The 57671-nt window shown below is 70.8% G+C and carries 47 protein-coding genes and 2 riboswitches (2 of these 49 cut by a window edge); of the genes, 17 read left to right on the top strand and 30 right to left on the bottom strand.

Features of this window, described 5'->3' with window-relative positions; translation table 11 throughout:
* The 10 genes from gatA to AC07DC_RS29780 all read right to left on the bottom strand — a co-directional run.
* On the bottom strand, nucleotides 1-1367 hold the 5' portion of the coding sequence (gene gatA, locus AC07DC_RS29735) for an Asp-tRNA(Asn)/Glu-tRNA(Gln) amidotransferase subunit GatA (RefSeq protein WP_478917570.1). 127 nt of this gene lie to the left of the window's left edge; the window shows 1367 of its 1494 coding nt (coding positions 1-1367); it begins with the start codon at nucleotides 1365-1367; the stop codon falls past the left edge of the window.
* Between the two features lie 5 nt (nucleotides 1368-1372).
* A complete protein-coding gene (gene gatC, locus AC07DC_RS29740; protein ID WP_138354932.1) occupies nucleotides 1373-1669 on the bottom strand; it encodes an Asp-tRNA(Asn)/Glu-tRNA(Gln) amidotransferase subunit GatC in 297 nt (98 codons plus the stop codon).
* A gap of 130 nt (nucleotides 1670-1799) precedes the next feature.
* The gene (locus tag AC07DC_RS29745) at nucleotides 1800-3938 is read right to left on the bottom strand and encodes a putative bifunctional diguanylate cyclase/phosphodiesterase (protein WP_478917571.1); all 2139 of its coding nucleotides are present in this window, start codon (nucleotides 3936-3938) and stop codon (nucleotides 1800-1802) included.
* Nucleotides 3939-4157: 219 nt separating this feature from the next.
* The gene (gene ligA, locus AC07DC_RS29750) at nucleotides 4158-6320 is read right to left on the bottom strand and encodes an NAD-dependent DNA ligase LigA (protein ID WP_478917572.1); all 2163 of its coding nucleotides are present in this window, start codon (nucleotides 6318-6320) and stop codon (nucleotides 4158-4160) included.
* Between the two features lie 17 nt (nucleotides 6321-6337).
* On the bottom strand, nucleotides 6338-7348 hold the full coding sequence (locus AC07DC_RS29755) for a methionine synthase (RefSeq protein ID WP_478917573.1): 1011 nt from the start codon (nucleotides 7346-7348) through the stop codon (nucleotides 6338-6340).
* An 81-nt stretch (nucleotides 7349-7429) separates the two neighbouring features.
* Complete coding sequence (locus AC07DC_RS29760) at nucleotides 7430-8119, bottom strand: SDR family oxidoreductase (RefSeq protein ID WP_478917574.1); 690 nt, start codon at nucleotides 8117-8119, stop codon at nucleotides 7430-7432.
* A complete protein-coding gene (locus tag AC07DC_RS29765) occupies nucleotides 8116-8646 on the bottom strand; it encodes an LOG family protein (RefSeq protein ID WP_478917575.1) in 531 nt (176 codons plus the stop codon). The genes AC07DC_RS29760 and AC07DC_RS29765 overlap by 4 nt, the downstream gene beginning before the upstream one ends.
* Nucleotides 8647-8678: 32 nt before the next feature.
* Nucleotides 8679-9839, bottom strand: a complete 1161-nt coding sequence (gene mnmA, locus AC07DC_RS29770; protein WP_478917576.1) for a tRNA 2-thiouridine(34) synthase MnmA — start codon at nucleotides 9837-9839, stop codon at nucleotides 8679-8681.
* 281 nt (nucleotides 9840-10120) lie between these two features.
* The gene (locus AC07DC_RS29775; RefSeq protein ID WP_478917577.1) at nucleotides 10121-11287 is read right to left on the bottom strand and encodes a cysteine desulfurase family protein; all 1167 of its coding nucleotides are present in this window, start codon (nucleotides 11285-11287) and stop codon (nucleotides 10121-10123) included.
* A 34-nt stretch (nucleotides 11288-11321) separates the two neighbouring features.
* A complete protein-coding gene (locus AC07DC_RS29780) occupies nucleotides 11322-12185 on the bottom strand; it encodes a thioesterase family protein (protein ID WP_478917578.1) in 864 nt (287 codons plus the stop codon).
* A gap of 137 nt (nucleotides 12186-12322) precedes the next feature.
* Between AC07DC_RS29780 and AC07DC_RS29785 the strand changes: the two genes are divergently transcribed.
* Nucleotides 12323-13066, top strand: a complete 744-nt coding sequence (locus AC07DC_RS29785) for an SDR family NAD(P)-dependent oxidoreductase (RefSeq protein ID WP_478917579.1) — start codon at nucleotides 12323-12325, stop codon at nucleotides 13064-13066.
* 19 nt (nucleotides 13067-13085) lie between these two features.
* On the opposite strand, the gene AC07DC_RS29790 is transcribed toward AC07DC_RS29785, so the two are convergent.
* The 7 genes from AC07DC_RS29790 to AC07DC_RS29820 form a co-directional block, all read right to left on the bottom strand.
* Nucleotides 13086-13763 (bottom strand): trimeric intracellular cation channel family protein, encoded by a 678-nt coding sequence (locus tag AC07DC_RS29790; RefSeq protein ID WP_478917580.1) that lies wholly within the window; start codon nucleotides 13761-13763, stop codon nucleotides 13086-13088.
* 32 nt (nucleotides 13764-13795) lie between these two features.
* Nucleotides 13796-15214 (bottom strand): M1 family metallopeptidase, encoded by a 1419-nt coding sequence (locus AC07DC_RS29795; protein WP_478917581.1) that lies wholly within the window; start codon nucleotides 15212-15214, stop codon nucleotides 13796-13798.
* A 118-nt stretch (nucleotides 15215-15332) separates the two neighbouring features.
* Entirely contained in the window at nucleotides 15333-16427 is a 1095-nt protein-coding gene (locus AC07DC_RS29800; protein WP_478917724.1) for an ABC transporter ATP-binding protein, read from the bottom strand.
* Between the two features lie 29 nt (nucleotides 16428-16456).
* Complete coding sequence (locus AC07DC_RS29805; RefSeq protein ID WP_478917725.1) at nucleotides 16457-17524, bottom strand: ABC transporter ATP-binding protein; 1068 nt, start codon at nucleotides 17522-17524, stop codon at nucleotides 16457-16459.
* Nucleotides 17525-17559: 35 nt separating this feature from the next.
* Nucleotides 17560-18573 carry an ABC transporter permease gene (locus tag AC07DC_RS29810; protein ID WP_478917582.1) on the bottom strand — a complete coding sequence of 338 codons (1014 nt, stop codon included), beginning with the start codon at nucleotides 18571-18573 and terminating at the stop codon, nucleotides 17560-17562.
* Between the two features lie 77 nt (nucleotides 18574-18650).
* Nucleotides 18651-20408, bottom strand: coding sequence for an ABC transporter substrate-binding protein (locus AC07DC_RS29815; RefSeq protein ID WP_478917583.1), 1758 nt, complete (start codon nucleotides 20406-20408; stop codon nucleotides 18651-18653).
* 63 nt (nucleotides 20409-20471) lie between these two features.
* A complete protein-coding gene (locus tag AC07DC_RS29820) occupies nucleotides 20472-21470 on the bottom strand; it encodes an ABC transporter permease (RefSeq protein ID WP_478917584.1) in 999 nt (332 codons plus the stop codon).
* A 295-nt stretch (nucleotides 21471-21765) separates the two neighbouring features.
* Here AC07DC_RS29820 and AC07DC_RS29825 point away from each other — a divergent pair, with 295 nt between their 5' ends.
* The gene (locus AC07DC_RS29825; protein ID WP_478917585.1) at nucleotides 21766-23295 is read left to right on the top strand and encodes a DUF885 family protein; all 1530 of its coding nucleotides are present in this window, start codon (nucleotides 21766-21768) and stop codon (nucleotides 23293-23295) included.
* 44 nt (nucleotides 23296-23339) lie between these two features.
* Here the strand turns inward: AC07DC_RS29825 and AC07DC_RS29830 are convergent, their stop codons facing one another.
* The 3 genes from AC07DC_RS29830 to AC07DC_RS29840 all read right to left on the bottom strand — a co-directional run bounded on the left by AC07DC_RS29830 (nucleotide 23340) and on the right by AC07DC_RS29840 (nucleotide 25779).
* Nucleotides 23340-24101 carry an enhanced serine sensitivity protein SseB C-terminal domain-containing protein gene (locus AC07DC_RS29830; RefSeq protein ID WP_478917726.1) on the bottom strand — a complete coding sequence of 254 codons (762 nt, stop codon included), beginning with the start codon at nucleotides 24099-24101 and terminating at the stop codon, nucleotides 23340-23342.
* Between the two features lie 158 nt (nucleotides 24102-24259).
* Nucleotides 24260-25036 (bottom strand): enhanced serine sensitivity protein SseB, encoded by a 777-nt coding sequence (locus AC07DC_RS29835; RefSeq protein ID WP_478917586.1) that lies wholly within the window; start codon nucleotides 25034-25036, stop codon nucleotides 24260-24262.
* Between the two features lie 89 nt (nucleotides 25037-25125).
* Nucleotides 25126-25779, bottom strand: coding sequence for an AAA family ATPase (locus tag AC07DC_RS29840; RefSeq protein WP_478917587.1), 654 nt, complete (start codon nucleotides 25777-25779; stop codon nucleotides 25126-25128).
* Between the two features lie 192 nt (nucleotides 25780-25971).
* Nucleotides 25972-26067: riboswitch (glycine riboswitch) on the top strand.
* A riboswitch (glycine riboswitch) is annotated at nucleotides 26068-26179 on the top strand. It abuts the riboswitch before it with no gap.
* 69 nt (nucleotides 26180-26248) lie between these two features.
* Between AC07DC_RS29840 and gcvT the strand changes: the two genes are divergently transcribed.
* From gcvT to AC07DC_RS29870, 6 genes are all read left to right on the top strand, one after another.
* Nucleotides 26249-27379 carry a glycine cleavage system aminomethyltransferase GcvT gene (gene gcvT, locus AC07DC_RS29845; protein WP_478917588.1) on the top strand — a complete coding sequence of 377 codons (1131 nt, stop codon included), beginning with the start codon at nucleotides 26249-26251 and terminating at the stop codon, nucleotides 27377-27379.
* A 53-nt stretch (nucleotides 27380-27432) separates the two neighbouring features.
* Nucleotides 27433-27810 carry a glycine cleavage system protein GcvH gene (gene gcvH, locus AC07DC_RS29850; RefSeq protein WP_478917589.1) on the top strand — a complete coding sequence of 126 codons (378 nt, stop codon included), beginning with the start codon at nucleotides 27433-27435 and terminating at the stop codon, nucleotides 27808-27810.
* A 73-nt stretch (nucleotides 27811-27883) separates the two neighbouring features.
* Nucleotides 27884-29152 carry a serine hydroxymethyltransferase gene (locus tag AC07DC_RS29855; RefSeq protein WP_478917590.1) on the top strand — a complete coding sequence of 423 codons (1269 nt, stop codon included), beginning with the start codon at nucleotides 27884-27886 and terminating at the stop codon, nucleotides 29150-29152.
* 139 nt (nucleotides 29153-29291) lie between these two features.
* Nucleotides 29292-30659 carry an L-serine ammonia-lyase gene (locus AC07DC_RS29860; protein ID WP_478917591.1) on the top strand — a complete coding sequence of 456 codons (1368 nt, stop codon included), beginning with the start codon at nucleotides 29292-29294 and terminating at the stop codon, nucleotides 30657-30659.
* A gap of 353 nt (nucleotides 30660-31012) precedes the next feature.
* A complete protein-coding gene (locus AC07DC_RS29865) occupies nucleotides 31013-31285 on the top strand; it encodes a hypothetical protein (RefSeq protein ID WP_269272641.1) in 273 nt (90 codons plus the stop codon).
* Nucleotides 31282-31674 carry a type II toxin-antitoxin system VapC family toxin gene (locus AC07DC_RS29870; RefSeq protein ID WP_478917592.1) on the top strand — a complete coding sequence of 131 codons (393 nt, stop codon included), beginning with the start codon at nucleotides 31282-31284 and terminating at the stop codon, nucleotides 31672-31674. The genes AC07DC_RS29865 and AC07DC_RS29870 overlap by 4 nt, the downstream gene beginning before the upstream one ends.
* Before the next feature lie 190 nt (nucleotides 31675-31864).
* Here the strand turns inward: AC07DC_RS29870 and AC07DC_RS29875 are convergent, their stop codons facing one another.
* Complete coding sequence (locus tag AC07DC_RS29875; RefSeq protein ID WP_478917593.1) at nucleotides 31865-32077, bottom strand: EF-hand domain-containing protein; 213 nt, start codon at nucleotides 32075-32077, stop codon at nucleotides 31865-31867.
* Nucleotides 32078-32183: 106 nt separating this feature from the next.
* On the opposite strand from AC07DC_RS29875, the gene AC07DC_RS29880 reads away from it, so the two are divergent.
* Together AC07DC_RS29880 and AC07DC_RS29885 are read left to right on the top strand one after the other, a co-directional pair.
* On the top strand, nucleotides 32184-32828 hold the full coding sequence (locus AC07DC_RS29880; RefSeq protein WP_478917594.1) for a TetR family transcriptional regulator C-terminal domain-containing protein: 645 nt from the start codon (nucleotides 32184-32186) through the stop codon (nucleotides 32826-32828).
* Nucleotides 32829-32830: 2 nt separating this feature from the next.
* Nucleotides 32831-33316, top strand: coding sequence for an acyl-CoA thioesterase (locus AC07DC_RS29885; RefSeq protein ID WP_478917595.1), 486 nt, complete (start codon nucleotides 32831-32833; stop codon nucleotides 33314-33316).
* Between the two features lie 342 nt (nucleotides 33317-33658).
* Here the strand turns inward: AC07DC_RS29885 and AC07DC_RS29890 are convergent, their stop codons facing one another.
* The 4 genes from AC07DC_RS29890 to AC07DC_RS29905 all read right to left on the bottom strand — a co-directional run bounded on the left by AC07DC_RS29890 (nucleotide 33659) and on the right by AC07DC_RS29905 (nucleotide 38146).
* Nucleotides 33659-34153: an ATP-binding protein gene (locus AC07DC_RS29890; RefSeq protein ID WP_478917596.1), complete on the bottom strand. Its 495-nt coding sequence runs from the start codon at nucleotides 34151-34153 to the stop codon at nucleotides 33659-33661.
* A gap of 286 nt (nucleotides 34154-34439) precedes the next feature.
* Nucleotides 34440-35207 (bottom strand): enoyl-CoA hydratase/isomerase family protein, encoded by a 768-nt coding sequence (locus AC07DC_RS29895; protein ID WP_478917597.1) that lies wholly within the window; start codon nucleotides 35205-35207, stop codon nucleotides 34440-34442.
* Nucleotides 35208-35286: 79 nt separating this feature from the next.
* A complete protein-coding gene (locus AC07DC_RS29900; protein WP_478917598.1) occupies nucleotides 35287-36528 on the bottom strand; it encodes a L,D-transpeptidase in 1242 nt (413 codons plus the stop codon).
* Nucleotides 36529-36877: 349 nt separating this feature from the next.
* The gene (locus tag AC07DC_RS29905; RefSeq protein ID WP_478917599.1) at nucleotides 36878-38146 is read right to left on the bottom strand and encodes a L,D-transpeptidase; all 1269 of its coding nucleotides are present in this window, start codon (nucleotides 38144-38146) and stop codon (nucleotides 36878-36880) included.
* 269 nt (nucleotides 38147-38415) lie between these two features.
* Between AC07DC_RS29905 and glgX the strand changes: the two genes are divergently transcribed.
* From glgX to AC07DC_RS29940, 7 genes are all read left to right on the top strand, one after another.
* Nucleotides 38416-40767: a glycogen debranching protein GlgX gene (gene glgX, locus AC07DC_RS29910; RefSeq protein ID WP_478917600.1), complete on the top strand. Its 2352-nt coding sequence runs from the start codon at nucleotides 38416-38418 to the stop codon at nucleotides 40765-40767.
* 44 nt (nucleotides 40768-40811) lie between these two features.
* On the top strand, nucleotides 40812-42110 hold the full coding sequence (locus AC07DC_RS29915; RefSeq protein WP_478917601.1) for an MFS transporter: 1299 nt from the start codon (nucleotides 40812-40814) through the stop codon (nucleotides 42108-42110).
* Between the two features lie 33 nt (nucleotides 42111-42143).
* Nucleotides 42144-43937 (top strand): ABC transporter ATP-binding protein, encoded by a 1794-nt coding sequence (locus AC07DC_RS29920; protein WP_478917602.1) that lies wholly within the window; start codon nucleotides 42144-42146, stop codon nucleotides 43935-43937.
* Complete coding sequence (locus AC07DC_RS29925) at nucleotides 43934-45814, top strand: ABC transporter ATP-binding protein (RefSeq protein WP_478917603.1); 1881 nt, start codon at nucleotides 43934-43936, stop codon at nucleotides 45812-45814. Before AC07DC_RS29920 ends, AC07DC_RS29925 begins: the two co-directional genes overlap by 4 nt.
* 328 nt (nucleotides 45815-46142) lie before the next feature.
* Nucleotides 46143-48422, top strand: coding sequence for a M4 family metallopeptidase (locus AC07DC_RS29930; RefSeq protein ID WP_478917604.1), 2280 nt, complete (start codon nucleotides 46143-46145; stop codon nucleotides 48420-48422).
* A 308-nt stretch (nucleotides 48423-48730) separates the two neighbouring features.
* Complete coding sequence (locus tag AC07DC_RS29935; protein ID WP_138354888.1) at nucleotides 48731-48934, top strand: cold-shock protein; 204 nt, start codon at nucleotides 48731-48733, stop codon at nucleotides 48932-48934.
* A gap of 214 nt (nucleotides 48935-49148) precedes the next feature.
* Nucleotides 49149-50681, top strand: a complete 1533-nt coding sequence (locus AC07DC_RS29940) for a DEAD/DEAH box helicase (RefSeq protein ID WP_478917605.1) — start codon at nucleotides 49149-49151, stop codon at nucleotides 50679-50681.
* 128 nt (nucleotides 50682-50809) lie between these two features.
* Here the strand turns inward: AC07DC_RS29940 and glgP are convergent, their stop codons facing one another.
* The 5 genes from glgP to AC07DC_RS29965 all read right to left on the bottom strand — a co-directional run.
* Nucleotides 50810-53428, bottom strand: a complete 2619-nt coding sequence (glgP, locus tag AC07DC_RS29945; protein WP_478917606.1) for an alpha-glucan family phosphorylase — start codon at nucleotides 53426-53428, stop codon at nucleotides 50810-50812.
* A gap of 228 nt (nucleotides 53429-53656) precedes the next feature.
* Nucleotides 53657-54985 (bottom strand): flavin-dependent oxidoreductase, encoded by a 1329-nt coding sequence (locus AC07DC_RS29950; RefSeq protein WP_478917607.1) that lies wholly within the window; start codon nucleotides 54983-54985, stop codon nucleotides 53657-53659.
* Nucleotides 54982-56076 (bottom strand): monodechloroaminopyrrolnitrin synthase PrnB family protein, encoded by a 1095-nt coding sequence (locus AC07DC_RS29955; protein WP_478917608.1) that lies wholly within the window; start codon nucleotides 56074-56076, stop codon nucleotides 54982-54984. Before AC07DC_RS29955 ends, AC07DC_RS29950 begins: the two co-directional genes overlap by 4 nt.
* Nucleotides 56077-56099: 23 nt before the next feature.
* The gene (locus AC07DC_RS29960; protein ID WP_478917609.1) at nucleotides 56100-57542 is read right to left on the bottom strand and encodes an MFS transporter; all 1443 of its coding nucleotides are present in this window, start codon (nucleotides 57540-57542) and stop codon (nucleotides 56100-56102) included.
* A 4-nt stretch (nucleotides 57543-57546) separates the two neighbouring features.
* Nucleotides 57547-57671 carry the 3' portion of a 4-hydroxyphenylacetate 3-hydroxylase family protein gene (locus tag AC07DC_RS29965; RefSeq protein WP_478917610.1) on the bottom strand. The gene runs 1333 nt beyond the window's last position, so the window shows 125 of its 1458 coding nt (coding positions 1334-1458); its start codon lies off the right edge, out of view; the stop codon is at nucleotides 57547-57549.

A 57671-nucleotide genomic window follows, 5' to 3' on the forward strand; every position in this document is an offset into this window, starting at 1 on the left:
GGGAGCCCGTCCTCGGGAGCCAGGCCGCACGGGATGGACATCGCCGCGTTGCCTGCCAGGTTGGACGGGATGGTGCACAGGTCGGCGAGGTACATCGCCATGGGGTCGTCCACGCGCTCACCGATGGGGAACGCGGTGGTCGGGGTGGTCGGCGAGATCAGCACGTCCACCGTGCCGAAGGCGGCCTCGAAGTCGCGCGAGATCAGCGTGCGGACCTTCTGCGCCGAGCCGTAGTACGCGTCGTAGTAGCCGGAGCTGAGCGCGTACGTGCCGAGGATGATGCGGCGCTTGACCTCGTCGCCGAAGCCGGCCTCGCGGGTGAGCGCGGTGACCTCCTCGGCGGACTTCGTGCCGTCGTCGCCGACCCGCAGGCCGTAACGCATGGCGTCGAAGCGGGCCAGGTTGGACGAGGCCTCGGACGGCGCGATCAGGTAGTACGCGGGCAGTGCCAGCTTGAACGAGGGGCAGGAGATCTCCACGATCTCGGCGCCCAGCTCGCGCAGCAGCTCCACGGACTCGTTGAAGCGCTGCATGACGCCGGTCTGGTAGCCCTCGCCGCCGAACTCCTTGACGACGCCGATCCGCATGCCCTTGACGTTGCCGTTGCGGGCCGCCTCGACGACGGGCGGGACCGGGGCGTCGATGGACGTCGAGTCCAGCGGGTCGTGACCGGCAATCGCCTCGTGCAGTAGCGCCGCGTCCAGGACCGTACGGGCACAGGGCCCGCCCTGGTCGAGGGAGGACGAGAAGGCGACCATGCCGTAGCGGGAGACGCCGCCGTAGGTCGGCTTGACGCCGACCGTGCCGGTGACGGCCGCGGGCTGGCGGATCGAGCCGCCGGTGTCGGTGCCGATCGCGAGCGGCGCCTGGTAGCTGGCGAGGGCGGCGGACGAGCCGCCGCCGGAGCCACCGGGGATCCGGGTGAGGTCCCACGGGTTGCCGGTCGGGCCGTAGGCGCTGTTCTCGGTCGAGGACCCCATGGCGAACTCGTCCATGTTGGTCTTGCCGAGGATGACGATGCCGGCGTCCTTGAGACGCTTGGTCACCGTCGCGTCGTACGGCGGGATCCACCCTTCGAGGATCTTGGAGCCGACCGTGGTCGGGATCCCCTTCGTGGTGAAGATGTCCTTCAGCGCGAGCGGCACACCGGCCAGCGGGCCGAGCTTCTCGCCCTTGGCGCGCCGCTCGTCGACGGCGCGGGCCGCGTCGAGCGCGCCCTCGGTGTCGACGTGCAGGAAGGCGTGTACCTTCTCGTCGACGGCGCCGATGCGGTCGAGGTGCGCCTGCGCGACCTCGACGGCGGAGGCCTTGCCGGTGGCGACGACGTCAGCGGTCTCGGCCGCGGTGAGCCTGGTCAGGTCAGTCATGGTGATTAGTCCTCCCCCAGGATCTGCGGCACCTTGAAGCGCTGCTGCTCCTGCGCCGGGGCGCCGGAGAGCGCCTCGGCCGCGGTCAGCGACGGCCGGACCTCGTCCGGGCGCATGACATTGGTCAGCGGCAGCGCGTGGGAGGTCGGGGGTACGTCCTCGCCGGCCACCTCGGATACGCGGGCGACCGCGCCGATGATCACGTCGAGCTGCTCGGCGAAGTGGTCGAGCTCTTCGTCCTTCAGCTCAAGACGCGACAGCCGGCCGAGGTGGGCGACCTCCTCGCGTGTGATGCCAGGCATGCAGCGATCCTCTGGGGGTGAGTTCGATGGTTTCGCGCCCAATCCTATGGGGGCGGACCCCCTGGCGACGAAACGGTTTGGACCGCGGGGCGCCGACGCGGCCCACGGCGGCGGCGGGAACCGGCCCTTACTACGGCACGACCTGCCCGGACGGCTGGTCGGCGTCCGCCACCGGTGCGTGCTCCGGCTCGGGCTCGCGCTCCAGCGCGTTGGGGCGCCGCCAGCCGTGCTCACCGCGGGCGCGCAGCCAGGCGGTCGCCTCGTCGGGCGGCATCGCGGCGGCGACCAGCCAGCCCTGGACGGCGTCGCAGCCCAGGTCCCGCAGCCGCTCCCAGGTCTCGTCGTCCTCCACGCCCTCGGCGACGACCAGCAGGCCCAGCGAGTGCGCGAGGTCGACGGTGCAGCGGACGATTTCGGCGTCCTCGTTGTCGAGGACCAGCCGGGCGACGAAGGAGCGGTCGATCTTCAACTCGCTGACCGGCAGTTTGCGCAGGTGGACGAGGGAGGAGTAGCCGGTGCCGAAGTCGTCCAGCGACATCTTCACGCCGTGCCCGGTCAGCCCGGCCATGGTGTCGGCGGCCCGCTGCGGGTCCTCCAGCAGGACGTGCTCGGTTATCTCCAGTTGCAGTGAACCCGGCGGGACGCCGTGCCGGGCCAGCCGCGCGGCGACCGCGCCCGCGAAGCCGGGGCTGTGCACGTCGCGCGGCGAGACGTTCACCGCGACCGGCACGTCCAGGCCCATCTTGCGCCAGCGGGCGACCTGGCCCAGCGCCGTCTCCAGCACGTACTCGGTCAGTTGGGGCATCAGCCCGGAGGTCTCCGCCATGGCGATGAACTCCTCGGGATTGACCCGGCCGCGCTGCGGGTGCTCCCAGCGCACCAGCGCCTCCAGGCCGGCGATCTTCCCGTCGAAGCAGACCTTGGGCTGGTAGTGGAGCTCGACGTCGCCTGAGTCCAGCGCCCGGCGCAGATCGCCCAACAGGCCCAGCCGGTCCGGGGTGTTGCCGTCCCGGGTCGCCTCGTAGACCTCGACTCCGCTGCGGTCGCGCTTGGCCTGGTACATCGCCACGTCGGCGCGGCGCAGCAGTCCTTCGGCGTCCACCGCGTGGTCCGGGAAGACGGCGACTCCGGCGCTGGCCTCCAGCACCAGGGTCAGCCCGTCGAGGCTCAGCGGCGAGCCGAGGGCGGCGACCAGGGCGCGGGCGATGCGCTGGGCGCGGGTCGGGGAGTCGCAGGAGGGCAGCAGGACGGCGAATTCGTCGCCGCCCAGCCGGGCCGCCTCGGCGCCGCGGGGCAGCGCGAGCCGCAACCGGTCGGCGACCTGCAACAGCAGCCGGTCACCGGCCAGATGCCCGAGGGTGTCGTTGACGGAGCGGAACTTGTCGAGGTCGATCAGGATCAGCGCGGTACGTTCGCCCTTGCGCTCCGCGTCGTCCAGCGCGATCCAGGCCCGCTCCAGCAGCCACTGCCGGTTGGGCAGCCCGGTCAGCGGGTCGCGCAGCTGCTCCTCGGCGCGGGCGTGCGCGATCCACAGCGTCGAGTCCAGGGCGATGAGCGGGACGGCGAAGAGCGGCAGCAGTACCGGCATGTCGCAGCCGACGACGAGTATCAGCGGGGAGAGCCCCAGCAGGGCGACGCCGACCATCCCCTGGCGCATCAGCGCGGTACGGGCCACCGTCGGCAGACCGCCGCCGCGCGGCGCGACCGCGTACCAGAGCAGCGCACGGGTGGCGGTCAGATAGGCCAGAGCGGTGACGACGATCGCCGGACCGGCCGCCGGGCCCCAGTCGTCGGGGTGCCAGGGTTGGGCGACGGAGGGGTGCACACCGAAGCAGGCCAGGGTCAGCGAGGCCGTGCCGACGCCCAGTATGTCCACCGCGCCGTGCAGCAGCGCCTGCCGCCAGCGGTGTCTGCGGGCGGCCCCGACCAGCACCACGACGGCCAGGCTGACCAGCACCGACGGCACCCAGCCGTACAGCAGCAGCATGGCCAGGGTGAGGGCCGCGCCGGAGCCGGTACCGCCCCACCAGCGGTCGCGGCCCATCGCCACGAGATGGCCGACGATGATGCCGGTCAGGACGGCGAAGGCCCAGCCGACGGTGCCGCCGGGGAAGAGCGCATGGCCCTCGTGGATGGCGCCCAGGACACCGGCCGCCAGCGCGAGTCCCGCGACGGCGACCACCGCGATGCGTAAGACCGCCGGGGGCAGTACCGGCGCGGCCGGCCAACGCAGCCGCTGCGCCGGTCCGGCGCCCTCCGTCGGTTCCATTCCTGTCCCTCTCACAGCCTGGTGCGACACCTGGGTCCGCCGCGCCGTGCCCGCAGCGGATACCCGCAAAGGCTGCTGGAAGGTTCATGCCCCTCCGGCGCGCTTCTCAACAGTAGGCCGCGGAAGGCTGCGCCGGGCACCGATCGACCGCGGTTGCCCGAATGGGATCCACGCACCCGGAACGTTCCGATATAGGCCGAACGGGTGATTGGTGCGCGGTTATTCGACCGGGTTGACCGCGGCCCCCCGGGCGGCTTCCGCGCCCTCCGCGAGCAGCACCGCGAAGCCCGGCTCGTCGAGAATCGGGACCTTCAGCTGGACGGCCTTGTCGTACTTCGAGCCGGGGTTGTCACCCACCACCACGAAGTCCGTCTTCTTGGAGACCGACCCGGTGACCTTCGCCCCGCGAGCGGTCAGCGCCTCCTTCGCGCCGTCCCTGGTGTGGTCGGTGAGCGTTCCGGTCACGACGACGGTGAGGCCTTCGAGCGGCCGCGGGCCCTCGTCCGAGCCCTCCTCGGTGAACTGCACCCCGGCGGCACGCCACTTCTCGATGATCTCCAGGTGCCACTCCTCGGCGAACCACTGCTTGACGGAGGCGGCGATGGTTCCCCCGACGCCGTCCACCGCGGCCAGCTCGGCCTCCTCGGCGTCCCTGATCCGGTCCAGGTCCCGGAACTCCCTGGCCAGCGCCTCGGCCGCGACGGGTCCGACATGGCGGATCGACAGACCGGTGATGATCCGCGCCAGCGGCCGGTCCTTGGCCGCGGCGATGTTCTCCAGCATGGCCAGCGCGTTCTTCTTCGGCTCGCCCTGCTGGTTGGCGAAGAAGGTGACGATCTTCTCCTCGCCGGTCTTGGCGTCCCGCTTGGGCAGACCGGTGTCCTGGTCCAGGACGTAACTCCGGATCGGCAGCAACTGCTCGATCTTCAGGTCGAACAGGTCGCCCTCGTCCTTGAGCGGCGGCTCGGAAGGCTCCAGCGGCTGGGTGAGCGCGGTGGACGCCACGTACCCGAAGTTCTCGATGTCGAGGCACTTGCGGCCCACCAGGTAGAAGATCCGCTCGCGCAACTGCGCCGGGCAGTACCGGGCGTTGGGGCACCGCAGATCGATGTCCCCCTCCTTCATCGGCTGCAGGCCCGTGCCGCAGTCCGGGCACTCGGACGGCATCACGAACTCGCGCTCGCTGCCGTCCCGCAGATCGACCACCGGTCCGAGGATCTCCGGAATGACATCGCCGGCCTTGCGCAGCACCACCGTGTCGCCGATGAAGACGCCCTTGGCCTTGACGACCTCCTGGTTGTGCAGGGTCGCGAACTCGACCTCGGAGCCGGCCACGGTGACCGGCTCGACGACCGCGTACGGCGTGACACGGCCCGTGCGGCCCACTCCCACCCGGATGTCCAGGAGTTTGGTGTTGACCTCCTCGGGCGCGTACTTCCACGCGATCGCCCAGCGCGGCGCCCGGGACGTCGAGCCCAGCCGGCCCTGCAGCGGAATCTCGTCCACCTTGACGACCACGCCGTCGATCTCGTGCTCCACCGCGTCGTGCCGGTGCTCGCCGTAGTAGGCGATGAACTCCCGCACCTCGTCGAGGGAGTCGACGACCTTGTTGTGCGTCGCGGTGGGCAGACCCCATTCGTGCAGCAGCTCGTAGGCGTGCGACTGGCAGTCGATGTCGAAGCCCTCGCGGGCGCCGATGCCGTGCACCACCATGTGCAGCGGCCGGCCGGCGGTGACCCGGGGGTCCTTCTGCCGCAGACTGCCGGCCGCGGCGTTGCGCGGATTGGCGAACGGCTTGTCGCCGGCCTCCACCAGCCGCGCGTTGAGCGCCTCGAACTCCTCGCCGGGGAAGTACACCTCGCCGCGGATCTCCACGAGCTCCGGGATCCGGCTCCCGGAGAGCCGGTCCGGGATGTCGGAGATGGTGCGGACGTTCGGCGTGATGTCCTCGCCGGTGCGGCCGTCGCCGCGGGTGGCGGCGCGGGTCAGCCGCCCCTGCTCGTAGGTGAGGTTGACGGCGAGGCCGTCCACCTTCAGCTCGCACAGGAAGTGGTACGGGATGCCCTGCAGCTCGGCCGCGACCCGGTCCGCCCAGCCGGACAGCTCCTCGTCGTCGAACGCGTTGTCCAGCGACAGCAGCCGCTCACGGTGCACCACCGAGGTGAAATCGGTCTGGTACGCCCCCGCGACCTTCTGCGTGGGCGAGTCCGGAGTGCGCAGGCCGGGGTGCTCGTCCTCGATCGCCTCCAGCCGCCGCAACAGCTGGTCGAACTCGGCGTCGCTGACGACCGGCGCGTCATTGACGTAGTAGCGGAAGCGGTGCTCCTCGACCTGCTCGGCCAACTGAGCGTGCTGTTCGCGCACTTCGGCAGGAATCTCCACGGCGGTCCTGTCCTTCCTCACTCAGGGTTGTCGACGAGCGATCGTGCGGCCTTGGCACAGTGCACCAGAGCGGCACGGGCGTAGGCCGGCGAGGCCCCCGCCAGACCGCAGGAGGGGGTGACGGCCAGGGAGGTGCCCAACGCCCCCGGATCCAGCCCCAGCCTGCGCCACAGCGCCCGAACACCACTCACGCTACCGGCAGGGTCTGACAATCCGGTGTCCGTGCCCGGCACGACACCGGCGAACAGCGCCGTACCGCCCTCGACCGCCTCGCCGAACGCGTCCCAGTCACTCTCCGTCAGCAACGAGAAATCGAACGAGATGCCCGAGACGCCGGCCCGGCGCAGCATCCGGAACGGGACGTCCGGCGCGCACGAGTGGACGACCACCGGCACGCCCACGGCCTCGACCATGCCGCGGAGCATGTCCTCGGCCACCTGCCGGTCCACAGCGCGATACGTCCGGTACCCGCTGGCCGTCTTCACGTGGCCGCGCAGCACGGCGGTCAGCGAGGGTTCGTCCAGTTGCAGCACGAGTTCCGCGCCGGGCACCCGGCGGCGCAGGTCCGCCAGATGCAGCCGCAGTCCCTCGGTGAGCGATCCGGCCAGGTCCCGGACGGCGCCGGGGTCGCCGAGGGCGGCCTCGCCGTTGGGCCGCTCGACCGAGGCGGCCAGCGTCCACGGCCCGACGGCCTGCACCTTGAGCGGACCCCGGTACCCCTGGGTGAACTCCTCCAGGGCGTCCAGGTCCTCTCCCAGCCAGGCCACGGCCCGGCGGCTGTCGCGCCCCGGCCGGTCCCCGAACCGCCATCCGCTGGGCTCCACCCGGGCGTACAGGTCGACGAGCAGCCCGAGCGAGCGCCCGATCATGTCCGCACCGGGCCCCCGCGCGGGCAGTTCCGGCAGGAACGGCAGCGCCTCCACCGCCCCGATAGCGGTCCGCGCAGCCTCCCGCGCATCACCCCCGGGCATGGACCCGACACCGGTCGCGGCACCGGCGGGCAGCGTGAACTTCGCATCCGTACTCACGCACGAAGCGTACGAGACCGACCGCCTGCGGATTCCCACCCAACCCGCAGCCGGTGCGGTGCCCCCGACCCCCCGCCGGGCTCAGCGCCCGGGGCGCACCGTCAAATCGTTGATCTCCGCGTCGCGCGGCAGGTCGATCGACGTGAGGATCGCCGTGGCCACCGACTCCGGGTCGATCCAGCGGGACGCGTCGTACTCCGTTCCCTCCTGGTGGTGCACCTTCTCCTGCATCGGGGTCGCGGTGCGGCCCGGGTAGACGCTCGTCACCCGCACCCCGTTCCCGTGCTCCTCCTGCCGCAGCGCGTCCGCCACCGCCTTCAGACCGTGCTTGCTGGCCGCGTACACCCCCCAGTTGGCGTGCGCGGCGAGCCCGGCGCCGGAGTTCACGAAGACCACGTGGCCCTGCGACATCCGCAGCTGGGGCAGGACCAGCCGGGTCAGTTCGGCGGGCGCGATCAGGTTCACGGCGAGGGTCTGCTGCCAGACCTTCGCGGTCAGCTCCCCGATCCCGCCGAGCTCGACGATGCCCGCGATGTGCAGCAGCGAGTCGATCCGGTCCGGCATCGGCTGGTGGGCGAAGGCCCACGACAGCCGGGCCGGCTCCGCCAGATCGCCGACCAGGGTGCGGGCGCCGGCGAACCGCGACGCCAGCTCCTTGGCCCGTCCGGCGTCCCGCGCGAGGAGCAGCACCTCGTCACCGCGGTCCAGAAGCCGCTGGGCGACAGCGGCGCCGATGCCCGAACCGGCGCCAGTGATCAGATGCGTGCTCACGCGTTCTCCTCCAGGTATGCCATGGCCTCGGCGCCGTCCTCGGCGAAGAAGACCAGGTCGCTCAGGGGCAGCGGCAGGAAGCCTTCGGCGTCCATCCGCTGGAACTGCAGTTTGAGGCCGTCGTAGAACCCCGCCGCGTTCAGCAGCACGACCGGCTTGGTGTGCAGGCCGTGCTTCTTCAGCTCGAGGATCTCGGTCGCCTCGTCCAGGGTGCCCGTACCGCCGACCATGATGACGATCGCGTCGGACCGCAGCAGCAGCTGCGCCTTGCGCTCCGCCAGGTCCGCGGTGATCAGCATCTCGTCGGCGTTCTTGCGCGCCTTGGTGTGCAGGAACTCGACGGAAACGCCGACGAGCCGGCCGCCCGCCTCCTGCACCCCGTCCGCCACCACCTTCATGAGGCCGGATTCCGACCCGCCCCACACCAGCGTGTGGCCGCCGCTGCCGATCAGCGCGGCGAACTCGCGGGCCGGGGCGGTGTAGCGCTCGTCGAGATCGGCGGCGGACAGGAAGACACAGATGTTCATGCCCGCCACCCTACGAGGCGGCGCGGACAGCCCTAGGCCTGGCTCCCGGCGCCGACGCCCGCACCCGCTCCTGCGCGGGACCGCTGCGTGGTGGCGATGGTCGCCGAGCCCACGACGCGCGTGCCGTCGTAGAGCACCACGGCCTGGCCGGGGGCGATGCCGCGGACCGGCTCGCCGTCGAAGTCCACCCGCAGCTCGCCGTCGACCAGCTCGGCGGTGACGGGAACGTCCTCGCCGTGCGCGCGCAGCTGCGCGGTGTACGAGGCGCGGCCGGTGGGCGGGGTGCCGCACCAGCGGGGCTTGATGGCCGTCAGGGCGGTGACGTCCAGGGCCTCGACCGGGCCGACGGTGACGGTGTTGTTCACCGGCGAGATGTCCAGGACGTAGCGCGGCTTGCCGTCGTCGGCGGGGGTGCCGATGCGCAGGCCCTTGCGCTGCCCGATGGTGAAGCCGAACGCTCCGCTGTGGGTGCCGAGGCTGGTGCCGTCCTCGTCCAGGATCTCGCCCTCGGCGCTGCCGAGGTGCTTGGCGAGGAAGCCCTGGGTGTCGCCGTCGGCGATGAAGCAGATGTCGTGGCTGTCCGGCTTCTTCGCGACGGCCAGGTCCCGGCGCTCGGCCTCGGCGCGGATCTCGTCCTTGGTGGTGAGGGTGTCGCCGAGCGGGAACATCGCGTGCGCGAGCTGGCGCTCGTCGAGCACGCCGAGCACGTAGCTCTGGTCCTTCGCCGCGTCCGAGGCGCGGTGCAGCTCGCGGGTGCCGTCGTCGTTGATCACGACGGTCGCGTAGTGGCCGGTGCACACGGCGTCGAAGCCGAGCGCGATCGCCTTGTCCAGCAGCGCGGCGAACTTGATCTTCTCGTTGCAGCGCAGGCAGGGATTGGGCGTGCGGCCGGCCGCGTACTCCGCGACGAAGTCGTCGACGACGTCCTCGCGGAAGCGGTCCGCCAGGTCCCACACGTAGAACGGGATGCCGATGACGTCGGCCGCGCGGCGGGCGTCACGGGAGTCCTCCACCGTGCAGCAGCCGCGGGCGCCGGTCCTGAAGGACTTCGGGTTCGCCGAGAGGGCCAGATGGACACCGGTGACGTCGTGGCCGGCCTCGGCGGCGCGGGCCGCGGCGACCGCGGAGTCGACGCCGCCGCTCATGGCGGCCAGGACGCGCAGGCGACGAGCGTCGCGGGGGGAGTCAGTCATAACCCCTCCAGAGTACGTTGCGCCTCCGGCGCGGTTCGACGGGATTACCGGCGCGGGCCGGCAGTGCGCCCTCGATCGCCGGGCGGGCCGGTTGTGGCTGAGGCCGTCCCCGAGCCGATCGGTGCCCCGCGCCTGCGGCGGGCACCCGCACTCCCCCGGACTCCGTCCGGGAGGTGCCCCCAGGGGCTGAAGGTGCTGGGATCAGCCGGAGACTGATCCGCTCGGTCCGGGACCGGGGAGGACCGGCCCGGCCGGTTCCTCCCGGAGCCATCGGCCGGATGTCAGCTCAGGCCGGCCTTGCGGGCGCGTTCCACCACCGGGCCGATCGCCGCGGCCAGGGCGTCGATCTCGGGCTGGGTGGTGGTGTGGCCGAGGGAGAAGCGAAGGGAGCCGCGGGCCCGGTCGGCGGGCTGGCCCATGGCGATGAGGACGTGGCTGGGCTGGGCGACGCCCGCGGTGCAGGCGGAGCCGGTGGAGCAGGCGATGCCCTGGGCGTCGAGGAGGAGAAGCAGGGAGTCGCCCTCGCAGCCGGCGAAGGTGAAGTGCGCGTTGGCGGGCAGCCGGCCGCCCGGCTCCGGGTCGCCGTTGAGTACGGCGTCCGGGACGGCGGCGAGGACCTTCGCCACGAGGTCGTCGCGGAGCGCGCCGACCTCCTGGGCGAACTGCTCGCGCCGCTCCGCGGCCAGCGTGCCGGCCGTCGCGAAGGCGGCGATCGCGGGGGTGTCGAGGGTGCCGGAGCGGCTGCGCTCCTGGGCGCCGCCGTGCAGCAGCGGGACGGGAGCGTGCTCGCGGCTGAGCACGAGCGCGCCGACGCCGTACGGGCCGCCGATCTTATGGCCGGTCACGGTCATGGCGTCGAGGCCGGAGGCCGCGAAGTCGACCTCGATCTGGCCGAACGCCTGGACCGCGTCCGCGTGCAGCGGGACGCCGTGCTCGCGGGCGACCGCGGAGAGCTCGCGGACCGGCATGATCGTGCCGACCTCGTTGTTGGCCCACATCACGGTCGCGAGGGCGACCGTCTCGGGGTCGCGTTCGATCGCGTCGCGCAGCGCGTCGGCGTGCACCCGGCCGTACGCGTCGACCGGCAGCCACTCGACGCGCGCGCCCTCGTGCTCGACGAGCCAGTCGACGGCGTCCAGGACGGCGTGGTGCTCGACGGGGCTGGCCAGCACCCGCACCCGCCGCGGGTCGGCGGCCCGGCGCGACCAGAACAGGCCCTTGACGGCGAGGTTGTCGGACTCGGTCCCGCCGCCGGTGAAGACGATCTCACTGGGGCGTGCGCCGAGCGCCTCGGCGAGGGACTCCCGGGACTCCTCGACGGTTCTCCGGGCCCGCCGCCCGGGTTCGTGCAGCGAGGAGGCGTTGCCGGTGACCGTGAGGTGCGCGGTCATCGCCTGCACCGCTTCCGGAAGCATCGGCGTGGTGGCGGCGTGGTCGAGGTAGGCCATGATGACGCCGATTCTACGGTCGCTCAGGTGGCCGTCAGGACAGTAGGGCCCGCGCGAGTTGACGGGACTGCGCGACCAGGCGGTCCTGGCTGTCCCAGACCTGCGCGTCCTCCTCCAGGAAGCCGCCGGCCAGGTTGCGGGTGGTGATCGCGACGCGCAGCGGTCCCGGCGCGGGGCGGCAGCGGATGTGGACCGTCAGCTCGACGGTCGGGACCCAGCCCTTGATGCCGAGGTCGAAGGCGGTCGGCGGCAGGGCGTCGACCGTGAGCAGCAGCGAGAGCGGGTCGTGGTCGCGGCCGTCGGCGAGGCCCAACCAGCCGCGCATGTCGCCCTTGCCGGAGGGGGCGCCGATGGCCCAGCCCGCGGTGGCGGGGTCGAGCCGCAGGTCGAGGCGTTGGATGATGGCGGTCGAGCCGGCGATGGCGCCGCCGCCGGCGGGCGCCGCGTCGGCGCCGAAGCACTCCTCGTAGGGCGGGATCGGCGGTACGGCGGCCGCGGTGCGCACGTCGTCCGGCAGTGCGTCGAGGTCGCCGTAGGCCGCCATGACCCGGATCCGCTCGACCTCGCGGCCCTCCGCGTCGGTCTGGAAGAGCGACGCCTGGCCGGTGGACAGGGTGCGCCCGGCGCGGACGGTCTCGGTGCGGATGGTCGCGGGGCCGGGCTGGGAGGCGGTGAGGTAGTGCGCGGTGACGGTGAAGGGGTCGGCGTGCGGCAGCGCCTGCTGGAGGGCGCGCCCGATGACACCGAGCAGGTAGCCGCCGTTGACGGCCTGGATGATGGTCCAGCCCGCCGAGAGGTCGGCGTCGTAGACGCCGGGCTCGCCCGGTCTCGGCACGACCGCCGTGTCCCGGTCGAATTCGCTGTCCCCGATGGTCGCCTGAGCTGCCGCATATGCCATGACCCGAATGTTACCCGCGAGTAGCACCGCCTTGTCCAGCCCTTCCTTCAACCGAAACGCCCTTGACACAGATGTGCCCGCTCCCTAGTTTCCAACCAAGGACATGACTCGGGTTCATATACATGATGGAGCACACAGTGGGACGACGGGTAGTGGTGTCCGGCGGGGGCACAGGCATCGGGCTCGCGACCGCGGAGGCGTTCGCGGCCGACGGCGACCGGGTCGTCATCATCGGCCGCCGCGCCGAGCTGCTGCGGGAGGCGGCGGACAAGCTCAACGCCACGCACGGCGAAGGGCTCGTCAGCTGGACCGCGGCCGACCTCAGCGACCCGGAGCAGGTACGGGAGGCGGCACGGTTCATCGAGGGCGACGACCCGGTCGACGTCATCGTCACCAACGCGGGCGGCAACGTCGCCTCGTCCACCGACGGGACCCTGGAGGGGATCGCCGCCGGCTACCGCAGGAACTTCGAGGCCAACGTGCTCACGGCGGTGCTGCTGACGGAGGCGCTGCTGCCACAGATCCGGCGGCCCGGCGGCCGTATCGTGCACCTCTCCTCGATCGCCGCGCTGCGCGGCCCCGGCTCCTACGGCGGCGCCAAGGCGGCCGTGCACGCCTACACGTTCGAGCTGGCGCAGCGGCTGGGCACCGACGGCGTGACCGCCAACGCGGTGGCCCCCGGCTTCGTCGGCGACACCGAGTTCTTCGGCGACCGCGCCACCCCCGACTTCGTCGCGTCGCGGGTCTCCCAGACCCTGACCGGACAGCCCGGCGCCCCCAGCGAGATCGCGGCGGCCATCCGGTACCTCGCCTCCCCCGAGGCGGCGTACGTCACCGGCCAGATCCTGCACATCAACGGCGGTGCGGCGCTGGGACGCTGACCGCCGGACGGGCGCTGCTCTACATCGTCTCCCGCGCCTCGTCCTCGCCCGTCGCCCAGCTCCTGCGGTGCCAGGCGCGGGGCGCGCGCCAGCCGAAGTACATGGCACACAGCCGGAGCACGAAGGCGCTGACGACCGCGATGCCGCTGGTGACGCCGGTGAGCGCGTCGAACTTGATCAGCAGCGCCACCATGATCGCGCCGACCATGGCGGGGACCGCGTACAGGTCGCGGTCCCAGCGGAGCAGGGACGGCACCTCATTGGCGAGCAGGTCGCGCAGCACACCGCCGCCCGCCGCCGTGGCGAGGCCCAGGGCGGCGGACGGGACCAGGCTGAGGCCGTAGTCGTGCGCCTTGACGGTGCCGGCGACGCAGAAGAGGCCGAGGCCGGCGGCGTCGAAGACGTTGACGGTGGTGTTGATCCGCTCGACCTCGGGGTGCAGGAAGAACACCAGCACCGTGGCGAAGAGCGGGGTGCTGAAATAGCCGAGGTCGCTGAAGGCGGCGGGCGGTACCGCACCGATCATCAGGTCGCGGAGGATCCCCCCGCCCAGCGCGGTCACCTCGGCGAGCACGGCCATGCCGAACACGTCGTAGTTCTTGCGGACGGCGGCCAGCGCGCCCGAGATCGCGAAGACGAAGATGCCGACGATATCGAGCGTGTGCTGGACGGAGGGGGAGAAGAGTTCCGGGATCACGCCATATGTTCTCTTACGGCGGGGGCGGCCTCCTACGACAGGGCGGGCTTGCCCTTCGTGGAGAGCCATGTCCCGAAGAGGTCGTCCAGCTGCTGCCCCGACACCTTCTCGGCGAGCGCGGTGAACTGCGCCGTGTTCGCGTTGCCGTACCGGTGCTGCGAGGTCCAGGTCTTGAGCAGCTTGAAGAACGCGGCGTCGCCGATCTTCTCGCGCAGCATCTGGAGCGTCATCGCACCGCGGGTGTAGACGGCGTCGGCGAACATCGTGTCGCGCTGCGGGTCGGCGACGTCGATCTGCCAGAAGGCGGCCGTGGCCGGGCGCCCGTTGTACGCGGCGAGGAACGCGTCGTGGGCGGAGCGGGTGCCCCGGTGCTCGGTCCACAGCCACTGGGCGTAGGTCGCGAAGCCCTCGTTGAGCCAGATGTCCTTCCACTGCTCGACGCTGACCGAGTCGCCGAACCACTGGTGGGCCAGTTCATGGACGATCGTGGACTCGCTGCGGACCGCGGAGTAGGCGGGCTTGGACTGCACCTCCAGCGAGAAGCCGGCCTCCGGCATGTCGTCGACGATCGCGCCGGTCTCCTCGAAGGGGTAGCGGCCGAAGACCTGGGACCAGTAGTCGGTGGCTTCCGCGGTGACCGCGTAGACGTCCACCGGGCCGTTGGCCAGGACCGGGTCGGTGGCGACGTAGATCGGTATGCCGCCCGGTGTGGTCCCTGTCCTGACGTCGAACTTCCCGATGGTGGCCGTCGCGAGGTACGTGGCCATCGGCCGGGACTCGCGCCACGTGGAGACGGTGCGCGAGCCCTTGTCGTACTGGGAGGTCAGCACGCCGTTGGAGACGCCCTTGAGGCCCTTGGGGGCGCTGATCCGGATGTCGAAGGTGGCCTTGTCGGCCGGATGGTCGCTGCCGGGGAACCAGGTCGAGGCGGCGTTCGGCTCGCAGGCGACGAAGACACCGTCGGTGGTCTTCATCCAGCCGTAGTTGGAGCCGAACACGATGGGGCCGCTCAGTGGCTCCGGCACTCCGCCGTAGACGACGGTGGTGGTGAACTCCTGCCCCTTGCGCAGCGCGTGGCGCGGGGTGATGACGATCTCGTCGCCGCTGCGGGTGAAGCGCGCCGGCTTGCCGTCCACGCTGACCGAGGTGACGGTGAGCTGCTGCAGGTCGAGGTCGAAGGAGGAGAGGTTCTGGGTGGCACGGGCCGTGACGGCCGCCCGGCCGTCGAGCCGGTCACTGGCCGGGTCGTAGGAGACGTCGAGCCCGTAGTGCGCGACGTCGTAGCCGCCGTTGCCGAGTTGGGGGAAGTACGGGTCCCCGATGCCGGGGGCGCCGGGCTGGGGGGTGTGCGAGGCGGCGGCCGACGGTGGGGCGCCGGATATCAGACAGGCCGACACGCTGATGACAGCGAGTGCGGAGCCGAGGAGTCGGGCCGGACGGGAGGGTGCCATGGATCTGCCCTTCGACGCGAACAGTGACGCGCCGACTCTGCACCCTCCCCCCTCTTCATGACCATGACTTTTCGCTAAGTGGTCATGCACAAAAGGTCAGTTGGCCGATTACCGATGCCTACGCGGCGCCGGCCCCCGACCCTGCCTCAGGACCTGCCCCAGGGCCCGCCTTCTTGTCCGTCTCCCGGCTCTCCGCCGGAAACTGGTCCGGCGCGTTCTCCGGGTGGTGGCACGCCACTTCGTGCGCCGGGGCCAGCGCGACCAGCGGCGGCTCCTGCGTGGAGCACACCTCGGTCGCCTTCCAGCACCGGGTGTGGAAGCGGCAGCCGGAGGGCGGGTTGATCGGCGACGGCACATCGCCGGTCAGCAGGATCCGCTCCCGCGCGGTACGCCGCTTCGGGTCCGGCACCGGCACCGCCGACAGCAGCGCGTTGGTGTACGGATGCATCGGCCGCGCGTAGAGCGCCTCGCGGTCCGCGACCTCGACGACCTTGCCGAGGTACATCACCGCGATCCGGTCCGAGACGTGCCGGATGACGGACAGGTCGTGCGCGATGATCACGTACGTCAGCCCGAGCTCGCTCTGCAGGTCGTCCAGCAGGTTGACCACCTGCGCCTGGATGGAGACGTCCAGCGCCGAGACCGGCTCGTCCGCCACGACCAGCTTCGGCTTGAGGGCGAGCGCCCGCGCGATGCCGATGCGCTGCCGCTGCCCGCCGGAGAACTCGTGCGGATAGCGGTTGTAGTGCTCGGGGCTGAGGCCGACCAGCTCCAGGAGGTTCTGCACCTCCTTCTTCACGCCCGACTCCGTCGCCACTTTCTGGAGCTTGAACGGCGCTCCGACGATGGTGCCGATGGTGTGCCGCGGATTGAGCGAGGAGTAGGGGTCCTGGAAGATCATCTGCACATCACGGCGCAGCGGTCGCATCTCCCCCACACTCAGATGGGAGATGTCGCGGCCCTGGAACTCGATCTTCCCGCCGGTGGGTTCGAGCAGCCGGGTCATCAGCCGCCCCATCGTGGACTTGCCGCAGCCCGACTCCCCCACCACGCCGAGCGTCTGGCCCGCCGCCACTTCCAGGTCGATTCCGTCGACCGCCTGCACGGCGCCGACCTGGCGGCGCAGCAGCCCTTTGGTGATCGGGAAGTGCTTGACCAGGCCGGTCACCCTGAGCAGCGGCTCCGCCTCGGGTGTGGTCGGCTTGGGGATCATCACGTCTTTTTGAGGCACGGCCTGGTCCTTCACAGCTTGGGCGCAATCTCTTCGGTCCAGATCCGGTCCCGGTTCGCCTGGCTGAGATGGCACGCGGACCAGTGGCCGGCCTCGGTCTCCTTCAGCTCGGGAACGAGCGTCTCGCTGGAACCGCCGTTCAGCTCGGCGTAGGGACACCGGGGGTGGAAGGCGCAGCCGGACGGCACATTGATCAGGCTGGGCGGGGCGCCCTTGACCGGGTTGAGCCGGTCGGCCCGCTCGCGGTCCATGCGCGGCATGGATCCCAGCAGGCCCCAGGTGTACGGGTGTTGCGGCTCGGTGAAGAGCTTCTCCGCCGATCCGCGTTCGACGCACCTGCCCGCGTACATCACCAGCAGGTCGTCGGCGAGCTCCGCCACCACGCCGAGGTCGTGCGTGATCATGATGACCGCGGAGCCGAACTCCTTCTGCAGGTCCCGGATCAGGTCCAGGATCTGCGCCTGCACGGTGACGTCCAGCGCGGTGGTCGGCTCGTCCGCGATCAGCAGTTCCGGGTTGTTGACCAGCGCCATCGCGATCATCGCGCGCTGACGCATACCGCCGGAGAACTGGTGCGGATAGTCGGAGACCCGCCGGTGCGGCTCGGGGATGCCGACCCGGTCCAGCATCTCGATCGCCCGCTTGCGGGCGACCGGCTTGGACACGTTCTGGTGCACGCGGTACGCCTCGACGATCTGCCCGCCCACCGAGAAGTAGGGGTGCATCGCCGACAGCGGGTCCTGGAAGATCATCGCCATCTTCCGGCCGCGCAGCCGCCGTACCCGGTCTGGGTCGGCGCCGATCAGCTCCTCGCCGTCCAGCCACACCTCGCCGGAAATCCTGACCCTGGAGGTGCGGTGCAGGCCCATGATGCCCAGCGAGGTGACGGACTTGCCGGAGCCGGACTCGCCGACGATGCCGAGGGTGCGGCCGCGCTCGAGATCGAAGCTGAGCCCGTCGACGGACTTGACCAGGCCGTCGTCGGTATCGAAGTGGATCTTCAGATCACGTACCGCGAGAAAGGAGTCCTGGGTGTCCGGGCGGGTGGTGAGTACCGGCTCACCGACCGTGGCGGCCACGGAGTCCTTCTGGAACGGATCGGTGCCGGCGGTGCTCACGAGTACCTCACCCTGGGGTCGATGGCGGCGTACACAAGGTCCACCAGGAGGCTGGAGACGACGATGAAGAAGGCGGCGACCAGGGTTACGCCCATCACGATCGGCAGGTCGTTGTCCTGGACCCCGGAGACGGCGTAGGCGCCGATCCCCTTGAAGGAGAAGACGTTCTCGGTGATGACCGCGCCACCGATCAGCAGGCCGAAGTCCATACCGAAGATGGTGACGATCGGGGTGAGCGCGGCCCGCAGCCCGTGTTTGGCGACCACACTGCGTTCCCGCAGGCCCTTGGCCCGCGCGGTGCGGATGTAGTCCTCGCCCATCGTCTCCAGCATGCCGGCGCGGGTGAGGCGGGCGTACAGCGCCGAATAGAGGAAGGCGAGGGAAATCCAGGGGAGCAGCAGATTCCACGCCCATTCCGCCGGATTGTCGGTGAACGGTACGTAGTTGACACCCTCCGACCAGATCGGCCACTGGAGCGTGAACACACCCAGCAGCAGGATTCCGGTGAAGAAGATCGGGAGGGAGACACCGGCCAGCGCCACGCCCATCGAGAGCCGGTCGAAGAGCGAGCCCCGCTTGAGGGCGGAGATCACACCGATCGTCACACCGCTGACCACCCAGATCACGGCCGCACCGATGGCCATCGAGAAGGTCACGGGGATCCGCTGCTGCAGCTGCGGCCAGACCTCTACGTGCGTCTTGAAGGAGTAGCCGAAGCAGGGAGCACTGCAGTGCGAGGCGTCCGGACCGAACTTGTAGTCGGCGCCGAAGAGCAGGGCCCTGAGGAAGTGCCAGTATTGCTCGTAGAGCGGCAGGTCGAACCCGAGGTTCTTCTTGACCGCCAGGACGGATGCGGGGTTGGCGTCCTTACCCACGTACTGGGTCGCCAGCTGATCGGTGGTCTGACCGCCGAGGCGGGGCACCAGGAAGAAGATCGCGAAGGTGACTGCGCTGACGACCAGCAGCAGGATCACCGCGGCGAACACGCGTCGAATAATGTACGCAGCCACAACCGTGCGGCGCCGGGCCCGCCGGACCGGGTTCTACCCGGTCCGGCGGGACACCGAAGCCTTCACCTGCCTTCCTTTTACTTGGAGGAGCTCATCAGCAGGTAGTCGTACATGCCCAGGTACGCCTGAGTGACCGTGACGTTGGTCGCCCCCGGCGGACGGTAGAGCAGGTTCTTGCGCCACAGCAGCGGCACGACCGAGGCGTTCTCCATGACCATCTTGTCGATGTCGCCCCAGGCCTTGGTGCGGGCCGCGGTGTCGGTGTTGGCGATCGCGTCGGACAGGGCCTTGTTGATGGCCGGGTCGTTCAGCTCCATCAGGTTGTTGCCACCCGAGGGCTTGATCGCGCTGCCGTCGATGATCTGGTCGAGGAAGCCGTAGCCGGTCGGCCAGTCGGCGCCCCACGCCATCATCATCAGTCCGAGCTTGTGCTCGTGCACGTAGCTCGGCACGCCGACGTAGTTGGAGAAGTACTTGCCGGCCGGGAAGGTCTTGATCTCGGCGTTGATGCCGACCTTCTTCAGCGAGGCCTGGACGGCGGTGGCCGCGGCGACCTCGGACGGACGGTCGGTACGGGCGGTCAGTGTGGTGCTGAAGCCGCTCGGCTGGCCGCAGGCGGTGAGAGCGGCCTTGGCCTTGGCCTCGTCGCCCTTGTTGCCCTCGGACGGGTACAGGTCGAACTTGTTGAATCCGTTGACCGACGGCGGGATCAGGGTCGAGGCGACATCGCCCTTGACCTTGCCACCCGCGGCCGCCTGGACCGAGGACTTGTCGATCGCCCACTGAACGGCCTTACGGCAGTCGGGGTTGTCGAACGGCTTCACGTTGACGTTCATCGCCAGGTACGAGGTGGCACCGGCGATGGAGTTGTCGGAGTTCTTCAGGTTCTTCGCGCTGTTGAGGATCTTCGGCTGGGTCTGCGGCTGCACACCGGCGCCGGCGGCGTCGACCGTGCTGTTGTCTGCCAGCAGGTTGTTGTCGATGGTGAGCGGGTTCACCTTCAACTTCAGCACGTACTTGTCCGGCAGCGCCGGGCGGACCGAGTCCGTGGACGCGTCCCACTTGTCGTTGCGGACCAGCGTCGCGCCCGAGCCCTCGGTGTACGAAGCGAACTTGTACGGGCCGGACGAGATGATGTGCTGCACGTACTTGGCGCCGGTGTCCTTCGCCGCCGGCACGGGGGCCGTCTGCGAGAACGTCGCCAGGTAGTCGAAGTCGGCGAAGGGCTTGGCGAGGTGGAAGACGATCGTCGTGTCGTCCGGGGTCTCGATGGACTTCAGGCCCTCGGGGGACTTGTCCTTGTACGGACCCTGGTACTTGTCGCCACCCTCCAGGTACGCCTTGAAGTACGTCGGGCCGTTGGCCATGACGTCGGGCGCGAAGTTGCTGCGCTCGATCGCGTACTTCACGTCCTTGGACGTGATCTCGGTGCCGTCCTCGTACTTGATGCCCTTGCGGATCGTGTAGGTCCACGTCTTGGCGTCGGTACTGGCCTTACCGAGGCCGGTGGCGAGGTCCGGGACGATGTCGAGCCCTGCCTTGCCCGCGGCGGGCTTGAAGGTCAGCAGGGTGCGCCCGTACAGCCGGGAGAAGTTCTGCACCCAGCCGTAGTAGGTGTTACCGGGGTCCAGGGAGTCCGGCACGTCGGAGTCCTCCAGCGTTACCGTCCCCCCCTTCTTGTCCGTCTTGCCGACGATCGTGGTCAGGGCGGCGTCGGTGGCCGCGGTCTTGGACGTCCCCTTGTCGGTCGTCTTGGTGTCGCTGCTGCAAGCGGACGCTCCCAAGGCCATAGCCGTGGCAAGCGCCAGCACGGCTGTCGCTTTTCTGCTGTTCATGCCGGGGAATGCCCCCTCGATCGGTGGAGATACAAACCGCGCGCGGGAGGTCGCGCCGCGGGGTCACTTGCTGCGGGGATCGAGGGCATCGCGCAGCCCGTCGCCCAGCAGGTTGAAGGCCAGGACCGTGACGAAGATCGCCAAGCCCGGCACGAACATGTACTGCGGGTCCGCCTGGAAGACGTCAACAGCGCTGGTGAGCATGTTGCCCCAGGAAGCCTGCGGCGGAGCGATACCGACCCCGAGGAAGCTGAGCGCCGCCTCGAAGAGAATGTTGGTCGGAATCAGCAGCGTCGAATACACGAGGATCGGCGCCACAAGGTTGGGCAACAGCTCACGGAATAGAATGAATGGGCCGCGGGCACCCAGGCTGCGGGCGGCTTCCACAAACTCACGCTCGCGCAGGCTGAGAGTCTGCCCGCGCACAATTCGGCCCATGTAGGGCCAATTGAAGAATCCGATGACGAAGATCAGTACACAGATTCGCAGCTGAAGGCCCTCAAGACCGAAAGCACCGTCCTGCAGCGAAGCCGAAATGGAGATCGCGAACAGCAGCAGTGGGAAGGCCAGGAAGGTGTCCATCAGCCGGCTGATCACGCTGTCCACCCAGCCGCCGTAGTAGCCGGCGACAATGCCGAGGACGGTGCCGATCACATTGGACAGGATCGTCGCACCGGTGGCCACCACCAGCGAGATCCAGGAGCCCTCGATGGTGCGCGCCAGCAGGTCACGGCCGAATTGCGGGTCGACACCCAGAGGGTGGGCCCAGCTCATGCCGCCCCATCCGCCCTTGGGCGACAGCAGCTCGGGGTTGACCAGATCCTGGTGGAACTCGTTGGGGTCGAGGCCGAAGATCGACTCGATCGGCTTCGCCAGCACGGCCAGCAGCACCAGGAGGATCACGACGATGCCGCCGGCCACGGCCACCTTGTCGCGCCGGAAGCGCATCCAGGCGATCTGGCCGAGGGAGCGTCCCTCGATCTGGCTCTTCTTGACGCCACTGAGAATGGCTTCGGGCTGTGCCCCGGCCTGCGAAGCAGTGGTCTCTATCGGTGCGGTCATGGTGAAACTGACCCCTCTCGCCGGCGGATAGCCGGCGCGCGCCCGCCGCTGTAGCGGCTTTACTCATCAGTCGTTCTGCTGGTGCTGCGGCCTTGCTCAATTGCAGGGAAAACACGCGGTGCAGGCGGTGCTGTTGGTGCAGGCGGAGCAGGTGTTGTCTGGGCCAATAGCCCCTTGCGGCGAGAGTCTTCATCCACTCCGCGATCACCCGCCAGCCCTCAAGCCGAATGGATGCGCAACTGTGATCTGGTGGATCATCGTCCGTTATGTACCGCGCCGCATGTAACGTCGGCATATGAATGATCGGCTGCATGCGGTGTGCGACCTGATGATCCCCACTGTCCGGGAAATGGCCGGTCTGCACGAGTACGACGGGCGGGTGCAGGATTTGTCACCCGCCGGCGTCCGGCGCGGACTGTCCGCCCTCGCGCACGCGCGCCGCGGGCGCCCGGTCCCGCACGGCGCGCGCGAGCGCCATGACGATGCGCATCTGTCCGTCTTCGAGGAGTCACTGCGGGTCCAGTACGGCGAGCTGGAGCTGCACCGCCGCGACCCGTACCCCCATCTGTCCAACCTGGAACTCGCCTCCTACGACCGTGAGTACGCCCCGCAGCAGGAGCGGTCCGCCGCCCGCCTCAAGCACTTGGCGCAGTGGCCGGAAGCGGTGGACGCCGCCATCACCTCGCTCGACCGGGTGAGCGCGCCGGTCGCGGGCGCGCTCCTCGGCGCCGTACGCGGCCTGGCCGCGGGGCTCCACCCGGACCAGGGCCCCGAGGCCGCCGCGGCGCTCCCCGCGCACGAGCGGCTGGTGGCGCACGTGGACCGCGCCGCCAGGACCGGCGATCCCGACCCGCGGCTCGGCGGCGACGCGCTGGCGGCCCTGATGGGCAGTCAGGAGGGCCTGCCCGTCGACCTGCCGGCGCTGGCGGCCGAGGCGGCCGGCGAGCGGGACCGGCTGACGGAGTTGCTGGTCGAGTCCTGCCGCGCGCTCGACCCGCGGCGCGACGTCGACGAGCTCATCGCGGAACTCCTCGCCGACCACCCCGCGGCCGACGGCGTCATCCCGGAGGCCGCCCGGCTGACCGAGGAGGTCATCGAGTTCACCCGGGCCAAGCGGCTGGTGCCGCATCTGGACGGCGACTGCCTGGTCGGCCCCGCGCCGCCGTCCCGGCGCTGGGCGATGGCGATGATGTCCTGGGCGTCGCCCGGTGAACCCGACGCCGCCTCCTGGTACCACGTCACCCCACCGGAGCCGGACTGGCCGGAATCCGAACGCGAGGAGTGGCTGACGGTTTTCAGCCGCACCAGCCTCCCCTCGATCACCGTCCACGAGGTCGCCCCCGGCCACTTCGCGCACGGCCGCTCGCTGCGCCGCGCGCCCACGCCGGTTCGGCGGGTCCTGCACTCGCTGTCCTTCTGCGAGGGCTGGGCCCACTACGTCGAGGAGGTCTGCCTCGAGGAGGGCTTCCGGGCCCGTGACCCGCGGTTCGCCATCGGGGTCGCCCTCGAGGCGCTGGTACGCGTCACCAGGCTCTCCTGCGCCATCGGTCTGCACACCGGCGCGATGACCGTCGACGAGGCGACCGAGTGGTTCATGCGCGATGCCCATCTGGCCCGCGCCGGCGCCGCCTCCGAGGCCCGCCGCGGCACCTTCGACGCCGCCTACGGGCGCTACACCTGGGGCAAGCTGGAGATCATGCGGCTGCGCGAGCGGGCGCGCCGCGACTGGGGGTCCGGCTTCTCGCTGGAACGCTTCCACGGCGCGCTGATGGACCTCGGCAGCCCGCCGCTCGGCCTCATCGGGGCGGCCCTCACGGGCGCGTAGGAGCGCTGTCCCCGCCGGGCCCGTCCAGCTGGTGTCGGGCGGCCCTAGCGGGGTGCCTGGCCCTGGGGCCAGCCCTGTTGCGGCCAGCCCCAGCCGGCCGCCGGGGCGGGGCCCGAGGCGGCGTGCGCCTCACGGTCGAAGAAGGGCTGGCCGTTGGTCCGCATCCACATGGCGACCGGGTCGTACTCGTCCGCCATCGCGACCGTGGAGACGGCCAGCCCGTCCGGCACTCCGCTGATCGACTGCTGCATCATCAGCCGCACCGCTTCCACCGCCTGCGGCGAGGAGTCGTACATGTCCAGGCCGATGGCGAGGTACGGCTCGCCCAGCGCGGGCTGCACCCAGGCGCGGCGCAGCGACCGTACGGCCGGGGTCCGGTGGGCGTGCTGCGAGAGCAGGGCGTAGAACTGCGGGATCTGCAGGGCCGGCTCGCCGATCTGCAGCGGTCCCGCGGGCAGCCGGTCGAGGCCGGTGGCGATCCGGCGCAGATCGAGCCAGGGGATGCCGACGCCGCCGCCGGGGGCGTGCGGGTTCAGCCACAGTCCCCAGCGCTCGGGGAACAGGGCGGTGGCGATGTCGCGGCCCTGGACGATCTCGTGGGCGCGGTTCCAGCCGCTGGCGACGAGCTCCTGGGGAGAGGTGACCGCCGGCGCGTAGCCGTAGCCGTCGATCTCCATGTTCCCGTACTGGGCGTCGGGGGATCCGGGTGTGCCGTGCCACAGCAGCATCCAGACCTGGCCGCCGGCCAACGACACCAGCAGGTCCTCGTAGGCGTCGAATCGTCCGGGCGCCACCTGCCGAAGCATCTGCTCGACGTGGCCGGCTGCCGCCGCACCGCCTTGCGCGCCCGCGATCACGTGGGTCCGCCCCTTCTCTCCGACACCGGTGTCACCGGGTCCGGCGCACGCCTGTGCACCGCCCGCCATCAAACCAGGTTGTGCGCCCCCGCAGACAGCGCACGGGCTCAGTCCCGTCCGAAGAAGGGCCGCACCTGCTCCAGCATCCAGTCGGCTACGGGGTCCTGGGCGATGTCCAGCAGTACCAGCTGCACCGGCAGTGGCAGCGGTACGGCGCCGAGGGCGCGGCCCAGCGCGTCCATCGCGGCGGCCCGGTCCTCCTCCTGCCAGCGGTCCAGTTCGACGCCGACGAAGAGCTGCGGCGGCCCGCCCTCGACGCTGGCCACCGCGCGCCGCGCGGAGAGCACCACCGGGGTCACCGCGAACTCGCCCGCCGCCGCCGCGAGGAAGTCGACCGGCTCGTCGTCCGGTTCCGGCTCCCACAGCCGGACCCGGCCGCCGGTCGACGCCCGCGGGTCGCGGTCGGAGCGGCAGAGGTCCTGGACGGCGGGTGGCGGCAGCGGGATCCCGGCCGTCCCGCCCGGATTGACGGCGATGCCGACCTCCGGGGGCAGCCCGCGGGCGAACTCGCGGGCCGGCGCGACGGTGCAGGCCATCCCCTGAGCGGCGCGCAGGAACTGCTGCTCGGAACTGAACACCGGTATGTACAGGGTGCCGTCGAGTTCGAAGGACGGCAGGTCCAGATCGCGGCTGCCGGGCCCGCCGCCGTTCGGCAGCGGCACCCACAGCTGGGAGCGCCCGAGCACTTCGAGCAGCCGGGCGTTCGCACCCGGCGTGCCGACGCTCGCGGCGAGTACGGCTTCGAGTTCGTTGGCCGGCCATGCGTCGGCCGGGTGGGGAGCACCCCCAGCGCCGGCTGGGGGAGGCGGAAGCTGCGTGTTCACTGCGCTGTGCCTCGCGGGGTAGAGCCTGGGATGTCTGCTTCGTACGGCCGGTGCCCGCCCTGCCCGGCGCCTGCCGCTCTGCCGGAACCCTAGCGGTTACCGGGTTGCCGGCCGCCCTGATCCGCCGGAACGGCCATCTGGGCGGACTCGGGACCCGCCCGGCCGCCGCCGAAGACTATCCGCCGCACCGCGCCCGCCGCGGACCGGTCCAGGAGCAGCGCGGAGACGCAGCCGTCGGGCCGCCCGCCTGACCCGGCCAGCGCCACCAGCCGCCGGGCCGCCCTGCGGTGCCGGGCCATGGCGTATCCGGACACCGTCCGCCCGCGCGCGAGCTGGCCGGCGCGGGCCGCGTCCTCCGGTACGTCCAGTACCAGCAGGTGCAGCCCCCGGCCGCGGCGGCGGGCGTCCCGGGCCAGCCAGCGCCGGACCCAGGCCAGCGAGCCGCAGTCATGGACGACGAGGCTGGCTCCGGTGCGCAGCGCCCGGCGCAGCCGCGCGTAGTGGACGAGCCGCACCAGCGGGCGGTACGCCGCGTACGGCAGCAGCGGCGGCATCAGTGACTCCCAGTGCCGCCGGACGTCCTGCGAGTCGATCCTGCGGACCTCGCCGTCCGCGCCGTCCCGCTCGTCGACCGCGCGCCGCATCAGGGTGCTCTTGCCGCTGCCCGGCAGCCCCGACACGACCAGCACGTCCCCCGCCGGGTAGCGCAGCGTCGCCCCGGCCGCCCGCTCGTCCCCCTGCACAGCCTCCGCCTCCCCCAGCCACCGCCGGGAGGTGCCCCCAAGCCGGCGACCGCCGTTCCCCAGCCACCGCTGGGAGGTACCCCCAGCCAACGTCGGTAAAGAGAGGGTAATGGCAAGCAAAGCGATTCCCCAGAGGCCCGGTGGCTTCCACCGCATGCAATGATGAGCGCCACAACTTGCATATTGGCCGTTAGAGGCCGCGCGGGAGAGTCCCTGCCATCATGAGCAGGGCGCCGAAGGAGCAAGTCCTCCCTTGAATCTCTCAGGCACAGTCACCGCGCGGGCGAGGCACATCTGAAAAGCGGTCGGGCCCGTTCACGGCCCGTCCCACCCAAGGTGCAAGCCGGGGCCCCGCCGGGCCGCGGTGAACCTCTCAGGTTCCGATGACAGATGGGGAGGCCCCTTCCTTCGGGGTTTCGTCATCCTTTGCCATGAGAGTCTCGCCACGCCTGCACCGGGAGCCCGACTGATGAGCCAGCCGCCCACCGACGCCCCGCGCCGTACGGCGCTCGACGCCCTGCATCGCGCGCTCGGCGCGACGATGACCGACTTCGCCGGCTGGGACATGCCGCTGCGGTACGCCAGCGAGCGCGACGAGCACACCGCCGTCCGCACCCGCGCCGGCCTGTTCGACCTCTCGCACATGGGCGAGATCACCGTCACCGGCCCGCAGGCGGGCGAGGCGCTGGACTACGCGCTCGTCGGCCACATCTCGGCCCTCGCGGTCGGCCGGGCCCGCTACACGATGATCTGCGCCGCGGACGGCGGGATCGTGGACGACCTGATCGTCTACCGCCTCGGCGAGGACGAGTACATGGTCGTCGCGAACGCCGGCAACGCCCAGGTCGTCCTGGACGCCGTCACCGACCGCGCCGCGGCGTTCGACGCCACGGTCCGCGACGACCGCGACGCCTACGCGCTGATCGCCGTCCAGGGCCCCGAGTCCCCCGGCATCATGAAGGGCCTCACCGACGCCGACCTGGACGGGCTCAAGTACTACGCGGGCCTGCCCGGCACCGTCGCGGGCGTCCCCGCGCTGATCGCCCGTACCGGCTACACCGGCGAGGACGGCTTCGAGCTCTTCGTGGCCCCCGAGCACGCCGAGGAGCTGTGGAAGGCGATCACCGAGGCGGGTGCCGGCGTCGGCCTCATCCCGTGCGGCCTGTCCTGCCGCGACACGCTGCGCCTGGAGGCCGGCATGCCGCTCTACGGGCACGAGCTGACCACCGCCACCACACCGTTCGACGCCGGTCTCGGCCGCGTCGTGAAGTTCGACAAGCCGGGCGACTTCGTCGGCCGTACGGCGCTGACCGCCGCCGCCGAGCGGGCCGCGGAGCAGCCGCCGCGCAAGCTCGTCGGGCTGGTCGCCGAGGGCCGCCGCGTACCGCGCGCCGGTTACCCGGTCACCGCCGCCGGCGGCGCCGTGATCGGTGAGGTCACCTCCGGTGCGCCCTCCCCGACCCTCGGACAGCCGATCGCCATCGCCTACGTCGACGCCGCTCACGCCGCGCCCGGCACCGAGGGCGTGGCCGTCGACATCCGTGGCGCTCAAGAGCCGCACAAGGTGGTTGCGCTGCCCTTCTACAAGCGCCGGCGCTGACCGACCCGCCCACCCCTGCGCGAGCACACCTTCACATCCGGGAGAATTCCGTTATGAGCAACCCCCAGCAGCTGCGCTACAGCAAGGAGCACGAGTGGCTCTCCGCCTCTGAGGCCGGAGTGTCCGCCGTGGGCATCACCTCACACGCCGCCGACGCGCTCGGCGACGTCGTCTTCGTCCAGCTCCCGGAGGTCGGAGCCGTCGTCACGGCGGGCGAGACCTGCGGTGAACTGGAGTCGACCAAGTCGGTCAGCGACCTGTACTCCCCGGTCACCGGCGAGGTCGTGGACGTCAACCAGGACGTCGTCGATGATCCCTCCCTCGTCAATTCGGCCCCCTTCGAGGGCGGCTGGCTGTTCAAGGTGAAGACGACGGAGGAGCCCTCGGACCTGCTCTCCGCCGAGGAGTACTCCGCCTTCACCGGCAGCTGAGCCCTCCCGGACCTCGATCCGGACCTCGAAACCGACCTCGATCCGTGATCCTGACCTCGACCAGGAAGATCCCATGTCGCTCCTGAACAGCTCCCTTCATGAGTTCGACCCGGACGTCGCCGCCGCCGTCGACGCCGAACTGCACCGTCAGCAGTCCACCCTCGAAATGATCGCGTCGGAGAACTTCGCGCCGGTCGCCGTCCTGGAGGCCCAGGGCTCGGTCCTCACCAACAAGTACGCCGAGGGGTACCCCGGCCGCCGCTACTACGGTGGCTGCGAGCACGTCGACGTCATCGAGACGCTCGCCATCGAGCGGGTCAAGGCGCTGTTCGGCGCCGAGGCCGCGAACGTGCAGCCGCACTCGGGCGCCCAGGCCAACGCCGCCGCGATGTTCGCCCTGATCAAGCCGGGCGACACCATCCTCGGCCTGGATCTGGCGCACGGTGGGCACCTCACCCACGGCATGAAGATCAACTTCTCCGGCAAGCTCTACAAGGTCGCCGCCTACCACGTCGACGAGAAGACCAGCCTCGTGGACATGGAGGAGGTCGAGCGCCTCGCCAAGGAGCACCGCCCGCAGCTGATCATCGCGGGCTGGTCGGCCTACCCTCGCCAGCTCGACTTCGCCGAGTTCCGCCGGATCGCGGACGAGGTCGGCGCCCTGCTCATGGTCGACATGGCTCACTTCGCGGGCCTGGTCGCGGCCGGGCTGCACCCCTCGCCCGTGCCGTACGCGGACGTGGTCACCACCACGACCCACAAGACCCTGGGCGGACCGCGCGGTGGCGTGATCCTCTCCAAGGCCGAGTACGCCAAGAAGATCAACTCCGCGGTCTTCCCCGGCCAGCAGGGCGGCCCGCTGGAGCACGTGATCGCGGCCAAGGCGGTGGCCTTCAAGGTCGCGGCCACCGACGAGTTCAAGGACCGCCAGGTCCGTACCCTCGAAGGCGCCAAGATCCTCGCCGAGCGGCTGGTCCAGCCGGACCTGAGCGAGGTCGGCGTCTCGGTGCTCTCCGGCGGCACCGATGTGCACCTGGTCCTGGTCGACCTGCGCAGCAGCGAGCTGGACGGGCAGCAGGCCGAGGACCGGCTCCACCAGGTCGGCATCACGGTCAACCGCAACGCCATCCCGAACGACCCGCGTCCCCCGATGGTCACCTCGGGCCTGCGGATCGGCACCCCGGCGCTGGCCACCCGCGGCTTCGGCACCGAGGACTTCACCGAGGTCGCCGACATCATCGCCGAGGTCCTCAAGCCGGACTTCGACGAGGACCAGGCCAAGCGCCTGTCCGCCCGCGTCGCCGCCCTGGCGGCGAAGCACCCGCTGTACCCCGGACTGTAATCGGACCGTCGTACGCGTCAGGTCGGGGCACCGCGCACACTGGAAGGTGAGCCGGTGCCCCGCACCATGTCCCCCGCACCCACCTGTCCCGCGCACCACCCCGGCAGACAACGGCGTCTGTTCAACCAAGGAGTTTCTCGTGGCCATCTCGGTCTTCGACCTGTTCTCGATCGGTATCGGCCCGTCCAGCTCGCACACCGTCGGACCCATGCGCGCCGCCGGGATCTTCGCCCACCGGCTCAAGAACGAAGGACTGCTCGCCCACACCGCCTCCGTCCGCGCCGAGCTCTTCGGCTCGCTGGGCGCCACCGGCCACGGCCACGGCACCCCGAAGGCGGTCCTGCTGGGCCTGGAGGGCCACTCCCCCCGCACGGTCGACGTCGAGACCGCCGACGACGAGGTGGCCCGCATCCGCACCAGCGGCCGGCTCAACCTGCTCGGCGCCCACGAGATCCCCTTCGACGCCTCGTCCCAGCTGATCCTGCACCGCCGCCGTTCCCTGCCGTACCACGCCAACGGCATGACGCTCTTCGCCTACGACGCGGACGGCGCGCCCCTGCTGGAGAAGACGTACTACTCGGTCGGCGGCGGGTTCGTCGTCGACGAGGACGCGGTCGGCCAGGACCGGATCAAGCTCGACGACACCGTCCTGCGCCACCCCTTCCGCACCGGCGACGAGCTGCTGCGGCTCTCCCGCGACACCGGGCTGTCGATCGCCGCCCTGATGCTGGAGAACGAGAAGGCCTGGCGCAGCGAGGCCGAGATCCGTACCGGGCTGCTGGAGATCTGGGGCGTCATGCAGGCGTGCGTCTCGCGCGGCATGTCCCGCGAGGGCATACTCCCCGGCGGCCTCAAGGTCCGCCGCCGCGCGGCCAACTCGGCCCGCCAGCTGCGCGCCGAGGGCAACCCGGCCGCGCTCGCGATGGAGTGGGTCACCCTCTACGCCATGGCCGTGAACGAGGAGAACGCCGCGGGCGGCCGGGTCGTCACCGCGCCCACCAACGGCGCGGCCGGCATCATCCCGGCCGTCCTGCACTACTACATGAACTTCGTGCCCGGCGCCGACGAGGAGGGCATCGTCCGCTTCATGCTCGCCGCCGGCGCCATCGGCATGCTCTTCAAGGAGAACGCCTCCATCTCCGGCGCCGAGGTCGGCTGCCAGGGCGAGGTCGGCTCCGCCTGCTCGATGGCGGCCGGCGCCCTCGCCGAGGTCCTGGGCGGCACCCCCGAGCAGGTGGAGAACGCGGCCGAGATCGGCATGGAGCACAACCTCGGCCTCACCTGCGACCCGGTCGGCGGCCTGGTCCAGATCCCGTGCATCGAGCGCAACGGCATGGCCGCGGTGAAGGCCATCACGGCCGCCCGGATGGCCATGCGCGGCGACGGCCGGCACCACGTCTCCCTCGACAAGGTCATCAAGACCATGAAGGAGACCGGCGCCGACATGAAGGTCAAGTACAAGGAGACGGCGCGCGGCGGTCTCGCGGTCAACGTCATCGAGTGCTGACGAAACCACCCCTGATCAGCGGTTTCGGTTCTTTCAGCTCGGTCACGGCCTTCCCCGCCTGCACGGCGGATCGTCCCTGAAAAGTCCCTGTGACAGAGCTGAAAGTCCCTGAAAAGTCCCTGGGAGATCCTTGGCGGATTGGTACCTGACCAGGCTGTTTCGAGCTCCACCTCCGACGGCCCCGGTCCCTCGGGGACGAAGGTCTGGCCATCCCGGACGCCCATCACAGCCGCTCAGGGCAGCCGGAAGAGCGGCCACCTAGGCTCCATCGCCAGCCGCTCGGCGCCTGTGGGGAGGCCATTGGTCCCAAAATCACCCGACCCCAATAACAAGACTTTTGTTAATGTAGCGTCATGACCACCTCGCCAGCGCCCGGAGAAGGCCCCGTCCGCCCGGTCTCCGTCTCGCTCCATGAAGGCACCATCGCGGCCCTCAAGGCGCGCACCGGCAACCGGGGCATGTCCGCGTACGTCGAGGCCCTCATCCAGCGCCAGCTGGAACGGGACCGGCTGCGCGAGCTCATCGAGGACGCGGAAGCCGAGCACGGCCCGGTCGACCAGGCCGCGGTCGAGGCCAAGCGGGCGCTTCTGCGCGGCGCCACGGCCGGCTCGGCGGACGCCGCGTGAGCGGCACCCTCATCCTGGACTGCGAAGGCCTGTCCAAGCTCGTACGACGCACACCGGAACTCACCGAATGGCTGGCCGCAGCCGAGGCCGAGGACATCCGCGTCATCACCAGCTCCGTCACACTCGTCGAAGCGCGCGATCCCAGGACCGACCAGGCCCGCTTCGACCACGCCGTCTCACGCGTGAACATCATCCCGCCCACGGAGGCCATCGCCCGCCACGCGAGCAAGCTGCTCGCCGCGGCGGGGCTGCACGGCCACAAGTACGCACTCGACGCCATCGTGTCCGCCACCGCACTCGCTTCGCCCGCCCCCGTGACCGTCCTGACGTCGGACCCCCAGGATCTCCTGATGCTGTGCGGGCCAGGTATCCGCGTGATCAAGATCTGACCCGCCCACGTTCGGGATTCGAACCCGAGACCTACGCACTACGAGTACGCCAGTTCAACAAAGCCGGCCTCGACGCGATAACACCAAACATTCGCTGTGCGATCCCACCCCCGCCCCATGGGTGCCGAGTGCCGCCGGATACTGAGAAGGGCCCGGCACCGGTCACGGTGCCGGGCCCTTCTCATGGAGGTCAGCCCTGCAGCTTGGCCCAGAACTCGTCCCACGAGAGCTGGCCGTCACCATCGGTGTCGCCGGCGTTGATCACGGCCTGGGCGACCGTCTCGGTGGTGTAGAAGTCCCCGAGCTCGGCCATGACCTTCTTGTACTCGGCCGCGGTGATCTGACCGTCCTTGTCGAGGTCATACCGGTCGAACGCCCTCTTCGCTGCCTCGATGTCCGCCACGTGACCCGCCCCTTCTCTGTGCCTGATTGACCGGCTCAGATTATCGGGATTTCCGGCCCCAACAATAAGTACGACCGGTCGGTCGTCTTTCTGCTACGGTGAGGTCATGGCAGACAGCGAGCGGCCCGACGGCAGGCGCGTACGCGGACAGCGGACGCGGGAAGCGGTGCTGGACACCGCCGTGGCGCTCGCCTCGGTCGACGGGCTGGACGGACTGTCGCTGGCGCGGCTGTCCGGAGCGCTCGGGGTGAGCAAGTCCGGACTGTTCACGCACTGGCGGGACAAGGAGCAGCTCCAGCTCGACGTCGTCGACCGGGCTCGCAAGCAGTGGAGCGCGCTGGTGGCGCGGCCCGCGCACGAGGCGCCGGCCGGGGTACGGCGGCTGCTCGCGCTGCACGAGGCGCGGCTGGCCTTCTACGCCGAGGACGTGCTGCCCGGTGGCTGCTTCTTCGCCGCCGTGCAGACGGAGTTCGACGACCGGCCGGGCGCGGTGCGCGACCGGCTCGTGCAGTCGATCGCCGAATGGACGCGGTACATCCAGGACCTCGTCGAGGAGGCCGTCGCCCTCGGCGAGCTGCGCGCGGACGTGGACGCGGCGCAGCTCGCGTTCGAGATCGACGCGCTCGGCGAGGCCGTGGTCACCCACTCCCGGCTGATGGACCGGGCCACCGTCTTCGGCCAGGCGCACCGCGCCGTCCTGAACCGGCTCAGAGCCTGCTGCACCGACCCTTCGATCCTCCCGGAGAGCTGAACATGACGACCACCGCCCAGCCGCCGGCCGCTCACGAAGTGCCGGCCGCGCAGATCTTCCCCGTCCAGATCCACTTCGACGATCTCGACGCCCTGGGGATGGTCCACAACGCCCGCTACGCACTGTTCATCGAGCGCGCGATCACCGCCTACTGGGTCGACCGGGGCTGGTCGTACACCTCCGAACGCTCCCAGTACGACGACACGTTCCTCGCGGTCTGCGAGTTCCGGATCGAGTACCTGGCACCGATCCTCGGCGCTGGCGACGCAGCCGTGCACATCTGGATCGAGCACCTGGGGCGCACCAGCGTGGTGTACGGCTTCCGCGTGCTGTCCGCCGACCACGAGGTGGTGCACGCCTCGGGACGCCGCGCCCAGGTCAAGCTGGACCCGGCCACACTGCGCCCCAGCCCGCTGAGCGACGAGCTCCGAGCTGCGGCGGTCCCGCTTATGCTGCCCGCGGGGGCGTCCATACGCTCCACCACATAGCGAATCGTTCGAAAGCAAGATCGATATACTTCTTATTCGCTGTTTACAAGGCAAGTGGCGCAGTTCACTCCCCTATACGTAAGCGATTGACGAATAATATTGTCAAATGCCCGAAATACGGGTTTGCCTGCCCGGTGCCCGCTGTGTCAGAGTCGGTGCCAACGGCCCCCACTGACCCGGGCTGAGCCGTTCCCAAGGCGCCGCGGACCACACCCCCCTTGCTCCGCGGCGGTACGAAGAGGCCCTCAAGCCGTCGCACAACGACAGCAGAGGGCCTCTTCGCGTTGTACGGAGCGGGGACGCCGCCCAGCAGTCCCTGCGATCCCGGCGCTCTCAGCGCTCTCAGCGGTCCAGGACGCGCAGCTCGAACCACGTGGTCTTGCCGTGCGGTTGGAGGTCCACTCCCCAGCGGTCGGAGAGCTTGTCGACCAGGAAGAGACCGCGGCCGCTGATGTCGAGCTCGCGAACCGGCAGCAGGCAGGGCAGCGCCCGCGAGGGATCGCGGACCTCGACGCGGATCCAGCCGCGGCGGTGCAGCATCCGGATCCCGAAGGTGCGGGCGCCGGTGTGCCGGACGGCGTTGCCGACCAGTTCCGAGACCAGTAACTCGACGGTGTCGGAGAGCTGCGGAAGCGCCCACTGGCGCAGCACCGAGACGGAGAGCCGGCGCGCGGTCGAGGCGGACTCGGGGCGCGAGGTCAGCCGGACCTCCTCCACCGAGGGATCCCCGACCAGATCGAGGGCTTTGGCAGCCGCCTCGTCGGCCGCTGCCGACGGCCACGCCGCAGCGGCGATGCTCACCCGCTGCGGTTGCTCGGATGCTCCCCGGCCCGCCATGCGTTCATCATGGCCGCACGGGAGGCGGTTCGGGGTGGATCCGGGGGAATTGGCCTACCGGAATGAGAGGTTCCATAAGCGTGTTCAGGCATATGCCGCAGGCATTGATCACACTTCGGAAGCCATGATGACCTGCAGTGATGAGTTGCTGACGATCAGCTACGGACGGTCCCGGGCGGGGATTCCTTAAGGTTGGCTTAAGGCTGCTTTAAGGTCCCCCACCCGGTCGGCCCCCTGTCAACAGGCCCCCGAAAGAGTCGTGCGGGAGCCGCAACGGACCCGTCGGCTAACGGAACTTGGCCTTGCCCGGCCCGTCCTCGACGAAGCTGCGCATGCCGGTCTCGCGGTCGGCCGTGGCGAACAGTCCGGCGAACAGGGCACGTTCGATGGTCAGCCCGGTCTCCAGATCCGTCTCCAGACCGCCGTCGATCGCTTCCTTCGCCGCGCGCAGGGCGTACGCGGGACCGCGGGCGAGGCGTTCGGCCCAGGCGCGCGCCTCGGCGTAGACCTGCTCCGCGGGCACGACCTTGTCGACCAGCCCGATGGCCAACGCCTCCTCGGCCTTCACCATCCGTCCGGTGAAGATCAGGTCCTTGGCCCGGGACGGGCCCACCAGGCGCGTCAGCCGCTGGGTGCCGCCGGCGCCGGGGATCAGACCGAGCAGGATCTCCGGCTGGCCCAACTTGGCGTTCGAAGCAGCGATCCGGATGTCGGCGCAGAGCGCCAGCTCGCAACCGCCGCCCAGCGCGTAGCCGGTGACCGCGGCGACCACCGGCTTGGGGATCCGGGCGACCGCGGTGAAGGACTCCTGCAGCGCGCGCGACCGGTCGACCATGCCCTCGTAGGACATGGCCTGCATCTCCTTGATGTCCGCGCCGGCCGCGAACACCTTCTCCCCGCCCCAGACGATGACGGCGCGCACGTCGTCGCGCCGCCCCGCCTCCTCCGCGACCACCCGCAGCCGGTCCTGGGTGGCGATGTCCAACGCGTTCATCGGCGGCCGGTCGATGCGGATCGTGCCGACGCCTTCGGCGACTTCGAGGCTCACAGTCATGGTCCGGAGACTACTTCGCCGGGCGGGCCCGAAGAACAGGCCCGCCCGGCGACGGAGGTCACATCTGCTGGTCAGCGGATCAGCTGGTCCACTCGCTCCAGGAGAGGTTCCAGCCATTGAGGCCGTTGTACCACTGCACGGTCTTGTCCTTGGAGTTGATCACCTGGACGACGTCGCCCACGATCGACTGGTTGTAGAACCAGGCGGCCGGGGTGGACGGGTCACCGGCACCGCGGGTGTCGGAGAGCCCCACGCAGCCGTGGCTGGTGTTGGAGTTGCCGAAGATCGACTTGGCGGCCCAGTAGTTGCCGTGGATGAAGGTGCCCGAGTTGGTCAGGCGGATCGCGTGCGGCACGTCCTTGATGTCGTACTCGCCGCCGAACCCGACCGTGTCACCGTTCATCCGGGTCACGTCGTACTTCTCGGTCATCACCATCTTGCCGTTGTACGTGGTGTGCGCCGGGGCGCCCGAGCTGATCGGGATGGTGCGGATCACCGAGCCGTTACGGCTGACCGTCATGGTGTGCTTCGCCGCGTCGACCACGCTGACCTGGCTGCGGCCGATGGTGAACTTCACGTCCTTGGACTGCTTGCCGTAGACGCCGGGGGCGCCTTCGACGCCGTCCAGCCGCAGGCTCAGCGTCACCTTGGTGCCCGCCGCCCAGTACTGCTCGGGGCGCAGGTCCAGGCGCTGGTTGCCGTACCAGTGGCCCTTGACGGGGACGGACGGCGAGGCGGTGACCCGGACGGCCGCCTCGACGGCCTTCTTGTTGGTGATCGCCCGGTTGAAGTTGAGGGAGACCTCCATGCCGACGCCGACGGTTTGGCCGTCCTCCGGCGTGTAGAAGCCGACGAAGGAATCCTTCGGCGTGATCGTGGTGAAGGCCGCGTGCTTCGCGGACTCACGGCCGTCGCTGTCCTTGGCGATCGCGTCCACCGTGTACTTGGTGGAGGTGCCGAGGTGCTCGTCCGGCGCCCAGCTTGCGCCGTCGGCGGCTATGTCGCCCTTGACCGCCGAGCCCTTGTCGTCCTTGACGATGACGGAGGTGAGCTTGCCGCTCGCCGCCGTGACCTTCAGGGCGCCGCTGGTGGCGACGTTGTTCGCGCCGTCCTTCGGCGTGATGGTGACCACCGCGGCCGAGGCCTTGGTGTCCGCGCTCGTTCCGGCCTGCGCTCCGGCCGGCTTGTTGCCGGTGCCGGCGGTACCGCCGTTGTTCGTGCCGCTGCTGCCACCGCACGCGGTGACCGTCAACAGCAGCGCCCCCAGCGCCAGTGCCAGCAATGTCTGCCTGGCGCCCGGCGCCGCCTGTATCGGCTTCAACTCTCTGCTCCCCTCACACGGCCACCCGCCCACGCGTCCGGAATGCCCGACTACGGCACTCCTGTAGCGATTCTGCCCGGCCGATCCGACCCTGACCCCCCTGCGCGTGGCCGCTGCAGAGCCCGGGGGCTTCTGCGCGCATATTGCTCACGCAAACGACAGATAATCACACGCAAGGTAGGCCCGGTGACACGGGAATGTCACCATTCCGTCCCAGTCGGCTGTGAAGGCGCCATGACGCTGGAATCAGTCCCGGAAACGCTTCCGGAACGAACTCCGGGCTCGGCCCGCCACCCGGTCGGAAACCGGGGGCGGACCGGGCCCGGAAGGGACCACGGAGAGCGCCGTGTCAGGGGTTGGAGCCGGATTCCGGGGACGCGGCGGAGTCCAGGGAGGCGGCGGAACCCGCGCGCCACTCCTGCCAGCTGAGGTTCCAGCCGCCCATGCCGTTGTCCGCCGCGACCGTGCGGTCGTGGGAGTTGATCACCTCGACGGTGTCGCCGACGAGCGAGTGCTCGAAGAGCCAGCCCGCCGGTGTGGTGGCGCGGCCGCCCTTCACATCGGCGAGGCCGACGCAGCCATGGCTGGTGTTGGTGGCGCCGAAGGTCCCGGGCGCGGCCCAGTAGTTGCCGTGCAGGAAGGTTCCGGAGCGGGTCAGGCGCATGGCGTGCGGGACATCCGGAATGTCGTACTCCCCGCCGAAACCGACCGTCTGACCGTTCATCCGGGTGAGGGCGAACTTCTCGGCGATCACCATGATGCCGCTGTACGTGGGGTGCTCCAGGCTGCCGGCCGAGATGGGCAGCTTCCTGAGGAGTTGGCCGCCGCGCCGCACGGTCATGGTGTGCGCGTCCGCGTCGACCGTGCTGGTCTGGTCGCGGCCGATGGTGAACCGGACGTTCTTGGACTGCGTGCCGTACATGCCCGCGGCGCCCTCGACGTCCTTCAGCCGCAGCGACATCGTCACTTCGGTGCCGGACCGCCAGTGCTCCTGCGGGCGCAGGTCGAGGCGGCGGCTGCCGAACCAGTGCGGGGCCACCTCGACCGCGGGCTTCGCGTGGACGGTGATCGCCCGCTCGACCGCCGCACGGTCGGTGACCGGCCGGTTGAAGTTGATGGTGATGATCATGCCGGTGCCGACGGTGGAACCGGCCTCGGGTGTGTAGAAGCCGATGAACTTGTGCTTGGGCACCAGCGTGGTGAACACCGCGTGCTTGGCGGCCCGGCGGCCCTGCCCGTCGACCGCGTAGGCGTCCACCGTGTACTGGGTGGAGAGCTTCAGCTTGTCCGTGGGAAGCCAGCCACTGTGGTCCGCCGCGAGGGTGCCGGTGACCGGTTCACCGTCGGCGTTGGCCACCTTGACCTGCGTCAACTCGCCCTTGTCCACCCCGACCCGCAGCTGCCCTTCGGGCAGCACATCGTGCGCTGCGTCGTCCGGCGTGATGTTGATGACCGCCTCCGACACCTGCGGTACGACGTCCCTCGCGCCGGCCCCGTCGACGCTGCCACCCGCGTCACCGCCGCCTCCTGCCCCGCATCCGGCGAGGAGCCCGCCGAGTACTACCGCTCCTACCAGTCCCGCCCCCGCGCTCAGGGCGCGCACCACCACATTCGTCACGCAGGGTCAACGAGAGCGGCGCCCCCGGGGAAACGTGCCACCGCCCACCTGTGCGGGAAGCGATGGAGGAACAGGACGGCACCGATCACGGGGGTGACTCCACGCGTCCGGGTGGGAAGGAATGGTAGGAGGAGACGGCCACCGACCCGGCACGGGACGCCGGGAAGGGCCGCGCCCGGCCAGGGCTTTAGTGGGACGCGTGTGGTTCCGCCGTACCGTGGCCGCGGACGCGCATGGCCGGATCCTGTCGAGCCGCGGGAGGCGAGCACGTGTCAGAGACACGCGAGCAGGAGGCCTTGGAGGCCGTTGAGGCGGTCCCCCGGCCGAACGGCCTGCGGACGAGTGCTCCACCGGCCGTCCCCGGGCCGGCCCAGGAACAGTCTCCGGGGACGTCCCCGGGTCCGGAGGCCGCCGCCGGCCCCGAGCCCGGGGGCGCGCCCCGTACCGTCTGGCCCGGCAGCTCGGAGCCGCTCGGCGCGCGCTTTCGCACCGGTCCCGACGGCCGCTCCGGCACCAACTTCGCGCTGTGGGCGGGCGGCGCCGAATCCGTCGAGCTGTGCCTTTTCGAGGCGGACGGCACCGAGACCCGGGCGCCGCTCACCGAGCTGACGCACGAGATCTGGCACGGCTTCGTGCCCGGTGTGCTGCCCGGCCAGCGCTACGGCTACCGGGTCAGCGGCCGCTGGGACCCGTGGACCGGCGCCCGCTGGAATCCCGCCAAGCTGCTGCTCGACCCGTACGCCCGCGCGGTGGACGGGGACTTCACGCTGCCCCCCGAGGTCTACGCGCACGTCCGCGACTGGCCCGAGCGCCATATCGCCGACACCGTCCGGGACAACCGGGACTCGGCCCCGCACGTGCCCAAGGGCGTCGTCGTCCACGATGACGACGACTGGTCGGACGACTACCGGCCCAAGACGCCCTGGTCCGACTCCGTCATCTACGAACTGCACGTCAAGGGCTTCACCAAGCGCCATCCCGGGATACCCGAGGAGCTGCGCGGCACCTACGCGGGCCTGGCGCACCCGGCCGCGATCGAGCACCTCACCCGGCTGGGCGTCACCGCCGTCGAGCTGCTGCCCGTCCACCAGTTCGCCCACGAGGAGCACCTGGAGCGGGCCGGGCTGCGCAACTACTGGGGCTACAACTCCATCGGCTACTTCGCCCCGCACTCCGCCTACGCGGCCGGCGGCACCCGCGGCGAGCAGGTCGGCGAGTTCAAGCGCATGGTGCGCGCCCTGCACGCGGCCGGTATCGAGGTCATCCTGGACGTCGTCTACAACCACACCGCCGAGGGCGGCGAACTCGGCCCCACGCTCTCGCTGCGCGGTATCGACAACCGCGGCTACTACCGCCTGCAGCCCGACCCGCGCCGCTACGCCGACTACACCGGCTGCGGCAACACCCTGCACGTCGTGCAGCCGCATGTGCTGCGGCTCATCACCGACTCGCTGCGCTACTGGGTGACGGAGATGGGCGTGGACGGTTTCCGCTTCGACCTCGCCGCGGCGCTCGCCCGCTCCATGCACGACGTCGACATGCTCTCGCCGTTCCTCGCCGTCATCGCCCAGGACCCGGTCCTGCGGCGGGTGAAGCTGATCGCCGAGCCGTGGGACGTCGGGATGGGCGGCTACCAGGTCGGCGCCTTCCCCCCGCTGTGGACGGAGTGGAACGACCGCTACCGGGACGCGGTGCGCGACTTCTGGCGCGGCGCCCAGCACGACGTGCGCGACCTCGGCTACCGGCTCTCCGGCTCCAGCGACCTGTACGCCTGGGGCGGCCGGCGCCCGTACGCGTCGGTCAACTTCATCACCGCGCACGACGGCTTCACCCTGCGCGACCTGGTCTCCTACGAGTCCAAGCACAACGAGGCCAACGGCGAGAACAACAACGACGGCACGCACGACAACCGCTCCTGGAACTGCGGCGCCGAGGGCCCGACCACCGACCCCGGGATCAACACCCTGCGCCGCCGCCAGCTGCGCAACCTGCTCTCGACGCTGTTGCTGTCGACCGGCGTCCCCATGCTGGTGGCCGGTGACGAGATGGGCCGCACCCAGGGCGGCAACAACAACGCGTACTGCCAGGACAACGAGATCAGCTGGATCGACTGGTCGCTCCTGGACGACCCCGACTGGCAGGGCCTGAGCACGCTGGCCGCCCGTCTCATCGCGCTGCGCCGCGCCCACCCGGTGCTGCGGCGCCGCGCCTTCTTCTCCGGCCGCTCCCAGACCCCCGGCGGCCTGCCCGACGTCAGCTGGTTCACGGCCGACGGCCGGGAGATGACCGACGACGACTGGTTCGCCTCGTCGCACACCATCGGCATGTACCTCTCCGGCGACGACATCCCGCAGCGCGACGCCCAGGGCGTCCCCATCGTCGACGACAGCTTTCTGATCATCGCCCACGCCTCCCACCGCCCGGCCCGCTTCGATCTCCCCGGACATCCGTGGGCCGACTCCTACGAGCTCCTGCTCGACACCACCGCCGAGGACCAGGCCCTTCCACCTGGCACCAGGTACCCGGCGGGCGGCTCGGTGGCGGTGCCTGGGCGCTCCCTCCTGCTGCTGCGCGCTCTCCCGGCCACCACTGCGCCGGCCCAGCGGCTGTCCAGCCACTGAAATCCCTGGACACGGCGAATTGGTCCAGTCCACACTCGATCCCTGTGACCTCCTCCCTGCCACGGCCCGCCAAGGACCCACTCGTCGACGATCCGGCCGGGCCGGCGGGCGGGCCCGTGAAGGGGCCGGGGCTGTGGTCGGTCAACTTCCGGCTGTACTTCACCGCGCGGTCGATCGCCATGCTCGGGGACTCCATGCTGCCGGTGGCGATGGCCGCCGGGCTGCTGCAGTACGGGTACGGCGCGGGCGCCATCGGGTTGGTGATGGCGTCGTACATGGGGTGCTTCGCCGGACTGGTGATCTTCGGCGGTGTGATCGCCGACCGGTTCAACGCCCGGCTGCTGATGATCGGCGCCGACCTCGTACGGCTCGGCATGATGGCGCTGCTGGCCGGCCTGTTCTTCGCCGACCACGTGGTGCTGTGGCAGGTGTGCGCGATCACCGCCGTCAACGGTGTCGCCGCGGCGATGTTCCAGCCCGGCGTGGCCAGTACGGTGCCCCGGGTCGCGACCGATGTGCAGGGTGCCAACGGGGTGGTGCGGACCGCCGAGTCGATGATGTCCCTGGCCGGTCCCGCGCTGGCCGGGCTGCTGGTGGCGTTCGCGTCGGCGGGCGGTGTGATCGCGGTGGACGCGGTCACGTTCGGGGTGAGCGCGCTCTGCGTGTTCCTGCTCCGGCTGCCGCCGGTCGCCCATGAGAGCACCGGGCCGAAGACCAGTACCTTCCGGGCCGATCTCGTCGAGGGGTGGCGGGAGTTCCGGGGCCGCACGTGGATGTGGACGGTCATCGTGATCTGGATGGTCTTCATGGTGACGGTGATGGGCCCGGTGACCCCGCTCACGGCCGGCGAGATCCTGCCCGCGCACGGCCCCAAGGTGTACGGCCTGGTCAGCTCCTGCCTCGGCGCGGGCACCGCGCTCGGGGCGCTGCTCGCCATGCGGTTCCGGTCGCACTTCCCGCTGCGGGCGGGGGCCACCGCGCTGTTCGGGAGCGCGCTGTACCCGGCCTCCGTCGGCCTGCACCTGCCGGTCCCGGCCATCTGCGGCTGCATCTTCGCCGCCGGCGCCTCGTGGGCGTACTGGGGCGTGAACTGGGCGACCAGCGTGCAGACCCAGGTGCCCGGCGAGATCCTGAACCGGATCCATGCCTACGAGGTCGCCGGGTCGGTCGCGATGCTGCCGGTCGGCCAGGCCCTGTCCGGGCCGGCGTCGTCCGCGTTCGGGGCCCGGCACGTGCTGCTGGCGGGCAGCGTGGTGTCCCTGTTGGTCTGTGTGGCGCTGCTGTCCGTGCCCGCGATCCGCAATCTGCGGCGGGTGGCCCAGCCGGCGACGAAAACCGGATGAGCGGTGTCGGTGCCGGGCCGTATCGTCGAAACGATGCCTGAAGCGACTACTGATCCCGCGCCCCCCAGACCCCGATCCGCCATCAGGTCCCTGCTGCGGCTGTGGCCTTATGTACGCCCCATCCGCGGCCGGTTGTCCGGTTCCGCGGTGGCGGCCGTCCTCGCGTCGAGCATGGCACTGCTGATCCCGCTGGTCCTGAAGTGGATGGTGGACGGACCGGTGGCGGACCACGACCCGTCAGGGGTGTGGCTGGGCGGCGCCGTGCTGCTGCTCCTCGGCCTGCTGGAGGCCGGGCTGTTCGGGCTGCGGCGCTGGCTGGTGGCCCGGCCGTTGGCGGGGGTCGAGGCGTCGATGCGCTTCGCCCTGTACCGGCATCTGCAGCGGCTGCCCGTCTCCTTCCACGACCGCTGGGCCTCCGGGCAGCTGCTGTCGCGCGCCACGATGGACCTGCAGATCCTGCGGATGTTCCTGGCGTTCCCGCTGGTCTTCCTGGTGGTGAACGGCGCCACGATCGTGCTGGGCTTCGCGATCCTGTTCTCCCAGGCCTGGACGCTCGGGCTGGTGCTGCTGCTGCCGATCGTCCCGCTGGTGGTCCTCTGCTCGGTGTTCGAGGCCCGGTACTCGCTGGCCGCCCGCTCCGCGCAGGACCAGGCCGGCGATCTGGCCACCGTGGTCGAGGAGTCGGTGCTCGGCGTCCGGATCATCAAGGCCTTCGGCCGGCACCGCAGCCAGACCGACGCGTTCCGCGCGAAGGCCCATGGGTTGCGCCGTACCGAACTGCACAAGGCGAAGCTGCTGTCGGACATCTGGGCGCTGATCATGACGCTGCCCGAGGTCGCCATCGGCGCCGCGCTGGTCCTGGGGATCATGCAGGTGTCCGACGGTGACCTGTCGGCCGGCACCCTCGTCGCGTTCCTGACCACCGCGCTCGCACTGCGCTGGCCGGTGGAGTCGCTCGGCTTCCTGCTGGCGATCAGCAACGAGTCGGCGACGGCGGCGGACCGCTTCTTCGAGGCGATCGACGCCCTGGAGGCCGACGCCTCCGGCCTCGGCGCCGAGTTGGAGGGTGCCTCCGACGGGGTGCGCTTCGAGGGCGTGTGCTTCCGCTACCCGGACGCGCCGGAGAACACCCCCGACCTGCTGCACGGCATCGATCTGCACATCCGCCCCGGCGAGACGATGGCGCTGGTCGGCGCCACCGGCTGCGGCAAGACCACGCTCACCGCGCTGATCCCCCGGCTGCACGACGCCACCGGTGGCCGGATCACGCTCGACGGCGCCGACATCTCCGTGCTCTCCCGGGAGCGGCTGCGCGAGCTGGTCGCGGTCGCCTTCGAGGAGCCGACGCTCTTCTCCGCGACCGTCCGGGAGAACGTGGCGATGGGCGCGGGACCGGGCGGCGCCGACGAGGCGGCCGTACTCCGGGCGCTGGAGACCGCCCAGTGCCAGTTCGTCGCCCGGCTGCCGCACGGCCTGGACACCCAGGTCGGCGAGCAGGGCCTGAGCCTGTCCGGCGGCCAGCGGCAACGGCTCGCGCTGGCCCGCGCGGTCGTCGGCAACCCGGCCTTCCTGGTGCTGGACGACCCGCTGTCCGCGCTGGACGTGCACACCGAGGCGCTCGTCGAGGCCGCGCTGCGCGAGGTCCTGGCGGACAGCACCGCGCTCGTCGTGGCGCACCGGCCGTCCACGGTCATGCTCGCCGACCGCGTCGCCCTGATGTCCGAGGGCCGCATCACCGCGGTCGGCACCCATCAGGAACTGCTGGGCGCCAACGCGGAGTACCGCCACCTGATGTCCGGCGACAGTGAGAGGAGCGTGGCCCGATGACGTCCGTGGCCGAGCAGACCGGAAAGGCCGGTTCCGGGGAGGAACCGGCCGGCGCCGCGGACGACCCGGTACTCACGCCGGCTCCGGACGACCCGTTCGCGAAGGATGTGCTGCCCTCCCCCAAGGGCGCGCAGCTCACCCTGTTGAAGTCGCTCCTGGCGCCGCACACCCGCCGGGTCTGGCTGGCGACGGTGCTGCTGCTGGTGCAGCAGGCCGCCGTGCAGGCGGGGCCGCTGCTGGTGGCGTACGCCATCGACCGGGCGATCCCGGCGCTGCGCGAGGGCCGGCACGGCCCGCTGATCACGGTCGCCGGCGTCTATCTGGGCTGCGCGCTCGCCTCCGGCCTGCTGCAGCGGGCGTTCATCCGGGTCTCGGCCCGGGTGAGCCAGGATGTGCTGATCGATCTGCGCGGCCGGATCTTCCGGCACGCGCAGGCGCTCAGCCTGGACTTCCACGAGCGCTACACCTCGGGCCGGCTGATCTCGCGCGCCACCTCGGACGTCGAGTCGCTGCGCGAGCTGCTGAGCGAGGGCCTGGAGGAGCTGATCGGCGTCATCCTGTCGTCGATCTACATCTCGGTGATCCTGCTCTGGCTGGACTGGAAGCTGGGGCTGGCGGCGCTGTTCTCCTGCGGACCGCTGTATCTGATGATCCGGTCCTTCCAGAAGCGCTCGATGGTCGTCTACCGCAAGCGGTCCACCGCGATCGCCGCGGTGATCGTGAAGTTCACCGAGACGATGAACGGAATCCGGCCGGTCCAGGCGTTCCGCCGCGAGAAGCCGAACGAGGCGGACTTCGCCGAGCTCAACGGCGTCCACGAGCGGATCAACGGGGACGCGATCCTGGAGATGGCGCGCTATGTCGTCGGATCCCGGCTGATGGCCAACGCCGCGATCTCCGGCATCGTGCTGTGGGGCGCGTACCGGGTGGCGGGCGGCGGTCTGGCACTGGGCGTGCTGGCGGCGTTCGTGCTGTACCTGCGGCGGCTCTACGACCCCATCGACCGGCTCGGGATGTTCCTCAACTCGTACCAGTCGGCCGCCGCGTCGCTGGAGAAGATCGCCGGCCTGCTGGCGCAGCGCCCCTCGGTGCCCGAGCCGGTGGCACCCAGGCAGCTGCCCGGCCGGGACGGCGAGCTGCCGGGCCGCGAGGTGCTCTTCGACGGCGTCCGCTTCGCGTACCGCACGGGCGGCGAGATCCTCCCGGTCTTCGATCTGCGGATTCCGGCCGGGCAGACGGTGGCGGTGGTCGGGGCGACCGGCGCGGGCAAGTCCACCCTCGCCAAGCTGCTGGCCCGCTTCTACGACCCGACGGACGGCCGGATCACGCTGGACGGCGTCCCGTTGCGGGAACTCGCGCTTCCGGAGCTCCGTCGCGGGGTGGTGATGGTGACGCAGGAGGCCTTCTTGTTCTCCGGGACGGTCGCTGAGAACATCGCGATCGGCAGACCGGATGCCGGACGCGAGGAGGTCGAGCGGGCCGCGAAAGCGATCGGAGCACATGACTTCATCTCCGCGCTGCCGGACGGCTACGACACGGACGTCCGCAAGCGCGGCGGCCGGATCTCCGCCGGCCAGCGGCAGTTGGTGGCGTTCGCGCGGGCACTGCTGGCCGATCCCGCCGTGCTCATCCTGGACGAGGCGACGTCCTCGCTGGACGTTCCGGGTGAGCGCGCGGTGCAGCACGCGATGGACACGGTGCTGCGCGGCCGGACCGCGGTGATCATCGCGCACCGGCTCTCGACGGTGGAAATCGCCGACCGGGTGCTGGTCATGGAGGGTGGCCGGATCGTCGAGGACGGGGCCCCCGCGGAACTGATCGCGGACCATGGCCGGTTCGCGGATCTGCACGCGGCCTGGCGGGACAGCCTGGTCTGACCGGGGCGGCCCGGTACGGGCCCGCTGACCTGGCCGCGGCCGGAGCGACTCGCCATTTACCACAGCGGCGTCCGTATAACGGGCGCCGCTCATCGGTCAACGGACGGAAATCGGCCAAGTTTTCGCCATCCCAATGACATGTACTGGTAAACAGTGGCACTCTTCCCGCAGCCGCCGTACAGCACTCCCCCAACGGCACCACGGGTCTGTGCAGCAGCAGCGGTCACGCACGTCCCACCCGCACGTCGCTCTACCCGGGCAGCACACAACCCCACCTGCCCGTCTGTTCACGGCCCGACCCCGCGGCCGCCGCAGAAGGAGTTCCGTAGTGAGACGATCCCCCCGCAAGGCAGTAGCGGCAGGCGCTCTTGCCGCCACCGCCGCACTGCTGGCCGTAGCGCTGCCCTCGGGCACCGCGGCAGCCGGCACCGACGCACAGAGCGCTTCCCACGTCCAGCCCCGTGCCGGCGCCCTGCCGGCGGCCCTGTCCGCCTCCCAGCGCGCGACGCTGCTGGCCGACGCCAACGCCCATGTGGCCCGCACCGCGGGCGAACTGCGGCTCGGCGCCAAGGAGCGGCTCATCCCGACGAGCGTTCTGCGGGACGCCGACGGCACCGTGCACACCCGCTACCAGCGCACCTATGACGGCCTGCCCGTCCTGGGCGGCGACCTGGTCGTGGCGAGCACGCCGGCCGGCGCCACCACGAGCGTCAACCGGGCGACCAACGCCGAGATCGCGGTGTCGAGCACCACCGCCACCGCGACCGCCGACTCCGCGAAGTCCTTCGCGATCAGCCGGGCCAAGGCGGACGGCGCGAAGAGCCCGGCCCTGGCCGGCTCGCCGCGCAAGGTCGTCTGGGCGGCCACCGGCGTGCCGACACTGGCCTGGGAGTCCGTCGTCGGCGGACTGCAGGACGACGGCACCCCGAACCAGCTGCACGTCATCACCGACGCCAAGACCGGTTCCCGGCTCTTCGAGTACCAGGGCATCGAGACCGGCGTCGGCAACAGCCAGTACAGCGGCCAGGTCACCTTCGGCACCACGCTGTCCGGCTCGACGTACAGCATGACCGACAACACCCGTGGCGGGCACAAGACCTACAACCTCAACCACGGCAGCTCGGGCACCGGCACCCTCTTCACGAAGTCCTCGGACACGTGGGGCAGCGGCACCACGGCCAACGCCGAGACCGCGGGCGTCGACGCGGCCTACGGCGCCCAGGAGACCTGGGACTTCTACAAGAACGTGATGGGCCGCAACGGCATACGCAACGACGGTGTCGGCGCGTACTCCCGCACCCACTACGGCAACTCCTACGTCAACGCCTTCTGGGACGACGGCTGCTTCTGCATGACGTACGGCGACGGCAGTGGCAACGCCGACCCGCTGACCGCGCTCGACGTGGCCGGCCACGAGATGAGCCACGGCGTCACCGCCGCCACCGCGGGCCTCAACTACAGCGGTGAGTCCGGCGGCCTGAACGAGGCGACGTCCGACATCTTCGGCAGCTCCGTCGAGTTCTACGCCAACAACGCCAGCGACGTCGGTGACTACCTCATCGGCGAGAAGATCGACATCAACGGCGACGGCACCCCGCTGCGCTACCAGGACAAGCCCTCGCGCGACGGGACGTCGCCCGACAACTGGTACTCCGGCATCGGCAACCTGGACGTGCACTACTCGTCCGGCCCGGCGAACCACTTCTTCTACCTGCTCTCCGAGGGCAGCGGCACCAAGGTCATCAACGGCGTCACGTACAACAGCCCGACCGCCGACAACCTGCCGGTCCCCGGCATCGGCCGGGACGCCGCCTCGAAGATCTGGTACAAGGCGCTGAGCGAGCGCTTCACCTCGACCACCAACTACGCGGCCGCCCGCACCCAGAGCCTGCAGGCCGCCGCTGACCTGTACGGCTCCGGCAGCGCGACGTGGAACACGGTCGCCAACACCTGGGCCGCCATCGGTGTCGGCGCACGGGTGCCGACCAGTGGCGTCACCGTCACCAAGCCGGCCAACCAGAGCACCGTCGTGAACACCGCCGCGAGCCTGCAGATCCAGGCCAGCAGCACCAACGGCGGCGCGCTGACCTACACGGCCACCGGCCTGCCGACCGGCCTGTCGATCAACGCCTCCACCGGCCTGATCTCCGGCACGCCGACCACGGTCGCCACCTACAACCCGACGGTCACGGCGAAGGACTCCACCAACGCCACCGGCTCGGCGACGTTCACGTGGACGGTCACCCCCACCGGTGGTGGCGGCAACGTCTTCGAGAACACCACCGACGTCGCGATCCCGGACCACGGCGCGGCGGTCTACTCCAACATCTCGGTGACCGGACGTACCGGCAACGCCCCGAGCACCCTGCAGGTGGGCGTCAACATCGTCCACACCTACCGCGGTGACCTGGTCATCGACCTGGTCGCCCCCGACGGCAGCACCTACCGGCTGAAGAACTCCAGCGGGTCGGACTCCGCCGACAACGTCATCGCGACGTACACCGTCAACGCCTCCAGCGAGGTCGCGAACGGTACCTGGAAGCTCAAGGTCCAGGACGTCTACAGCGTCGACACCGGCTACATCAACAGCTGGAAGCTCACCTTCTGACCCGGAACGGACGCCCTGAGGATCCTCTGAGGGCACGCCCGACCGGCTGATCGGATCGAACCGGCGGTCGCGCTGTGTGACACAGGTCATGCGGCGCGACCGCTTTCGAGATGATCGTCCGCGACGTTTCTGGTACAGTTGGCTGCGTTGCAGTTGTGGTACCCATGAACTCCATGTGCGCCCGGTCCTTGCGGCCAGGCGCACATTTGTTTTACCGGCGTCATGTCCGGTGTGGGGAGATCATCGCGGCGACGCGGCATCCGTAAAGTGCGGGTGCTGTATTAACTGCACCCATTAGGGAGACAGACATGGCTACCGGAACCGTGAAGTGGTTCAACTCCGAAAAGGGCTTCGGCTTCATCGAGCAGGACGGCGGCGGCGCTGACGTCTTCGCCCACTACTCGAACATCGCCACCCAGGGCTTCCGTGAGCTGCTCGAGGGCCAGAAGGTCGAGTTCGACGTCACGCAGGGCCAGAAGGGCCCGCAGGCCGAGAACATCCGCCCTCTCTGAGGCACCCCTGAGCGCTCATCGCGCCCAGTAGCGAGAGGCCCGCACCGCACGGTGCGGGCCTCTCGCGCGCAGCGGAAACAAAACAAGTGCGGCGCTCTTCAGGGAGCACCGCAGGACGCCGGTCCGCAGGCGTCGAAGAGGCAGTCCGCGATCCGCCGGACCGCCCCTGGCGCCGAGGGACCTCCCTCGTCTCCGTCCCGAGGAAGGTTCCCCCTTGAAGTTGTTCTCCGAACTCTCGATCTCGCCCGCGCTGGTCACCGCGCTGAACGCCAACGGCGTCACCGAGCCGTTCCCGATCCAGGCCGCGACGATGCCCGACGCGCTCGCCGGCCGGGATGTGCTGGGCCGTGGCCGTACCGGCTCCGGCAAGACCCTCGCCTTCGGGCTCCCGATGCTGACCCGCACCGCCGGGCAGCGCGCCGACTCCAAGCGCCCGCTGGCGCTCGTCCTGGTGCCGACGCGTGAGCTCGCGACCCAGGTCACCGAGGCGCTCGCGCCCTACGCCCAGGTGCTCGGTCTGCGCCAGACGACCGTGGTCGGCGGCGCGTCCATCACCCGCCAGATCGCCGCGCTGCGCAACGGCGCCGAGATCCTCGTCGCCACGCCCGGCCGGCTCGCCGACCTCATCGACCGCCGGGCCTGCATGCTCGACCAGGTCGAGATCACGGTCCTGGACGAGGCCGACCAGATGGCCGACATGGGCTTCCTGCCACAGGTCACCCGGCTGCTCGACCAGGTGAAGCCGAACGGCCAGCGGATGCTCTTCTCCGCCACCCTGGACAAGAACGTCGACCGGCTGGTCAAGCGCTTCCTGCACAGCCCGGTCACGCACTCGGTCGACCCGTCGGCCGCGACCGTGACGACCATGGAGCACCACGTGCTGCACGTGGACGACGACACCAAGCGCGCCGTGACCGCCGAGATCGCCGCCCGCGAGGGTGGCGTGATCATGTTCGTCGACACCAAGCGCGGTGCCGACCGGCTCACCAAGCACCTGCTGGCCGCCGGCGTCACCGCCGTCGCCCTGCACGGCGGCAAGTCCCAGCCGCAGCGCAACCGCGCGCTGGACCAGTTCCGTACCGGCAAGGCCACCGCGCTGGTCGCCACCAACGTCGCCGCCCGCGGTATCCACATCGACGGGCTCGACATGGTCGTGAACGTCGACCCGCCCGGCGACCACAAGGACTACCTGCACCGCGGCGGCCGTACCGCGCGGGCCGGCGAGTCCGGCACCGTCATCACCCTGGTGCTGCCCGCGCAGCGCCGCGAGAACGCCCGGCTGATGGCGCTGGCCGGTATCAAGCCGCACACCGCCCGGGTGCGCCCCGGCGACCCCGAGCTGGTGCGCGTCACCGGTGCCCGCAAGCCGTCCGGCGCCGCCGTCACCATCCACGACCCGGTGCACGCCGCCGCGCAGGAAGCCGCCAAGCCGAAGACGAACAAGGTCTCCGGCACCCGCGGCCGTGGCCGTCGCCCCGCCGGCGCGGCAGCTGCCGGAGCCAGCACTGCCGCCGCACCGACGGGCACGCCGCGCAGCGGCGGCAACACCCGCGGCGGCCGTGGCGGCCGTCCCCGTACCGACGCCGAGGGCGCGGCGGCGGGCTCCGGCCGGGCCGGCGTCAACGGCCGGGGCGGCACCCCCGGCCGCCCCGCCGCCGGCAGCCGCACGGCCGCGGGCCGAGGCGGCGCCGTGGGTCGTCGTGCCCGTCGCGAGGACGGCGCGGGCGGCGGCCGCCGCGCGGCCTGACCATACGGTCCGACCGCACAGCAGCAGCACCACCGACGAACGCGACGGCCGGTACCAGGGAGTCCCTGGTACCGGCCGTCGCGTTTTGGCGTGCGCCGTGTGACGTGCGCCGTGTGCCGTGTGACGCGCTAGCGGAGTATGCCCGCCGTCATCCCCTCGGATTCGGCGGGAGTGGCGATGAGGCCGAGCTCCGCGGGGGCGGCGAGCAGCGGGTGGGTGGGCAGGACGCGGACGGTGTAGCCGAAGGGGCCGGTCCGGTCGAGGGTGAGCGGGCCCTCGTACAGGCGGCGGCCCTCGATATCGGGCTGGGAGGCCGGTTTGAGGGAGACGATCGCCGGGTCGGAGATGCGATCGGCGTCGTCCACCCGCCCGGACAGGACCTGGACATCGACATCGCCGGGGTCGAGGTCGCCCAGGGTCACCTGGACCCGCAGGGTCAGGGTGGAGCCCAGCTCGGGGGATCCGCCGACCGAGCCGGTCTCGACATGGTCGACGGTGACCCGGTGCCAGTCACCGCGGACCCGGGCCTTCCAGGTGGCGAGTTCCCGGGCGGCGTCGCCGGCGATGGCCCGGTGCGCGAGGGCGGCCGGGGCGTAGAGCTGCCCGACGTAGTCACGCACCATGCGTCCCGCGAGCACCTTGGGCCCCAGGGTCACCAGAGTGTGCCGGACCATCTCGATCCAGCGGGCGGGCAGGCCGTTCGCGTCATGGTCGTAGAAGCGCGGGGCGACCTGGTTCTCGACGAGGTCGTAGAGCGCCGCGGCCTCCACATCGTCCCGGCGGTCGGGATCGTCGTCCGCGAAGCCGTCAGCCGTGGGAATGGCCCAGCCGTTGTTGCCGTCGAACCACTCGTCCCACCACCCGTCGAGCACGGACAGGTTGAGGCAGCCGTTGAGGGCGGCCTTCATGCCGGAGGTGCCGCACGCCTCCAGGGGACGCAGCGGGTTGTTGAGCCAGACGTCGCAGCCGGGGTAGAGGTGCTGGGCCATGCCCATGTCGTAGTCGGGCAGGAAGACGATGCGGTGGCGGACCCGCGGGTCGTCGGCGAAGCGCACCAGTTCCTGGACGAGCCGCTTGCCGCCGTCGTCCGCCGGGTGGGCCTTGCCCGCCACGACGATCTGGATCGGCCGCTCGGGGTGCAGCAGCAGCTCCATCAGCCGGTCCTGGTCGCGGAGCATCAGGGTGAGCCGCTTGTAGGAGGGGACGCGGCGGGCGAAGCCGATGGTCAGGATGTCGGGGTCCAGCACCCCGTCCACCCAGCCGAGCTCGGCCTGGCCGGCGCCGCGCTGCCGCCACGAGGCACGCACCCGGCGCCGTACGTCGTCCACGAGCTGCTCGCGCAGCACCCGGCGCAGCTCCCACACGGCCGGGTCCGGGATCTCGGCGACGGGTTCCCAGCGCTGGGTCTCGCCGATCATCAGGGCGTCCTCGGCACGCTGCGCGCCGATCTGGCGGGCGCCGAGCCGGAAGACCTCGGGGGCCACCCAGGTGGGGGCGTGCACCCCGTTGGTGATGGAGGCGATCGGTACCTCGTCGGCGTCGAACCCGGGCCACAGCCCGGCGAACATCTGCCGGCTGACGGCGCCGTGCAGCGTGGAGACGCCGTTGGCGCGCTGGGCGAGGCGCAGCCCCATCACCGCCATGTTGAAGACGTTCGCGTCGCCGCCGGAGTACGTCTCCATGCCCAGCTCCAGCACCCGCTGGATGTCGACACCGGGCAGTTCGCCGCCGTCGCCGAGGTGCTGCCCGACCAGCTCGCGGTCGAAGCGGTCGATCCCGGCGGGGACGGGGGTGTGGGTGGTGAAGACGGTGCCGGCCCGTACCGCCTCCACGGCCGCGTCGAAGCCGAGCCCTTCGCCGCCGAGTTCGCGGATGCGCTCCAGGCCGAGGAATCCGGCGTGGCCCTCGTTGGTGTGGAAGACCTCGGGGGCCGGGTGCGCGGTGAGCCGGCAGTACGTACGGACGGCGCGTACTCCGCCGATGCCGAGCAGCATCTCCTGCAGCAGCCGGTGCTCGCTGCCACCGCCGTACAGTCGGTCGGTGACATCGCGTTCCGCGCGGTGGTTCTCCTCGACGTCGGAGTCGAGGAGCAGCAGCGGGACCCGGCCCACCTGGGCCTTCCAGATGTGGGCGGTCAGCGACCGGCCGCCGGGCAGGGCGAGGACGACGTGGGCGGGGGTGCCGTCCTGCTCGCGCAGCAGGCTCAGCGGCAGTTCGTTGGGGTCGAGGACCGGGTAGTGCTCCTGCTGCCAGCCCTCGCGGGACAGGCTCTGGCGGAAGTAGCCGTGCCGGTAGAGCAGTCCGACGCCGATCAGCGGCACTCCGAGGTCGCTGGCGGCCTTGAGGTGGTCCCCGGCCAGGATGCCGAGACCGCCCGAGTACTGGGGCAGGGCGGCGGTGATCCCGAACTCGGGCGAGAAGTAGGCGATGGCGGCGGGGAGTTCCGAGGACTGCCCCTGGTACCAGCGCGGATTGGTGAGGTAGTCGGTCAGGTCCTCGGCGGCGGAGGAGAGTCTGCGCAGGAATCTGCGGTCCTGGGCGAGGGCCTCCAGCCGTTCCCGGGAGACGGCGCCGAGCAGCCGTACCGGGTCTCCGGCAGCGGCCCGCCAGCCCTCCTCGTCGACGGTCTGGAACAGCTCCCGGGACTCCGGGTGCCAGGACCAGCGCAGATTCTGTGCCAGTTCGCCGAGCGGACGCAGCGGTTCCGGCAGGACAGTTCGCACGGTGAAACGACGGATTGCCTTCACGCTACGACGGTAGCCGGGTCCCGCCCCGCGATCCGTCCGCTATCCACGATCCGCTCGTTCAAACGCCCGAACGGACGTGCGCCGGGGCATTCGGCCGCGCGTGTCCGCGCCGGGCGGCGCGGGGGCAGCATGGGGCGGCGCGCGGACCGCCGGGGCTGACAGAGGTGCCGGTTAGCATCGCCGTATGACCTCCACGACCTCCCAAGTCCAGCCCGCTCACGTCGACGCTCAGCGCACCGCCCGGACGGCTCGGACGGGGCGGACGGGGCGGACGGGGCGGACGGGGCGGACGGCTCCGATGTCGTACGGCGAGCCCTGGTTCACCGTGGCCGGGTCGAACGCGCCGGCCACGGCGTAGCTCCTGGCGATCGTCTCCAGTTCGCTGCGCGGGATCACGTCGTGGATGTCCGTGAAGCCGTCGGGGGCCCGCTCGTGGACCATGTTGATGACCACCTCCGGGCCCAGCCGGCGGTTGGAGCGCTGCAGTTCCGTCATGGGCGGGCGGCGCTCCGCCTCGTAGGCCAGAAGGGCCCGCGCGGGGTCCTCGTGGGCGGCCATCGCATGGGCCAGGGCGCGGCCGTCGATGATCGACTGGGTGGCGCCGTTGGAACCGATCGGGTACATCGCGTGGGCGGCGTCGCCGATCAGCGTCGCCCCGCCGAAGGTCCAGCGCACCAGCGGCTCGCGGTCCACCATCGGGTACTCGAAGGCGGCCTCCGCGGCGTCGATGACCTCGCCGACGTCCACACCGTCGAATGTCCAGCCCCCGTAGTGACGGCGAAACTTGGCGGTGGGCACCGGGCGGTTCCAGTCGCTGCGGTCCGGCGCGCCGCCCTGCTCCGCCGGCATCGCCAGCGCCCAGTTGACGAGCACCTTCTCGCCGGGCGCCGCGGGGATCGTCATCGGGTAGACGACGGCCTTCTGCCGGTCGTTCCCCGCGATGAACATGAAGGTGCCGACGCGGTCGGCCGGCATCCAGGAGACCCCGCGCCAGACCAGCATGCCGTTCCACGGCGGCTCGCCCTCGCCCGGGTACATCGCCGAGCGGACCGCCGAGCGGATGCCGTCCGCGCCGATCAGGATCTCTGCGCCGATGTCGGTGCTCGCTCCGCTTGCCCGGTCCCTGATGGCGACGCGCAGCCGGGAGCCGGGCAGCTCGGCGAAGTCGTCCACCCGCGCGCCGGAGACGACCGCCGAGCGGCCGAGCCGGTCACGGACCGCGCGCGACAGCACGCTCTGCAACTGACCGCGGTGGATCGACAGCTGCGGCCAGCGGTATCCGGCGCCGGTGCCGCGCGGCTCCTGCCAGACGAGGCTGCCGCTGCTGTGGTAGTACCGCAACTCGCTGGTGGGCACCGATACGGCGGCCAGTTCCTCGTACAGCCCCAGGGCCGCCAGTTCGCGGACCGCGTTGGGCATGATGTTGAGTCCCGCGCCGACCGGCTGGATCTCCGGGGCGGCCTCGACGACCATCACGTCGGTGCAGCCGACGGCGTGCAGGCTGAGCGCGGCGGCGAGGCCGGCGATGCCGCCTCCCGCGATGACGATGCGGTTCATCGTTCCCCTTCGGTGGAGCGCCGGACCAGCGTCTCGTTCTCGCGGGTCAGGTCGAGTACGGAGCGCAGCAGTTCGACGGGAGCGCCGCCGCTCCCGTAGTCGTACAGCCGCACCTCGTCGCTGTACGCCTCGCGGGCGATACGGATGTGCCGGGCCCGGAAGGTCTTCAGGATGCGCAGCACCCGCGCCAGCGCGACGGCGCTGGCCCGCAGGGTGGGCGGAAGCCGGTCCGCCTCCTCCCAGCTGATCGCGAAGGAGAGCTTGCCCACGGCGGAGGGGCAGTCCTTGTACCGCGCGTGGAAGGTGCGCCAGGCGGGGAGGCTGTAGGGCACCGACTCGGCGAGGAAGGACTCGTACCGCCCGGTGGTGCGGTCGGACTGCCAGAGCGTCAGATCGACCAGCCAGAGCGGGACCTGGGCCGCCGCCGGGCCGAGGTACTCCCGGCCGTCGAGGGTGATCTCCTCGAAGTAGGGGCGCAGTACCCGCGCGAAGAAGACCGGCGAGACGTTGGCGATGGTGAAGTCGATCGAGTCGACCATGGCCTGGACGAGTCCGGCGAGCCGGTCGAGGCAGGACGAGAACCGGCTGTCGTGCGGTTCGAGGGTGGCCAGTTCCGAGCAGGCGTCCAGCGAGGCGCACAGGCTGGGGAAGACCATCCGGACGGCGTCCTGGAGGCAGGCCTCCATGGGGTCGCCGGTGTACATGCGCTGGCGGCCGCCGACCGGGTTCCAGGCCGTGTAGTGGTGGACGGTGTCCCGGGGGACCATGCCGGTGCGGCGGCCCAGCGCGCGCAGCACCGGCAGCGCCTCCGGTACGGCGTCGAGCGGCTCGGTGCCGTGCCGCTTGATGGAGCCGAGGAAGATGCCCAGGTCACGCATGGCCGCCAGGTTCTCCACCGTGGAGAAGTCGTCCAGGACGGCGGTCTCCGGGAGCAGTTCGCGCAGCGAGGTGACCATGCCGGACACATCACCGTCCGCGTTCATGACGCGGAGCTTCTCGCAGGCCTCGTCCGCTCCCAGCGGGTCGACGCCGCGTATCTCCTCGATCCGGTAGTAGGGCTCTTGCCCTTGGAGCACGTGGAGCACAGACATGTGGGGCACCGTCATTCCGAGGGTCACAGGGATGTGTGTGTGCTGGGCATGGGGTCGGCCTTCTCCCGCGACGGGCTGCGCAGCAGCAGCGTCAGGAGGGTGGCGGCCGCGGCGAAGGCGGCGCCGACGAGCAGCGCGGTGCGGAAGCCCGCGGCTTCGGCGGCCGGGCCGGTGCCCGCGGTCCGGGTGTGCGCGGCGGCGACCGCGACGAGTACCGCGAGACCGAGGACCGAGCCGAACTGTTGGCTGGTGTTGATCAGTCCTGACACCAGGCCGGTCTCGCCGGCTCCCGCCTGCGCGGTCGCGGCGACATTGGTGGTCACCATGACCAGCGGCAGCCCGATCCCGATCAGCAGGCTGGGGGCGAGGACGGTGGTGACGAACGATCCGTCCGCCGTCAGCGACAGGGCGAGCCAGACCGTCGCGGCGGCCACCAGCGCGAAGCCCGCGGTCATCACCGGGCGCAGTCCGAAGCGCGAGACCAGCCGCCCGGTCTGCGGTGCGGTCAGCACGACGACGATCGACAGCGGCAGCAGTCCGAGCCCGCCGGCGACCGGCGCGTACTCCAGTACATGCTGCAGATAGAGGCTCACCAGGAAGAACATCGGGAAGAGCGCCATCTGCGCGAGCGCGCCGAGGATGTTGGCCAGCCGCAGGGCGGGCCGCCCGAGCACGCCGGGGGGAACGAGCGGATGCGCGGCGCGGGCCTCGATGGCCGCGAACGCCGTCAGCAGGAGTACTCCCGCGGCTCCGGCGAGGAGCGTGCCGGCGTCGGTCCAGCCCGCGCTACCCGCGTCGACCAGCGCGTACGCGATCAGGCTGAGTCCGCCGGTGGCGGTGAGCGCGCCGCCGAGGTCGAACTCCCTGAGGGTTCCCGACACGGTCGCGCCCCGCTCGCGGCGGGGGAGGACGGGGGCCGGCGCTGCCGGCGTCAGGGCGATGAGCGCCGCACCCACCACCACGTTCAGGACGAACGTGGAGCGCCAGCCGAAGCCGGAGGTGAGTACGCCGCCCAGCACCGTGCCCAGCGCGCCGCCCAGCCCCCCGAGCGCCGCGAACACCCCCAGGGCACGGTGCCGTTCCGGTCCGTCGGCGAACAGCAGCAGCACCAGCGCGAACGCCGCGGCGGCCGCGCAGGCCGCCCCGACCCCTTGTAAGGCACGGGCGGCGACGAGCAGCCCGCTGTCGCCGGCGAAGGCGCCGCCGAGGGAGGAGGCGGACAGCAGGGCCAGTCCGGCCGTGAAGAGCCGGCGGTGGCCGACGAGGTCGGCGACCCGTCCGGCCAGCAGCAGGAAGCCGCCGAAAGTGATCAGATACGCGTTGGCGACCCAGGACAGGCCGGCGGCGTCGGTGCCGAGGTCCTCGCCGATGGACGGCAGCGCCACGTTGATGATCGCGGTGTCCAGGATCAGCAGCAGTTGGGTCGAGGCCAGCAGGGCGAGCGCGAGACTGCGTCGATGCACCATCGCCTCAGGCCCGGGGCAGCGGCTGCAGTTCGTACCCGTCGAGGCAGGTCCGGGCCAGGCTCTCGCAGGCACCGGTGTCGCCCTCCCACGCCTGCTGCAGCAGATAGACGTGCGGGGCGCCGTGGTAGA

It is taken from the genome of Streptomyces sp. NPDC045021, assembly GCF_056432645.1.

Coding starts and splice junctions, on each gene's coding strand:
- gatC (WP_138354932.1), bottom strand. CDS start 1,669: ATGCCTGGCATCACACGCGAGGAGGTCGCCCACCTCGGCCGGCTGTCG.
- AC07DC_RS29745 (WP_478917571.1), bottom strand. CDS start 3,938: ATGGAACCGACGGAGGGCGCCGGACCGGCGCAGCGGCTGCGTTGGCCG.
- AC07DC_RS29765 (WP_478917575.1), bottom strand. CDS start 8,646: ATGAACATCTGTGTCTTCCTGTCCGCCGCCGATCTCGACGAGCGCTAC.
- mnmA (WP_478917576.1), bottom strand. CDS start 9,839: ATGACTGACTCCCCCCGCGACGCTCGTCGCCTGCGCGTCCTGGCCGCC.
- AC07DC_RS29775 (WP_478917577.1), bottom strand. CDS start 11,287: ATGGCCTACCTCGACCACGCCGCCACCACGCCGATGCTTCCGGAAGCG.
- AC07DC_RS29780 (WP_478917578.1), bottom strand. CDS start 12,185: ATGGCATATGCGGCAGCTCAGGCGACCATCGGGGACAGCGAATTCGAC.
- AC07DC_RS29795 (WP_478917581.1), bottom strand. CDS start 15,214: ATGGCACCCTCCCGTCCGGCCCGACTCCTCGGCTCCGCACTCGCTGTC.
- AC07DC_RS29800 (WP_478917724.1), bottom strand. CDS start 16,427: ATGATCCCCAAGCCGACCACACCCGAGGCGGAGCCGCTGCTCAGGGTG.
- AC07DC_RS29815 (WP_478917583.1), bottom strand. CDS start 20,408: ATGAACAGCAGAAAAGCGACAGCCGTGCTGGCGCTTGCCACGGCTATG.
- AC07DC_RS29820 (WP_478917584.1), bottom strand. CDS start 21,470: ATGACCGCACCGATAGAGACCACTGCTTCGCAGGCCGGGGCACAGCCC.
- AC07DC_RS29825 (WP_478917585.1), top strand. CDS start 21,766: ATGAATGATCGGCTGCATGCGGTGTGCGACCTGATGATCCCCACTGTC.
- AC07DC_RS29830 (WP_478917726.1), bottom strand. CDS start 24,101: ATGCTTCGGCAGGTGGCGCCCGGACGATTCGACGCCTACGAGGACCTG.
- gcvT (WP_478917588.1), top strand. CDS start 26,249: ATGAGCCAGCCGCCCACCGACGCCCCGCGCCGTACGGCGCTCGACGCC.
- gcvH (WP_478917589.1), top strand. CDS start 27,433: ATGAGCAACCCCCAGCAGCTGCGCTACAGCAAGGAGCACGAGTGGCTC.
- AC07DC_RS29855 (WP_478917590.1), top strand. CDS start 27,884: ATGTCGCTCCTGAACAGCTCCCTTCATGAGTTCGACCCGGACGTCGCC.
- AC07DC_RS29865 (WP_269272641.1), top strand. CDS start 31,013: ATGACCACCTCGCCAGCGCCCGGAGAAGGCCCCGTCCGCCCGGTCTCC.
- AC07DC_RS29880 (WP_478917594.1), top strand. CDS start 32,184: ATGGCAGACAGCGAGCGGCCCGACGGCAGGCGCGTACGCGGACAGCGG.
- AC07DC_RS29885 (WP_478917595.1), top strand. CDS start 32,831: ATGACGACCACCGCCCAGCCGCCGGCCGCTCACGAAGTGCCGGCCGCG.
- AC07DC_RS29890 (WP_478917596.1), bottom strand. CDS start 34,153: ATGGCGGGCCGGGGAGCATCCGAGCAACCGCAGCGGGTGAGCATCGCC.
- AC07DC_RS29895 (WP_478917597.1), bottom strand. CDS start 35,207: ATGACTGTGAGCCTCGAAGTCGCCGAAGGCGTCGGCACGATCCGCATC.
- AC07DC_RS29920 (WP_478917602.1), top strand. CDS start 42,144: ATGCCTGAAGCGACTACTGATCCCGCGCCCCCCAGACCCCGATCCGCC.
- AC07DC_RS29925 (WP_478917603.1), top strand. CDS start 43,934: ATGACGTCCGTGGCCGAGCAGACCGGAAAGGCCGGTTCCGGGGAGGAA.
- AC07DC_RS29935 (WP_138354888.1), top strand. CDS start 48,731: ATGGCTACCGGAACCGTGAAGTGGTTCAACTCCGAAAAGGGCTTCGGC.
- AC07DC_RS29950 (WP_478917607.1), bottom strand. CDS start 54,985: ATGAACCGCATCGTCATCGCGGGAGGCGGCATCGCCGGCCTCGCCGCC.
- AC07DC_RS29955 (WP_478917608.1), bottom strand. CDS start 56,076: ATGTCTGTGCTCCACGTGCTCCAAGGGCAAGAGCCCTACTACCGGATC.
- AC07DC_RS29960 (WP_478917609.1), bottom strand. CDS start 57,542: ATGGTGCATCGACGCAGTCTCGCGCTCGCCCTGCTGGCCTCGACCCAA.